The following is a 51,442-nucleotide window of genomic DNA, read 5'->3' as shown; positions in this document are numbered from 1 at the left end:
GGGGGTGCGGGGGGGGGGGGGGGGGGCGGGGCCCCCCCCCCCCCCCCGACCAGATTAGGCGGTCATTCGCTCACCCTTACGGGATCACGCGCTCCTGCCAGATCTGCGGGTAGCCCGGCAGGTCCTCGCCGCCGAACTTGGCGTAGTGGCCGTCGGGCATGCCGTCGTTCGCCTCAAGGTACTGGTCGACCTCTTCAGCGGTGATCGGCGACTGCGGCAGCACCCACTCCTTCGGGATCTCCTCGCCCGCGAAGATCTTCTGCGCGGCGAGCAGCGGCGTGCGCCACTGGAAGTTGGAGTACACCGGTGCAAGACCCGTGAGCCCCGTCTCCTTCCACTTGCGCAGGAAGCTCATCTCGTCTTCGCCCGTCATCACGGGGTAGTCGACGCCGGCGTCCTCGAACGCCTCGATGGCGGCGACGGCGCCGTCGCCGGCGTCCATCCAGATGCCGTCGACATCGCCCTTGGCGAGCTCGTCGGAGATGATCTTCTTGATCTCGGCGGGGTCGGCTCCCGTGAAGTAGTCGACCGCCTCGATGTCGTTCTCCGAGAAGAGCTTCTCGGCCGCGGCCCAGCGCTGTTCGAGCACGTCGACGCCCGGGAGGATCCGGAGGGCGACGACCTTCGAGCCCGGTTCGAGCTCCTCGATCAGGAACTCGGCCGTGTCGATGCCCCACGCGAATCCGCCGATGGGGTGGATGAACGTGACGGGGCAGTCGGTCTGCACGCCGCGGTCGAAGACCACGACGGGCTTTCCGGTGTCGCACGCACGCTCGACGGCCGGGGTCATGGCCGCCGTGGAGTTCGGCGAGATGATGAAGATGTCGCAGTTGCCCTCGTTGATGAAGTAGTCGATGTCGGCGATCTGCGTGTCATCGGAGTCCTGCGCGTCGCGGGTCTCCATCTCGCTGATCACGCCGGCCTCCTGCAGCACCTGCAACTGCTGGTTCATCGTGATCCAGCCCGTCTGGCGCCACGGGTTCGAGATCGAGGCGTTCGCGAAGCACGCCTTCTTCGCCCCGGTGCCCGCGAACGCCGACGTGTCGGTCATCTCGGCGTTGATGTACTGCAGCCACGGCTGCCCCTCTGGCCCTTCGGGCACGACGGACCGCTCGGCGTACTGCTTGTCGTAGAGCTCCTGGTCGAACCACTCGACCGCTTCCTCCGTGGCTCCGGCGTCATCCGACGGCGCGGCCACGTTGGGATCGGTGGTACATCCGGCCAGTGCGATCAGCGCGAGAGCGCCGACCATGGCGGATGCCACTGCATACCTGCGTCGCATCACGAACCTCCCTTGGTTTCGTTGTCAGCCCTCTGCGTCGAGGGAATGGGTGCAGGGCGAGCGGATGCCGCGGCATCCTGCTCCTCCGCCGGTGCCGGCGAAGTCTGGGTCGCCGGTGCCGGCGAGGTCTGGGTCGCCGGACTCGGCGAGTCGGGCGCCGGTGCGACCGGCGCCTCGAGGGCGCGGCCCTTGCGGCGGGCGCGCACGGTGGTCGCGGCGTATGCGACAGCGATGATGATGATCGCGCCCTGCACCGCGTCGCGGTAGGTCGAGGGCACCCCGGCGAAGTTCAGCAGCGTGAAGAGCGCCTCGAGGGCGAAGGCTCCCGCCGCCGCCGCGACGACCCAGCCTCGGCCGCCGCCGAGCACGACGCCGCCGAGCACGACCGCCGTGATCGCGGTGAACTCGTAGCCGCGACCGACACTCGGGTGCACGCCGGCGTAGCCGACGAGCAGCACGCCCGCGACGGTCGCCGAGAGCGAGGAGATCACGAAGGTCGACGTCTTGACCCACCAGTTGCGCGCACCGGAGTACCGTGCGGTCGTCGGGTTGTCGCCGAGGGCGATGATCGTACGGCCGAACGGGCGACGGGCGAACCAGACCGCGATGAGGAGCACGACCACCAGCACGACGACCGACCACGGCAGGATCTCGATGACGGGCAGGCCCCTGATGCCGCCCCGGCCGATCTCGCGGAAGCCGTCGGCGGGGTTGCCGGTGGCGGCGCCGCCGGTCCAGTAGAGGGTCGCGCCGAGCAGCGCCAGCATCATGCCGAGTGTGGCGATGAAGCTCGGCACCTTGAGCAGGGTGACGATGAGGCCGTTGACGAGCCCGATGAACGCGCCGAACGCGAGCATGAATGCGAGCACGGGCAGCGACTTCGCCTCGTCCTGGCCGATGAGGTTGCCGGCGATCACGACCTGCGCGGTGACGACGGAGCCCATCGACAGGTCGAACTCGCCGCCGACGATCACGAAGTACTGGCCGATCGCGACGATCGCGACGGGTGCGACGCGCTGCACGAAGCGGATGAACTGCGACGGCTCGGCGAACGCCGGGTTCAGCAGGGTGATCGCGACGAGCAGCACGATGAGGAGCAGGAAGACGGCGCCCCGGGGGCTCACGAGCGTGCGGGCGAACCCGGCGAGCCGCTGGCCCGCCGTGGGCTGCGCAGTGGTCACGGCGCTCATGCCGATGCCTCCTTCTCGTGCGCGACGGCGGGTGGCGGCGCGCTCCGGTCGGCCGGCCTGCCGGGCGCCGCGGCCCCGCTGCCGAAGCGCGGCCTCCTGCGGTCGAGCGAGCGGCTCGTGTAGACGGCGACCGCCGCGACGATGACGACCCCGCGCACGACGTCCTTCAGGAACGGGTTCACCTGCATGACGCTCATGACGTTGTCGACGACCGCGAAGATCGCGACGCCGCCGATGGTGCCCCAGATCGAGCCGCGGCCGCCCATGAGCAGGGTGCCGCCGAGCACGACCGCGGCGATCGAGAGCAGGTCGTACCCGCCCTGGATGCCGACCGTGGGGCTGCCGACGCCGAGCCGGCTCGCGAGCAGGAGCCCGGCGAGCGCCGCGGTGATCGAGCACAGCACGTGGGCGACGATGACGGGGCGCGCCGTGCGGATGCCCGAGAGACGCGCGACCTGCTCGTTGCCGCCGACCGCGAACATGTGGTTGCCGGTGCGGGTGCGGGCGAGGAAGAACGCCCCCGCGAGGGCCACCACGAGCATGATGAGCGTCGACACCGGCACCGGCCCGACGCCGGTCGCGCCGATCAGCTGGAACTCCCACGGCACCTGGCCGCTCGTGCCCTTGTAGTTCGTGTCGAGGTAGCCCTTGATGATCAGCCCGGTGCCGAGCGTCGCGATGAAGCCGTTGACCTTGAGCTTCGTGACGATCAGGCCGTTGGCGAGGCCGATGAGGGCCGCGACGACGAGCACCGCGAGCACCGCGATCGGGATGTTCGCCGGGTTGCCCGCCATCAGGTCGGCGGCGATGAGGCTCGAGAGGCTGATGACGTAGGGAACCGAGAGGTCGAGCGATGCGCACAGGATCACGAGCGTCTGGCCGATCGCGACGAAGCCGAGCACGCTCATGCCGGTGAGGATGTCGCGGATGTTGCCGGCGCTGAAGAAGTTGCGCCCGACGCTCGCGACGAGGATCGCGCCGATGATGATGACGCCCACGAGCGCGATGCCGACGATCAGGCTCGCATCGAGGCGGCGACGGCGCCCGCGGCGAGCGGATGTCACGGTGGCGGCGCTCATCGGCCGGCCTCCTCGTCAGGGGCGCCGACCTTGAGCGTGCCGGTCGCGGCGGAGAGGATCGTGGCCTCGTCGCTGCGCGCCGGCAGCTCGGCCGACGCGCGACCGTCGTGCATGACGACGATGCGGTCCGACATGCCGATGACCTCCGGCAGTTCCGAGGAGATCATGAGGATGGCGACCCCTTCCTTCGCGAGCCGTCGCATGAGCGTGTAGACGGCGACCTTCGCGCCGACGTCGATGCCCCGCGTCGGCTCGTCGAGCAGCACGACTCGCGGCTTCGTGGCGAGCCACTTCGCGAGCACGACCTTCTGCTGGTTGCCGCCCGAGAGGTACTGCACCTCCTGGTCGACGCCGCGGGAGGACACCTCGAGCGAGGAGAGCACGCCCGGCAGCTCCCGGCGCGCCTCCTTCGTGCGCCGCGCGAACACCGAGCGGATGACGAGCAGGGCGTTGTCGCCGACCGACTGGTTCAGGGCGAGGCCCTGGGCCTTGCGGTCCTCGGTGATGAGGGCGACGCCCGCCTTCACCGCCTGGCGCGCCGAGGTCATTCGAACGGGCCGGCCGTCGAGGCGAAGCTCGCCACGGGTGAACGGGTCGATTCCGAAGAGCGCCTCGACGAGCTCGGTGCGGCCCGAGCCCTGCAGGCCCGCGACGCCGACGATCTCGCCGGCCCGGAGTTCGAGGTCGACGCCGTCGACGTAGGCGTTGCCCGCGCCGCGGAGCTCGAGTCGCGGCTCCCCCACGACCGTGCCCTCCTCTGCAGCCGGGAAGTAGGCCGAGATCGGGCGGCCGACCATGCGGCGCACGAGTTCGTCGGTGTCGAGCTCGGCGGCCGGGCCGCTCGAGACGAGCGCGCCGTCCTTCAGCACGGTGATGGTGTCGCAGAGGTCGAAGATCTCCTTCAGCCGGTGCGACACGTAGACGATCGCGACGCCGCGCTCGGAGAGCCGGCGCACGATCGTGTAGAGCAGTTCGACCTCGTGGTCGGCCAGGGCGGCCGTCGGCTCGTCCATCTGGATCACGCGGGCGTCGACCGAGAGCGCCTTCACGATCTCGACGATCTGCTGCTCGGCGACGGTGAGCGTGCGCACCGGGGCATCCGCTTCGATCGTGTCGATGCCGAGGTCGGCGAGCAGCGCGCGCGTCTCGGCGAGCATCGCCTTCCGGTCGACGAGACCGCGGCGCTTCGGCTCGCGGCCGAGGAACACGTTCTGCGCGACCGTGCGCTCGGGCAGGAGGTTGAACTCCTGGAAGACGGTGGCGAGCCCCGCCCGCGCGGCCTCGACGGGGTGGCCGAACGCCACCTCGGATCCGCCGAGCGTGATGCTGCCGCGGTCGCGCTCGTAGACGCCGGCGAGGATCTTCATGAACGTCGACTTGCCCGCGCCGTTCTCGCCGACGAGGCCGTGCACCTCGCCGGGGTGGAGCGTGAGCCCGACCCCGCGCAGCACGGTGACGCCGAAGAACGACTTCTCGAGCCCGGTGGCCACGAGCACGGGCTCGCCCTCGAGCACGGCGCCGCGGCCGGCTCGTGCCTGCGGCTGTTCCGCGGTCATGCCGCCACCTCCACCCAGTTGCCGCTCGCGGCGCTCGCGAGCACGGCCTCGGTCACGCGCACCGCGCGCAGCCCGTCGTCGAATCGCGGCAGCCCCTCGGGCGCCGCACCGCCGATCGCCGCGTAGGCGTCGGCGACGAAGGCGTTGAAGGCGTCCTGGTAGCCCATCGGATGCCCCGCGGGCACGAGCGACAGCCGCGCAGCGTCGCCGTCGAGCCGCGCCGGGTCCCGTTCGATGATGCTGGAGGCGTCGGTGCGGCCGAGCCACAGGGTGTCGGGGCGCTCCTGCTCGAAGCGCACGCTCGCCTCGGTGCCGGCGAGCTCGATCGAGAGGGCGTTCTTGCGCCCGGGGGCGACCTGCGACACGAGCAGCGTTCCGACGGCACCCGAGGCCAGCTCGACGACGACGGCGACGAGGTCTTCGGTCGCGATGTCGTCGTGCCTGGCACGCGCGTCGTAGACGGTGCGCGTCGTGGCGTTCAGGCGCACGATGCGCTCGCCCGAGACGAACTCGAGCAGGTCGACGAGGTGCGAGCCGATGTCGGCGAATGCCCGCGACGGGCCGCCGAGCGCCGTGTCGACGCGCCAGTCGTCGTCGTGGGGAGCCGCGAGCCAGTCCTGCAGGTACGCGCCCTGCACGCTGAGCAGGCGCCCCGTCTCACCACGGGCGACGCGGGCCCGCGCCTCGCGGGCCATCGGGTGGAACCGGTAGACGAAGGGCACCGCGGCCACGAGACCGCGCTCGTCGGCGAGGGCGGCGAGCGCTGCGGCGTCGGCCGCCGAGGTCGCGAGGGGCTTCTCGCAGATCACGTGCTTGCCCGCCTCGAGCGCCGCGTGCGCGATCGCCGCGTGCGTCGTGTTCGGCGTGCACACGTGCACGACGTCGATGTCGGGATCGGCGAGCAGCTCGTCGAGCGAGTCGAAGGCCGTGGCGAAGCCGAGGCGCTGCGCCGCGTCGCGAGCACGCACGGCGGAGGAGGAAGCACCGCCCATGAGCTCGGCCCTGGCCGCGCGAGCGGCCCGGGAGTGCACAGTGGCCATGAATCCGCCGCCGACGAAGCCGGCACGTATCGTGCGGGCTGGGGCGATGACGTCCGTTGTCATGGTCGTCATGCTGACACACTCTCGACACCTTTTGCTAGTCCTTCGTCAAAAGTTGCCGGAGTCGTTACATCTTCGAGATTCAACGACACGGGAAGGTGGTGTGCTTTACTCAGTGCATGGTCGACATCAGCCGAGGCTCGGCACTCGGCGCCTCGGGGGCGAGCGAACTCTTCCAGTTGCTCCGCGACGGTGCTCCGCGCACCCGCGCCTCGCTCGCGGCGAGCACCGGACTCGCACGCTCGACCATCGCCGCTCGCGTCGACGAGCTCATGGAACTCGGCCTCGTCTCCCCGGTGGCCGACGCCGCCTCGACCGGCGGCAGGCCGCCGTCGCAGTTCGCCCTGAACCCCGCCGCGAGGATCGTGCTCGCCGCCGACCTCGGTGCCTCCCACGCGACCGTCGCCGTCACCGACCTCACCGGCACCGTGCTCGCCGAACAGGGCGAGCACCTCGACATCGCGCAGGGTCCGGAGGCCGTGCTCGGCCGCATGGTCGAGATGGGCCTCACCCTCATCGACGGCCTCGGCCGGGAACGCCGCGACCTCGCCGCGATCGGCATCGGCGTGCCTGGCCCGGTCGAGCACTCCTCGGGGCGCCCGGTCAATCCGCCGATCATGCCCGGATGGGACCGATTCGACGTGCCCGGCTGGGTGCAGCAGCACCTCGAGGTGCCCGTGCTCGTCGACAACGACGTGAACATCATGGCGCTCGGCGAGCGCGCGCTCGCGTGGCCGCAGGTCGAGCACCTCATGTTCGTGAAGGTCGCGACGGGCATCGGCTCGGGCATCATTTCGGGCGGGCTCCTGCAGCGCGGAGCCCAGGGCATCGCCGGCGACATCGGCCACGTGCGGGTCGCGCGCGGCAGCGACGTGCCCTGCCACTGCGGCAACCGCGGATGCCTCGAGGCCCTCGCCTCGGGCCCGGCGATCGCCCGTGCACTGCGCGAGCAGGGCATCGAGGCGAACACGAGCAACGATGTCGTCGAACTCGTCAAGCGCGGCGACATCGACGCGATCCAGGCCGTCCGACAGGCCGGCCGCGACATCGGCGAGGTGCTGACCGCCTGCGTGAGCCTCGTCAACCCCTCGGTCGTCGCGATCGGCGGCTCGATGGCGAGGGCCGGCGAGCACCTCATCGCCGGCGTCCGCGAGGTCGTGTACACCCGCTCGATGCCGCTCGCCACCGAGCACCTCGCGATCGTGCAGTCGGCCGCCGCCGAGAACGCCGCGGTGCTCGGAGCGAGCATGCTCGCGATCCACCACGTGCTCTCACCCGAGGGCATCGACGCGCTCGCCGCGCGCTGACCGACCGCGCACACGCGCGGCCGCCTCGGCTCGCTGACAGGCCGGAGGGGTACGCTCGAGGGGTGCCCGACACCCCCTTCGCCCTCTTCGATCTCGAAGGTGCGGCGACGGCGGTCGCGGTCGACGAGCGCCCGCGGCATCCGTCGTTCGCCCGCTTCGATCTCGAGGGTGCGGCCACGGCCGTCGCGGTCGACGAGCGCCCGCGGCATCCATGCCATTCGCGTGTCGTCGCCGATTCGAGCGACCGGGTCGCCTGGCTGCGGGCCCGCTCCCGCGGCATCACCGCGACGGATGCCGCGAAGCTCGCCTCCTTCGCCTCGGTGCGCTCCGCGGCATGGGAGAAGCGCAACGGCAGCTCGTTCGGCGGCAGCCGGTACACCGATCACGGCAAGGAGCGCGAGCCCGTCATCGCCGAGTGGGCGCGCCGCACGCACGACATCGAGCCGTCGAGCCTGCTCTTCCACGCCGAGTTCGAGCGCCGCCACCTCGCAACGCCCGACGGCCTGCGGGTGACGCCCACCGGCGTGCTCGAGCTCTGCGAGATCAAGACCACCTCCCGCGCCTGGCGCGGCATCCCCCGCGGCTATCTCCGCCAGGTGTGGTGGCAGCAGTACGTGCTCGGCGCCGAGCGCACGCTCGTGGTGTGGGAGCAGCACGACGACTTCATTCCCATTCGCGACGAGCCCGAGTACCGTTGGGTCGATCGCGACGACGACCAGATCGCGATCCTCGTGAGGCTGGCCGACGAGCTCATCGCCGAGCTCGGCGGACGACGCACGTGATGCCCGAACCCCGTCGCACGATGCACCATCAGCACGACCGCGCACAGCCCCCGCGTTCCCCACTGCCGGGAGGTTCCCCCAGATGACGACCGTTCTCCTGCACGGCCTCGGCGCCGATCGACGCCAGCCGCTCGACCTGTTCACGCCCGCGGTGCACGCCGCGGTCGGCGCCGACGAGCTCATCGTCGCCCCCGACATCCGCGCGCACGGCGGGTTCCTCAGCGTCGGCGACCCGGCCGACTTCGGCTTCGACCGGCTCGCGGTGGAGGTCGCCGCAGCGGTGCGGGAGGCGATCGAGGATGCGGGCGGGCCCTCGCCCGAGGCATCCGCTCCGCTGACGATCGTGGGCATCTCGCTCGGCGCCGCGCTCGCCCTCCGCATCGCGCTCGACGACCTCCTGCCCATCGAACGCGCGGTGTTCGTGCGGCCGTCGTTCAGCGACCGGTCACTGCCCGACCACCTGCGCGTCTTCCCGGTCATCGGCCAGATCCTCGCCGACGCCGGCCCTGCGGGCGCCGACGAGTTCCGCGAGCGGGCGATCTTCCAGCATGTCGTTGCGGCATCGCCCGCTGCCGGCCGCGGCCTGCTGACGCAGTTCATCGCCCCCGACGCCGCACGCCGGGCGATGCGCCTCGTCGAGATCCCGCGCAACCGCGCGTTCCGCGACGACGCCGAGCTCGCCGAGCTGGAGGCCCGCGGCATCCGCTCGCTCGTCATCGGGGCGCCGCGCGACCCCGTGCACCCCTACGCCCTCGCCGAGCGGTGGGCCGCCGGCCTCAAGGCGCCCCTCGTCGAGCTGCCCGCCCGTGACGACGGGCTGCCGGTGCAGACGGCGCTGCTGCGCGAGGGCATCGCACGCTGGCTCCAGCACACGCGCGCCTGACCCCGCCCGCGGAGCTCAGCGCGGCGGCAGGAGTTCGCCGGCGAGCAGCCGGTCGAGGATGGACCCGGCCGGCACCGCGTCGGGGTCGTACTTGTAGCTGAGCTTCTGCACCGGCGCCGCGCCGAGGATGAGGGCGACCTCGTCGGCGTCGTACGGCCGCAGCATCGCGAGCTGGAGCAGATGGCTCGGAAGGGTGCTGCGCCTCGGCATCTCGCGAGCGATGCGCCGGGCTCCGGCGTCGAGCGAGACGATCGCCGTGAACAGCCGGTGGTACAGGAAGTAGTCGGGCAGCTCGTCGCGCTCGCGCCACCAGGCCTCGAGTGCGGCGCGCTGCAGGGCGATGAGCCGGTTGCCCGGCCGCGCGACGATGAACCAGTTCGAGATCTCGTTGGCCGCCCAGCGGAGGTAGAACGAACCGGCATCGAGCAGCGGCTCGACCTTCGGCGTCAGCGGCTCGGGCACGAACGCCGTCGCATCGACCCAGATGCCGCCGTGCCGTTCGAGCAGCGACACGCGGATGAGGTCGGAGCGCTGCGCCGGTCGGTGCGCCAGCCGCTCCTCGACGATCGCGGGAAGCCGCACGACCTCGGCGACGGTCTCGGCGTCGAGCACGCGCGCCTCGGGGTGCACGCGCCGCAACTGGGCGAGGCAGGCCCGCACGAGCGGCGGCGCGCTCGCCTCCGGGCCGTCCCAGTAGCTCCAGACAGGGAGCGACTCGCCCTCGAGCATCACGGTGCGGTCGACGGCCGCGTCGGCCTGCGCCTGGAGATCGGCGAGGTGCGACTCGACGAACGCGCGCGCCTCGAACGCTGCCCGCGCCGATGCCGCCGGATCGATCGTCGGAGCGAAGTACTCCTGCGCACGGCGCAGCTGCACGCGAAGCCGACCGAGCGGATCGGTCGCGTCGCGGTTCGAGACGCCCGTCATCGCTCGCCCCGGCTCACGCCGGTGCCGCCTCCTCGGAGACTGCTCGGTACGGCCAGCCGGCTCGGCTGATGCCGATGATGCCCGCACCCACGAGCAGGATGAACGCGGCGATCGCGATCACGTAGACCGTGACCCCGTCGTAGCCGACACCCGGCTCGATGGCGGGGTCGAGGAACGGGTACGGGTACCAGCCGATGACCGCGCCGCGGATCATCGTGTAGACCACCCAGACGATCGGCACGATCGCGATGGTCCAGATGCGCTTCCACGCGATCGGTCGGCGCCCCGGTGCGAGCACCCAGTCGAGCACGACGTAGAGCGGAGCCCAGACGTGGAGGATCTCGTTCGACCACGGCAGGGTCGTCGCCTGGTCGAGCGAGATGTCGCGCAGCAGCAGGTTGTAGACGACGAACGTCGTCGCCATGTACGTCACGACCGAGGCCCGGGCGAGGTTGAACCAGTCCGGGTCGTTCGGCGAGCGGAACGCGTACCAGGCGCCGATCAGCAGCACGATCGCCGAGAGCGCATTCGAGAGGATCGTGAAGAAGCTCAGGAAGTTGATCACGAAGAGCGCCGGGTCCGGCACCATCGAGAGGCTCTTCGCGAACTGCGCGACGATCGCGGTGATGATGCCGGCGGCCGCCGCGATCCTGATGATGCCCCAGACGGTCCGCATCCGCTCCCCCGTGGTGTGCTCGCCACCGGAGACTCGGCGGTCGGTGCGATCATAGCGAGGACGGGTACGGTGCGAAGTGCAATCTCGGGAGGGTGTGTCGATGCGGGCATTGGTGATCGATCAGACGGGCGGAGCCGATGAGCTCCACATCGCCGAGGTGCCCGACCCCATCCGCATCAGCGACGAGGTCGTCGTGCGGGTCGTCGCGGCCGGCGTGAACCCGATCGATGCGAAGACCCGGTCGGGGCGCGGAGTCTCCCGGGCGATCCCCTCGTACCCGGCGGTGCTCGGGGGCGACTTCGCCGGGGTCGTCGAGTCGGTTCCCTACTCGGCGCATCCGCTCCAGCCCGGCGACCGGGTCTACGGCATGGGGCGCGTGCCGAGGCTCGGCGGCAGCTACGCCGAACTCATCTCGGTGAGCTCGATGAGCCTCACCCGCATGCCCGCGACGCTCTCGTTCGCCGAGGCGGCCGCCGTGCCGCTCGCCGCCCTCACCGCGTGGGGCGCCGTCGTCGACACGGCGCGGGTGCACGACGGGCAGCGCGTGCTGATCCACGCCGGGGCCGGCGGCGTCGGCCACTTCGCGGTGCAGTTCGCCGCCTACTTCGGCGCGGTCGTCACGACCACGGGTTCTGCGCGCAACGCCGACTTCCTGCGCGACCTCGGCGCCCGGCGGGTCATCGACTACACGGCCGAGCGATTCGAGGAGGTCGCGACCGATCAGGACGTCGTCATCGACCTGATCGGCAACGTGACGGATGCCACGGGCACCCGTTCGCTCGATTCGCTCCGCCAGGGCGGGCTGATCGTGACGGTGCCCACGGGCGCCTGGCCGACCATGGCCGAGGAGGCTGCGGCTCGGGGCATCCGCTCGACCGGCTACACCGTCGCACCCGACGCCCGGACCCTCTCGGTGATCACGCGCCTGATCGACGACGGCGCCGTTCGCGTGCACGTCGAGCGCGAGTTCCCGCTCGAGGAGGGCGCGGCGGCGCACCGACTGCTCGAGGCCGGGCACGTGCGCGGCAAGATCGTGCTGCGGGTCATCCCCGATCCGGCGTGACCCTCAGCCCGCACGCGCGTCGAGGAGGGCGCTGCCGAGCTCGCTCCTGAGGTACAGCACGCTGTGGCCGTACCTCGTCGACACGAGCAGCCCGGCATCGCGCAGCGCGCGCAGGTGCTGGTTGACGGCCGACGGCGTGACCCCGAAGCGCACGCCCAGCTCGGTCGACGAGGCGGGGTCGCCGAGCGCGGAGAGGAGGCTCGCCCGCGTCTCGCCGAGGATCGCGGCGACCGCCGCGGGGTTCGCGACGCGCTCGTTCTCCCAGAGCGCGCCCTGCCCGCGCGCCGGGTACATGATCATCGGCGGCCCGTCTCCGACCGGCGCCGATCCGCGGCGCGTGAACATGGTCGGCACGAGGGTGAGCCCGAGGCCGTCGATCGGCTGCACCCGATCAGCCGGGTCGCGCAGTCGCACCGAGACGACGCCGCCCTCGTAGTCGACCGTCGACGAGATGCCGTTCAGCATCGTCGACAGGCCGCTCTGCGCGATCTGGCGGCCGCGATGCACGACGTCCGCCTCGAGCACGGCGCGCATGCGCGGCCAGTACGGGGCGAACGAGGCGTCCCAGAGCTCCTGGAGGGCGCGCACGATACGACGGACGGCGACCCGCGGCGATCCCTCGAACACCGCGGGCACGTGGCCGTGCACCGCGACGAGGTCGCCGATGAACGTCTCGGCCGGGGTCGCCAGCAGCTGCTCGAACTCGTCGTCGAGCCGGGTGAGCGGCGACTCGGGCCGGGGGTTCAGGAAGTCGGGGGTCCACAGCCGATCGTCGATGAGGCCGTCGAGCGCCTCGACGTCGAGGTCGGCGCGTGCCGCCTCGGTGCGACGCAGCCACGGGAGCTGCAGCGGGAACCGCGCCGGGTCGTCGATCGCGCGCAGCGACAGGCCCAGCTCGCAGAGCGGGGAGATGCCGAACCGCACGGCGGCGACGTCGCCCTCGTTGAGCACATATCGCAACATGAAGCGTAACGCTACATCAATTTCTCGCGTCCGACCGATCTGCCAGAACTGTACGAGTGAGCCCTACCTCCCCCGCGACACCTGACACCGGAACCGTGCCGACGATCGACCCCGAGCACCCGGGCAAGCCGTCGCTCATCGCCCGCATCGCGGCATCCGTCTCGGATCCGGTGCTGCGCATCCTCGTCGGCGCGACCATGATCTCGCGCGTGGGCCGCGGCATCTTCCTGACCGTGACGGTGCTCTACTTCACGTTCATCGTCGGCCTCGCGCCGCACGAGGTCGCGATCGTGCTCTCGGCTGCCAGCGCCGCAGGCGTGATCGCAGCCCTCGGCGGCGGATGGCTCGCCGACCGGTACAGCTCCCGGCGCCTCATCATCCTCTTCACGACCATCGAGGGCGTCGCCCTCATCGCCTACGTCTTCGCGGGCGACTTCGTCACGGCACTCGTGATCGCCGTCGTCTGCGGCCTGTTCGAGCAGGGTGCCAACTCGACGCGCTCGGCGATCATCGCCCGGGCCTTCACGGGCGAGAGCCGCGTGCACGCCCGCGCCGTGCTCCGCGCCGTCACGAACGTCGCCATCGCCGTCGGCTCGGGATTCGGCGCCCTCGCCCTCGCGATCGGCACGGCCGAGGCCTACCGCGTGCTCATCGCGGGCGCCGGCGTGCTCTACCTGCTCGGCCTCATCCAGCTCGTTCGACTGCCGTCGACCGTCGATGCTCCGGCGCGGAGGCCTGCTGCGCCCGTGACGACCGAGACCGGTTCGGTCGACGCCGAGGCGAGCGCCGAGGCGGCCGCCGCCGAGAAGCGGGCCTGGCGTCGGCACTCCCCGTGGCGCGACCCCCGCTACCTCGTGCTCACCGCGCTCAGCGCCGTGTTCGGCATGCAGTTCGGCGTCGCCGAGCTCGGCGTGCCGCTCTGGATCGCCCGGGAGACCACGGCGCCCGAAGCGGTCGTCGCGGCACTGCTCATCCTCAACACCGTCATCGTCGTGATCTTCCAGGTGCCGCTCTCGCGCGGCACCCACGACCTTCGCGTCGCGGCACGGGTGTCGGGCATCGCGGCCTGGCTCATGGCTGCCGCGTGCCTCGTGTACGCCTCGGCGGCGGGGCTCCCGATCGGCTTCGCCATCACCGTGCTCGTCGCCGCCGCCATCGTGCACGCCTTCGCCGAGGTGCTCTCGCAGGCCGGCGGCTGGGGCCTCAGCTTCGAGCTCGCCGACCCGGTGCAGGCGGGCAGCTACCAGGGCGTGTTCGGCATGGGCTACACGGTCGGCGCGCTCGCGGCCCCGCTCGTCGTCAACGCGACCGCGATCTCGCACGGCTTCTCGGGCTGGGTCGTGCTCGCCGCGATCTTCCTCGCCTCGGGGCTCGGCACCTGGTGGCTCGCTCGGCGGGCCGCCCGCACGGCGGCCGCAGCCGCCGCGGCAACGAGCGCGACCGGCGCGACCTCGGCGGCATAGCGACGCACGCCGCACGCCGCATCGACCGACTGCGTCCGCGGGAGGAGCTGCCGGGCTACGGGGTCTGCTCGGCGAACCGATGCTCCATGACCCAGTCGTCCTCGACCCGGCCGCCGACCACGAAGTGCTTGTCGCCGACCTTCGCGAACCCGTGGCGCTCGTAGAACGCGATCGCCCGGGCGTTCTCCTCGTTGACGCCGAGCCACGCCGTCGCCGCGCCGGCCGCGCGCGCCGCGTCGAGCGAGGCACGCATGAGGGCGGCGCCCGTGCCCGTCCCGTGCGAACCGGCGAGCACGTAGACCTTGCTGAGCTCTATCGCCGGTCGAACCGCGACGGCGCGCGCCGCGTCGGCGTCGGCCGGCTCGCCGCCGACGAGCATCGTGTAGCCGAGGAGGCCGTGCTCGTCGTCCGCGTCGAGGGCACCGGCCGCCGCCTCGGCCGCCGGCTCCGCCACGAGCAGGATCCGCTCGGGGTCGGCGAGGTAGCCCTCGAAGTGGTCGACGCCGAAGTTGCGCGCGATGAAGTCGGCGATCGCCTCGGGCGTCGTGTGCGGCGGGCACGCGAGCGGGAACGTCGCGGCGGCGAGCGACGAGAGCGCGGCGGCATCCGCCATGGCTGCAGGTCGGATGCGAACGGTGGAGGCGGTCGACTGGGTCACGAGCACCGATTCTGGCAGACGGCGTGCGCGCGACGAAGGGGCCGCTACGACCGAGGCACCTCCGGGATCACCGGATGCGGTCGTGGCGGCCCCTTCGGGCCCCGACTCAGAGGAAGCGCGCGTACGCGCCGACAGTGAGGAAGGTCGGGAACTCGGGCTCGAGCGCGACGCTGCGGAACACCGAGATGGCGTCGTCGAAGCGGTCGCCCTCGAAGCGCGGCAACGCGGCGACGGCCTCCGCCATGAGCCGCACGATCGAGGTCTGGTCGATGCGCGTGCCCTCGGCGGTGATCGTGTTCTCGTTCAGCCACTGCCAGATCTGCGAGCGCGAGATCTCGGCCGTCGCCGCGTCCTCCATGAGGTTGTCGATCGCCGCGGCGCCCGTGCCGCGCAGCCACGACTCGATGTAGCGGATCGCGATCGAGATGTTGCCCCGCACGCCGCCCTCGGTGACCTCCCCGCCGATCGACGGGATGTCGAGCAGCTCGGCGGCCGTCACGTGCACGTCGTCGCGGAGGCGGTCGACCTGGTTCGGCCGGTCGCCGAGCACGGCGTCGAACTCCGCACGCGCGGTGGGGATCAGGTCGGGGTGCGCCACCCACGTGCCGTCGAAGCCGTCGCCGGCCTCGCGGCGCTTGTCGGCCGTGACCGCGGCGAGCGCGCGCTCGGTCACCTCGGGGTCGCGGCGGTTCGGGATGAACGCGCTCATGCCGCCGATGGCATGCGCCCCGCGCTTGTGGCACGTCTGCACGAGGAGCTCGGTGTACGCCCGCATGAACGGCACCGTCATCGTGATCTGCTTGCGGTCGGGGAACACCCAGCGGCGACCGCGCGAGCGGAACGTCTTCACGATCGAGAAGATGTAGTCCCAGCGTCCGGCGTTGAGCCCGGCGCAGTGGTCGCGCAACTCGTAGAGGATCTCGTCCATCTGGAACGCGGCCTGGATCGTCTCGATGAGCACCGTCGCGCGCACGGTGCCCTGCGGGATGCCGAGCCGGTTCTGCGCGAAGACGAAGATGTCGTTCCAGAGCTTCGCCTCGCGGTGCGACTCGAGCTTCGGCAGGTAGAAGTACGGTCCGCGGCCGGCGGCGATGAGCGCCTGCGCGTTGTGGAAGAAGTAGAGCCCGAAGTCGACGAGCGAACCCGAGGCGTGCATCGCACGCCCCGCCCGGTCGTGGAACTTCAGGTGCTTCTCGACGAGGTGCCAGCCGCGCGGGCGCATCACGATCGTCGGCGTCTGCTCGGCCGTGACGCGGTACTGCTTGCCCTCGGGGCTGGTGTACTCGAGGCGGTCGCGCAGCGCGTCGAAGAGGCTCAGCTGGCCCTCGATGACGTTCGCCCAGGTGGGGCTCGTGGCGTCCTCCTGGTCGGCGAGCCACACCTTCGCGCCCGAGTTCAGCGCGTTGATGGCCATCTTGCGGTCGGTCGGGCCGGTGATCTCGACGCGGCGGTCTTCAAGGCCAGGTCCGGCACCGGCGACGCGCCAGTCGGCGTTGCTCCGGATCGACTCGGTCTCGGGCAGGAACTTCGGGTCGCGGCCGTTCGCCGCGTCGACCCGGGTCTGCAGGCGCACGGCGAGCAGCTCGTGCCGGGTGCCGGCGAAGCGGTCGTGCAGCTCCGCGAGGAAGGCGAGCGCGTCGGGGGTCAGGATCTCGTCGTACCGCTCGCCGAGCGGTGCCGTGACCTCGATGCGCGGTTCGACGGTCTGGAAGCTGCCGGTGGCCGGCTTCGGTTCGGGACGGCGGGCGGATGCGGCATCCGTTCGCCCTCGTTCGAGCGTCATGCTGGGTGTGGTGTTCATGGTCGTTGCTCCTCTGAGTTCGTAGCCCGTGAGCGGGTCAGTGGTTGAACTGTTCTTCCTCGGTCGATCCGACGAGGGCGAGGGTTGCGCTGTTGGGGTTCAGCGCGGTGGCGATCTGGTCGAAGTAGCCGGTGCCCACCTCGCGCTGGTGGCGCGTGGCGGTGTAGCCGGATGCCTCCGAGGCGAATTCCGCCTCCTGGAGCTCGACGTAGGCCGACATGTGACGCTCGCTGTAGTCCTTCGCGAGCGTGAACATGCCGTGGTTCAGGGAGTGGAAGCCCGCGAGGGTGATGAACTGGAACGCGTAGCCCATCGACGCGAGCTCGCGCTGGAACTTCGCGATCTGGTCGTCGTCGAGGTGGCGCTTCCAGTTGAAGCTCGGCGAGCAGTTGTACGAGAGTCGCTTGCCCGGGAACTTCGCGTGCACGGCCTCGGCGAAGCGGCGTGCAAGGTCGAGGTCGGGCTCGGCCGACTCGACCCAGAGCAGGTCGGCGTACTCGGCGTAGGCGAGGCCGCGGGCGATGACCGGCTCGATGCCGTTCTGCACCTCGTAGAAGCCCTCGGCGGTGCGCTCGCCCGTGACGAACTGCTGGTCGCGCTCGTCGTGGTCGCTCGTGAGCAGCGTCGCCGCGAGGGCGTCGGTGCGGGCGATGATGATCGACGGCACGCCGGCGACGTCCGCTGCCAGGCGTGCGGCGTTGATCGTGCGGATGTGCTGCGACGTGGGCACGAGCACCTTGCCGCCCATGTGGCCGCACTTCTTCTCGCTCGCGAGCTGGTCCTCCCAGTGCACGCCGGCCGCACCGGCCTCGATCATCTGGTGCATGAGCTCGTAGGCGTTCAGCGGGCCGCCGAAGCCGGCCTCGGCGTCGGCGACGATGGGGGCCATCCAGTCGCGGTCGTCGGTGCCCTGCTCGATCTGGCCGGCGCGCAGCAGCGCGTTGTTGATGCGGCGCACGACGGCCGGCACCGAGTTCGCGGGGTAGAGCGACTGGTCGGGGTACGTCTGGCCGCTGAGGTTCGCGTCGGCCGCGACCTGCCAGCCGCTCAGGTAGATCGCCTTCAGGCCTGCGCGCACCTGCTGCACGGCCTGGTTGCCGGTGAGGGCTCCGAGCGCGGCCGACCACTGCGGGTCCTCCTGCGGGGCGAACGCCGTTCCGGTGTTCTGCTGGATGTCCTGCCAGAGCTTCTCGGCGCCGCGACGGGCGAGCGTGCGCTCCTCGCGGACGGGGCCGCGGAGGGCGATGACGTCTTCGGCGGTGTAGTCGCGGCTGATGTCATCCCACCGCGGGTTCGCGTCCCACTCGAGCTGCAGCTCGGCTGCGGTCTGGGTCTGGTCGCCGGGGCGGTCGGTGCTCATGGTGTTGCTCCTTCGGTGCAGCGGGCGGATGCTTCGTGGTGCTCCGTCCGGCGTCTCGCTCGACGCCGTCGGGGTGGCTGTGCATCCACTCTGCGCCCGCCCACCGCCCGCTCCCCCACGATCCAGGGGGTGAACTTTCGCCGTTCTTCTGCGCCGTAGAACAACCCGCGCCCCGTGGCCGGACGAGGAGTCCTCAGCCGGCGAGGAGTCGTCAGCCGGCCAGGAGTCCTCAGCCGGCCAGGCTTCGTTCGATGGGGCGGGCCGGGTCGGCCGTCCACTCCGACCACGAGCCCACGTACACCGAGGCATCCTCGCCGAGCGCTGAGAGCACGAGCGCGTTGAACGTCGCCGCGACACCGGCGCCGCACGAGACGGCGAGCGGCGACCCGAGCGGAACCCCGAGCTCGATCAGGCGCCGGCGTGCCTCGTCGACGGGCAGCAGCGCCCCGTCCCCGTCGAGCAGGTCTGCGGCGGGAAGGCTCACGGCAGAGGGGATCCGGCCCTCGGCGAACTGACGCGCGCCCCGTGCATCGAGCAGGGCGCCGCGCTCTGCGAACGGCGCGACGTCGTCGGCCCCGACCGGCGCGATCGTGCCGCCCGCGAGCACCACGTCGCCCGGCGCGGGCCGCACCGGATCCCGAGTCGTGACGTGCCCGGCCGCGATCCACGCGCGAAGGCCGCCGTCGAGCACGCGCACGCGCTCGAACCCGGCCCAGCGCAGCACCCAGGCCGCACGGGCCGCGGAGATGCCGCTCCGGTCGTCGTAGGCGACGACGACCGAGTCCGTGCGGATGCCCCAGCGCCTCGCCGCGCTCTGGAGCGCGGCGAGGTCCGGCAGGGGGAACCGCCCTGTGCCGGCCGCCGGCCTGCCCGCGAGCTCGCCCGGCAGGTCGACGAACACCGCGCCCGGCAGATGCCCGTCGGTGTAATCATCGGGCAACGCCCCGACCCGAGGGTCGAAGCGCACATCGAGCAGGATCGGCCGCTCGCCCCGCTCCAGGTCGGCGGCGAGCGCCTCGACGCCCACGAACGAACTCCGCCAGCCGGTCATGCCGCGACCCCGTCCGCTTCGTCGAGGCGGTTCAGCTCGTGCAGCGCGGCGTAGACCTCCGCCTCCCGTGCGAGCAGGCCCACCTCGCCTCGCGTTCGCGGTCTCGGTTCGTCGACCACGAACTCGCGGAAGACGCGGCCGGGCCGCGGTGAGAGCAGCACGATGCGATCGGCGAGGAAGACCGCCTCCCCGACGTCGTGCGTGACGAAGACGACGGTTCGGCGGTGCTGTTCCCAGAGGTGCAGCAGTTCCTCCTGCAGGGTGATGCGGGTGAGGTGGTCGACGGCACCGAACGGCTCGTCGAGGAGCAGCACCTCGGGGTCGCTCACGAGCGCACGGGCGATCCCGGCGCGTTGGCGCATGCCGCCCGACAGCTGGTGCGGGTACTTCCGCTCGAAGCCGGCGAGGCCGACGGCGTCGAGCTGGGCTCGCGACCGGCGACGACGCTCGGCGGCCGGGACGCCCCGGAACTCGAGTCCGACCTCGACGTTCTGCTGCAGGGTGCGCCACGGGAACAGGGAGGCGTCCTGGAACGCCACGCCCACCCGTCGATCCGATCCCGAGATCGGCGCTCCGTCGAGGAGCACCGCGCCCTCGCTCGGCTCCTGGAGCCCGGCGAGGAGCTCGAGCAGCGTGCTCTTGCCGCATCCGCTCGGCCCCAGCAGCACGACGAACTCGCCTTCGCCGACCGTGAGGTCGATCGACTGCAGCGCCGTCACCGGCGGGGATCCCGGATACCGCTGGGACACGTTCTCCACCTCGAACCTCGGCATCGCGCTACTTCGCCTTCGGCTCTGGGGAGGAGAAGGGCTTCACGAACTCCTGGGGGATGAACCGCAGGTCGATGAACTTCTCGGCGTCGTACTCCTCCTCCTGGTTGCCGACGGCGATCTCGATCTCCTGCGTGTCGGCGATCGCATCGAAGTCGACGTCGGGGTTGTTGTCCCAGATCTCGTCCTCCGCCTCGATCGCCTGCGCCACCGCTTCGGGGTCGATCGTGTCGAGCTGGTCCTGCAGCCACGGCAGGTACTCGTCGTAGTGCTCCTTCGTGTAGGTGTACGTCGTGAAGTACGCGCGGAGCGCACGCTCGAGCAGTTCGGGGTCGTCGGAGATCGTCGCGTCGCTGGCGATGAGCACACCCGTGTGGTAGCTCGGCAGGAAGTCCCAGCCGCGGGCGAGCGTCGTGGTCTCGCCCTCGATCTCGCCGAGCGCCGGGAAGGGCTGGTGGATGATCGAGGCATCGACGGTGCCGGCGAGGATCGACCCGTAGGCCTGGTCGGCCGTGCCCGTGTTCACGAACGTCACGTCGTCGCGGCTCACGCCGCTCTCCTCGAGGATCTTGACGAGATAGGTCTCCATGCTCGACCCCGCGGCCACGTTGTTGATGGTCTTGCCCGCGAGGTCTTCGACCGAGTCGATGCCGTCACGGGCGATGAGCCAGAACGGCCCCTTGCTGCGGAACGCCGACGAGACGATCTTGATGGGCGAGCCGAGCGCTGCCGCTCGGAGATAGTTCGAGGTGGGGCCGAAGGCGAGCGTGATCTCCCCGGTGGCCACGCCGGTGACGGCGTCCTGCACCTGGGTGAACTCGACGTCGAGGCCCTCGTCGTCGAAGAAGCCCTTCTCCACCCCGAAACGGAGCGGCAGTTGCGTGTAGCTCGTGCTGTCCTGCAGCACGAGCGTCTTGCGCTCGACCGCGGCCCCGGATTCCGGCGACTCGTTCGAGGCTTCGGCGGTCCCGGCGCATCCGCTCAGCCCGGCTGCGAGGACGACGGCGGCACCGGCGGCGAGCAGGGAGGCGAGTGCGGAGGATCTGTGTGAGCGTGACATGGTGCCCTTTCCGTTGTTCATTCGATGGACCTAGTGGATGTACTTCCAGCGCAAGAGGACCTTCTTCTCGAGAAGGTCGACGGCGGCGATGACGAGTACCGAGAAGACCGTGATGGCGAGTACGAGCCCGAAGATGCTCGGGGTGTCGTACTTGCCGACGGCGGTGTTGAGCATGTTGCCGAGCCCCGCCTTCGAGGCGATGATCTCGGCGAAGAGCGCGGCGACGAGCGCTGTTCCGGCTTCGATGCGCAGCGCGGCGACGATCGTCGGCGACGCAGACGGCAGGATGACCTTGGTCACGGTCTGCCACTGGCTCGCTCGGTTCACGCGTGCGATCTTCAGGTGGTTCGCGTCGACCTGCCGGATGCCTGCGAGCGTGTTGAACACGAACAGGAAGTAGCTGAACAGGAAGACGATCGCCACCTTGTGTTCGATCCCGATGCCGATGTAGAACGTCAGCAGCGGGATGATCGTGACCTTCGGCACCGCCATCGCGGCCGAGACGAAGGGCCGCAGGAACTGCTCGACCGCCCGCGACAGGCCCATGAGCACGCCGGTGCCCACGCCGAAGGCGAAGCCCAGCACGACGCCGAGCGTGGCCTCCCAGAGGGTCACGAGCAGGTTGCCGAACAGGTTCCCCTCGACCACCAGATCGGGGAAGGCCTCGACGATCTGCGTCGGCGATGCCAGGTAGAGCGTCTTCACGGTGCCCGAGTCGACCGCCCATTGCATGAGCGCGAGCCCCGCGGCCACGACGAGCAGTTGCGCGATCAGGATGCCGCTGCGCACGCGCCTCGGCCGTCGGCGTCGCCGGGTGGCGGCGGTGAGGGTCGCCGGTGATGCCGTGCCCTCGTGCGCCTCGGGTGCGACGCGCCCGGACCGCTCGCGAGCGCCCGTCGCAGGGTGCGGCGCCTGCACCGTGTCCGCGCTCATCTCGCGGCCTCCTCGCTCGCGAACCGGTTCGCCGGAACGGCGAGCCCGAGGTGCTCGCGGAAGGTCCCGCCGTCGTATTCGGTTCGGAACAGTCCGCGGCGCTGGAGCTCCGGCACGACCAGGCGGGTGAAGGCGTCGACGGATCCCGGCACGAAGTCGGGGAAGATGTTGAATCCGTCGGCGGCGCCCGACTCGAACCACAGCTGGAGGTGGTCGGCGACCTCGACCGGGTCGCCGACGACGACTGCGCCCTGCCGGGCGATGCCGTCGATGAGGTCGCGGTAGGTGATCCGCCCGCCGCCGTCATCGCCGTCATCGTCTTCACCGCCGAGGGTGCGTCGGGTGAGCACGGCGATGCGCGCGAGGATGCGCGATCCGTCGTCGTTCACCTCGTCGGCGATCGAGCTCGGCACCTCGTCGTCGAGCGCGTTGCCCGTGACGTCCACGCCGATGACCCGGCTCACCGAGGCCAGATTGCGCTTGAGCCCCTGACCGAGCCCGCCGAATCGCACGGAGTCGACCACCTCCTCTTCGGGGTCGAGCGGGAGCAGCGCGTTGAGTCGGTCGTAGACGACGACGGCCTCGGCCGCGGTCTCCGCGACGATCACGCTGAGGCCCGGGAGGATGAGCACCTCGTCGGGTCCCCTGCCGTGGCTCGCGGCCCTGGCCTTGATGTCGGCGTAGTACTCCTGCGCGTCCTCGAGGTTCGACTGCCCGGCGAACACGACGTCGGCCTCCCGACCGGCGAGTTCGCGCGAGCGCTCGGATGTGCCGGCGTGCAGGAGCACGACCTGCCCCTGCGGCGGGCGAACGACATTCAGCGGCCCCGCGACGCGGAAGTGCTCGCCCTCGTGATCGATCGAGTGCACGGCCGCGGGGTCGATGTAGCGGCCGCTCGCCTGATCGCGCACGAGCGCGCCGTCCTCCCAGCTGTCCCAGAGGTCGCGGACCACGTCGACGAACTCGTCGGCCCAGTCGTATCGGCGCTCGGCGTCCCAGTGCTCTGCGCGACTGAAGTTCGCGGCCGCCGCGGCGTCGGCACCCGTGACCAGGTTCCACGATGCCCTGCCGCGACTGAGGTGGTCGAGCGAGGCCGTGAGCCGGGCGATCGTGTAGGGGTCGGAGTACGTGGGGTTCGCGGTCACGACGATGCCGATCGACTCGGTGGCGGCGGCGATCGCGGCGGCGGCCGTGAAGGGTTCGAGACGACTCATCTGCGCCGGGTTGGTCGCGGCCAGCGCCGCGTCGGTGGCGAGGCGGTCGCCGAGGAAGAGGAAGTCGAACTTCGCCGCCTCGGCGATGCGCGTGACCTGTTGGATGAACCCGATGTCGTAGGCGCCGTCGGCCTTCGATCCCGGGTATCGCCAACCGGCGGTGTGCGTTCCGGTCGCCCAGAACATGAGGCCGAGGTGCAGTTGCCTGGTGCTGGTCATGTCGCGCTCCTCACGCTCCGGCCGCGATCGCGGCGGTGTCGGGGGTCTCGGTGGGGTCGGCGGCAGCCGTTGCCCAGGGGTTCGCCGGGCGGTCGAGGCCGAGGTGATCGCGAAGCGTCGTTCCCGAGTAGTCGCTCCGGAACAGCCCCCGTCGCTGCAGCTCAGGCACGACGAGGTCGACGAAGGCGTGCAGCTGCTCGACGAGGAAGGCCGACTGGATGTTGAATCCGTCGGAGGCTCCGGCCCTGAACCACTCCTCGATGTAGTCGGCGACCTCGGCGGCGCTGCCGACGACGAGGGGCCCCGTCACGATGTGCGCGTAGAGCAGGTCGCGCCACGTTGCGGGGTGTTCGCCGCCCACCGTGCGGCCGGTGCGACGCTCGACGGCGCCCGCCAGTTGCCGCCCGACGGGCGTGAACGCGTCGACGGCGTGCGCGGGCACCGCATGGTCGAGGTCGTGGCCGGTCGCGTCGTAGCCGAGGCGCTGCGACAGGGCACCGAGGTTGCGCAGTCCGGGCCCGTAGTCCTCACGCCGCCCGATCGTGTCGGCGGGCGCCCAGTGCTCGGGCTCCCGCCCGCCGAAACGGAGGTCGTCGTCGAGCGTGATGAGCGCGTTCAGCTCGTCGTAGATCCGGCGAGCACGCTCGGTGGTCTCGGCGACGATCGGGGTGAGCCCCGGCAGCACGGCGAGGTCGTCGGGGTTGCGCCCGAAGCCGAGCGCACGCCGGCGGATGTCCCCGCGATACGCGAGCCCCTGCTCGATCGTCGCGGCCGCGGCGAAGAGCACGTCGGCGTCTCGCGCGCCCAGATCGCGCGAACGGTCGGAGGTGCCCGCGTGCAGGATCACCGGGTGCCCCTGAGGAGGGCGGGCGACGTTCAACGGTCCGCGCACCTGGAAGGCCGTGCCGTCGTGGTCGAGTCGATGCACCTTCGTGCCGTCAACGAACGCGCCCGACTCCTTGTCGCGGATGAAGGCGTCGTCCTCCCAGCTGTCCCAGAGCGCTCGCACGACGGCGACGAACTCGTCGGCACGGTCGTAGCGCGTGTTCGCATCCCCGTGCTCGTCACGGGAGTAGTTGTCGGCCGCGCGCCCGTCGGCACCCGTCACGATGTTCCACGACGCACGTCCGTGCGAGATGTGGTCGAGTGAGGCGGTCAGCCGGGCGAGGTTGAACGGTTCCGAGTAGGTCGGGTTCGCCGTGACCACGAGGCCGATCCGGCTCGTCAGCGTCGCGAGGTAGGCGGCGGTCGTGAAGGGCTCGATACGAGCGATCACGGAGGTGTTCGTGAACTCGTACTCGACTCCCGTGGCCAACCGGTCGCCGAAGAAGAAGAAGTCGAACTTCGCGGCCTCGGCGATGCGCGCGAGCTCGACGATGTAGTCGGCATCGAACGCCCGGGCGTGCTCGGCGCCCGGGTAGCGCCAACCCGCCGGGTGCGTCCCGTTCGCCCAGTACATGTAGCCGAGGTGGAGCTGCCGGCCGGTCATGCCGCCGCCCCCGAACCCGTCGTGGCGGCGACGGCGCCGGTCTCGCGCCCCGGCGCTCCGCTCAGATCGCCGGGCAGGATGCTCGACAGCTCCTCGACCTCGGCGGCCGTCGGGCGCCAGGCCGCTGCGGCGACGTTCACGTCGAGCTGCTCCGGCCCGGTCACGCCGGCGATGACGCTCGAGACGCTCGAGTGCGCGAGCAGCCAGCCGATCGCGAGCGCGGTCTCGGTGACGCCGCGTTCGACGGCGAAGTCGCGATAGCGTTCGAGCGCCGCCCAGGGCGCCTGGTCGAACAGATGCGCCTTCAGGTTGGTGATCTTGGCGCCCACGGGCGCGGCATCCGCTCGGTACTTGCCGGTCAGCAGGCCGTTCTGCAACGGGAAGTACGGGAAGAAGCCGACCCCGTAGTGCTCGAGCGCCGGCAGGAGTTCGCCCTCGGGCTCGCGCCACAGCAGGCTGTACTCGTTCGTCGCCGAGATGAAACGCGTCGACCCCGCAGCCCGTGCGACGTGTTCGGCGTCGGCCACCTGCCAGGCCGCGAAGTTCGAGCTGCCCGCGTAGAGGATCTTGCCCTCGCGCACGAGGTCGTCGAGCGCGCCGAGGGTCTCCTCGATGGGCGTCGTGGGGTCGGGGAGGTGGATCTGGTAGAGGTCGAGATGGTCGGTGCGCAGGCGGCGCAGCGATCCCTCGACGGCCCGGCGGATGTATCGTCGCGACCCGCGGACACTCCAGTCGTCGCCGTTGAGTCCCCGAACGGGCACGCCGAACTTCGTCCCGATCACGACCTCGTCGCGGCGGGAACCGAGTGCGGCGCCGAGGATCGATTCGCTCTGCCCGGGGGTGTCGCCGTAGGCGTCGGCGACGTCGAAGTAGGTGATGCCGAGTTCGAGCGCACGTCCGACGATGGCGTCGGCGGCGCGCTGGCTGGTGGCCGCCATGCCTGTGCGACCGAAGGTGCTGGCGCCGACGCCGACCTCCGAGACCACGAGGCCCGAACGGCCGACGTTCCTGAATCCGTGCTGTGTCATGCCGGTGACGCTATGACGAGCGCAGGCCCGTGTGCAGGCCACGGTACGCGGCGGGTCATCGTCGTTCACAGTTCGTCAGGATCGACCGTCTCGCGGCGTCGAACCCGCCCTGAGAAGTCGGTGCGTGACCGCACACGATGACGAATCGTGGCGCGAAACGGGACTCGGTGATACCTTGCAGATCTAGGTATCTAACAGATCTAGGTATCCGCTTCCCGGCAGCTGGAATCCGGATCCACCCACGACACCGATCGGAGCACGCATGCGCATCGGCAAGGACCTCGTGGCCGCGGCCGCCACACCGGTGGTGCTCGGCATCCTCGCCGACGGCGAATCCTATGGCTACGCCATCCTGCAGCGCATCGCGGAGCTCTCGGGCGGCGAACTCGAATGGAGCGACGGCATGCTCTACCCCCTGCTGCACCGGCTCGAGCGACTCGGCCATGTGCATTCCGAGTGGCGGCAGTCGTCGGCCGGCCGGCCGCGCAAGCACTACCGGCTCAGCCCCCAGGGCGCCGAGATGCTCGCCGAGCAGCGCCGGCAGTGGTCGATCGTCGGCGGGGTGCTCGACCAGGTCTGGCCCGGCGGCCCCGACGACCGACAGCCGCGCATCGCACTCGGGCTGGCCTGAACGATGACGACGGAACAGCGTCCGCTCCTCGATGAGCTCATCGCATCCTGGCGCGACTGGATGGAGCGCCGCGATACCCTGAGCGTCAGGGATGTCGACGAACTCGAGTCCCACCTCCGCGACCGGATCGACGCCCTCGGCGCGGCCGGCCTCACCGATGACGAGGCGTTCCTCATCGCGGTCAAGCGACTCGGCAGCATGGACGAGCTCTCCCGGGAGTACGCCGCCGAGCACTCCGGCCGGCTCTGGAAGCAGCTGGTGCTCACCGAGACGGCGGGCATCGACGGCGTGGATGCCCCGGCCGGCATGCTCCCCTTCGCCCGACGGGCGAACGGCCTCCCCGTCGCCCTCGCACTCGGCGTCGGCGCCGGAATCGCCGTGAAGGCGACCGAGGTCCTCACCGGCGACCCCGAACTCGTCCTCCGGAACATCTCGGTGCTCGTGCTGCCGTTCCTCGCGGGCTGGTTCGCCTGGCGGCGCCGCCCGCCGCTCACCACGCTCGTCGGCATCGCCGCGGTGTTCGCCGTGGTCGCGCTCGCGCTGAACCTCTATCCGTTCGTCGGCGGGTCGTCGAACGTCACGGTGGCGACGCAGAACTCCGCGACCGCCGTGCTCGCGACGATCGGGGCGATCGTCGCCCTCTGGTTCGTCACCGGCGTCGTCGATGCCGGGGGCGTCTGGCGCAGCGACCGCACGCGCATGGACTTCCTGCGGTTCAGCGGCGAGTGGCTCGTCTACTACGTGCTCATCGCGCTCGTCGGCGGCGCGCTGAGCGGACTGACGGTCGCGGTCTTCGCCTCGATCGGGATCGACGTGATGCCGTTCGTCGGGGAGTGGGTGCTGCCGTGCGGCGCGGCGGGCGCGGTGCTCGTCTCGGCCTGGCTGGTGGGTGCGAAGCAGCGCGTCATCGAGAACATCGCCCCGGTGCTCACCAAGGTGTTCACCCCGCTCTTCACGCTCATGATGCTCGCCCTCATCATCGCGGCCGTCATGCAGTGGAACCTCGTCGACGGCAGTCGCGACCTCCTCATCGCGTTCGACCTCGTGCTGGTGGTCGCGGTCGCCCTCCTCGTGTACTCGATCTCCGCACGCGATCCCGGCCTGCCGCCGGGATGGTTCGACCGGCTGCAGGTGCTCATGCTCACGGCTGCGCTCGTCGTCGATCTCGTGGTGCTCGTCGCGATGGTCGTCCGCACGGGAGAGTTCGGGTGGAGCGCGAACAAGACGGCCTCGCTCGGGCTGAACCTCATCCTGCTCGCGAGCCTCGCCTGGGCCGCCTGGCTGCATCTGGGCTTCGTGCAACGGCGCGTGCCGTTCGGCGTCGTCGAACGCTGGCAGACCGGCTACCTTCCGGTCTACGTCGGCTGGGCGGCGATCATCGTGTTCGCCTTCCCGCCGCTGTTCGGCTTCGTGTGACCGGCGGCGCGTCCGGCTCCCGGCGGGCATCCTGACGCGAATTCCAGACGGACTGTCGGGCGGGCGCCGCCCGCCCGCTGGTTTGTCCCGTTCACCCCCGCTCGCATTGCGCGCACCGGGCCGCACGGATTGAATGGGCCTTCCTGCGTGATGGTGCGCGGGTGAACAGAGAGGTGCCAGCAGTGACGACGGCAATGACCACCGAGGCGGGGGCGACCACCACCGCATCGCCCGATGCAGAGGCTCCCGGAACGGTCGTCATCGACGCCGTCACCAAGCGCTACGGCGATTCGACGGCGGTCGACCGGCTCTCGCTCACGATCGAGGCCGGAGAGTTCATCTCGCTGCTCGGCCCGTCGGGCTGCGGCAAGACCACGACGCTTCGCATGATCGCGGGCTTCGAGGAGCCCGATGCCGGCGACATCCGCGTCTCGGGTCGGTCCCTGCTCGGCGTGCCGCCGTATCGCCGCGACGTCAACACCGTGTTCCAGGCGTACGCGCTCTTCCCGCACATGTCGGTGGCCGAGAACGTGGCCTACGGACTGCAGCAGAAGCGCACCCCGAAGTCCGAGATCCGCGATCGGGTCGTCGACGCACTCGACCTCGCCCAGATGCGCGGCTTCGCCGACCGCAAGCCGACGCAGCTCTCGGGCGGCCAGCAGCAGCGCGTCGCGCTCGCCCGCGCCCTCGTCAACCGTCCATCGGTGCTGCTCCTCGATGAACCGCTCGGCGCACTCGACCGGCAGCTGCGAGAGGAGATGCAGCTCGAACTGAAGCTCCTGCAGTCTCGTCTCGGCATCACCTTCGTCTTCGTCACCCACGACCAGGGCGAGGCGCTCTCGATGAGCGATCGCATCGCGATCATGCGCGGCGGCCGCATCGAGCAGCTCGCCGACGCCGACACGGTCTACGCCCGACCCGCCTCGGCCTACGTCGCCGCCTTCGTGGGTCAGCAGAACTTCTTCAGCGGCACGGTCGTCGAGGGCGGCGCCACCGTCGACTCGGCCCACGCCCTCGTGCGCGGCGCCGCCGCCGCGCTTCCCGACGGCGGCGCCGGCCTCGCCGCCGTGCGTCCCGAGTTCGTGCGCATCGAAGCGGATGCCGCGGCCGATGCATCCGGTGCCGGGAACACCGCCCGTGGCACACTGATCGGCGTCTCGCACCTCGGCGAGACGATGCAGTACCTCGTGCAGCTCGGCGACGACCAGAGCCTCATCGCGCGCCGCCCCTCTCCCGAGGCGCCGCAGCTCGCCATCGGCGACGCGGTCGTCTGCTCGTGGCGAGCCGAGAGCGTGCTCCTCTTCCCGGCCGACGATGCGGCGAGCGCGAGCGGCTACGTCGCCCCGCCGACCGTCTGAGCTCGAGGAGTCACGATGTCGTCCGAAGAGATCCGCATCCTCGCGCCCGCCGGCGCGGCCAAGACCATCCGCCGCGAGCTCTCGCGGCGCCGCTTCCTGAGCTTCGCCGCCGTGGCGAGCTCGGCCGGGCTGCTCTCGGCGTGCGCGCCCGGCGGGTCGCCCACCTCCGCCCAGGCCTCGGGCGGCCCGCTCGAGGCCGAGCTCTCGATCTACACGTGGGGCGACTACGACGCCCCCGACGTGCTCGACGCCTTCACCGCCGACCTCGGTCCGAAGATCTCGCTGAGCGCCTTCAACTCCAACGAGGAGATGGTGGCCAAGCTCGTCGGCGCGCGCGGCACGAGCGGCTACGACATCGTCGTGCCGACCGGCACCTTCGTCGCGCAGATGGCCGAGCACGGGCTGTTGTCGAAGCTCGACCACGACCTGATCCCGAACCTGCGGCACGTCGACCCCGCGTTCCTCGGCCGCACCTGGGATCCCCGCAACGAGTACTCGATCTGCAAGGCCTGGGGCACGACCGGCTTCGTCTACGACGTCACCGCCTTCGACCGCGAGCTGAAGGACTGGAACGACTTCATCGACGCGGCGCAGAACGAGGCGAGCGGCAAGACCTCACTCCTCGACGACCCCGCCGAGCTCACCGGGCTGTACTTCTGGGCGAACGGCATCCCGTGGAACACGACCGATGCGGCCGACCTCGACGCCGCAGAGGCGTTCCTCGTCGACGAGCTCGCGCCGCACATCTCGGCCTTCGACTCGTACCCCGGCGGCAGCGCCATCCCCCAGGCGACGCAGATGCTCATGCAGTCCTACAACGGCGACGCCCGACTCGGCATGCTCGAGAGCCCCGATCCCGACCGGTGGAAGTTCGTTCTGGGCTCGCCGGCGACCGAGATCTGGATGGACAACTGGGCGATCGCCGCTGGGGCACCGAACCCCGAGGCGGCGCACGCGTTCATCGACTACGTGCTCGCGCCCGAGAACGCGCTCGCCGAGCTCGACTACATCGGCTACGACACCGGCGCGAAGGGCATCGAACAGGTGGCGGCCGATGCCGGCCTGCCGATGCTCGACCTCGTCTTCTTCACCCCCGAGCAGCTCGCGACCATGCACGAGGGCGAGCTGACCGAGGCGCAGGAGCGCATCGTGCAGATCTGGAACTCGACGAAGGCGGCGGCTGGTGCGTAGACGACTCCCCGGATTCCTCCTCGCCGCGCCCGCGTGGGCGTGGCTCGCGATCTTCTTCGTCGCGCCCGTGGCGATGGTCGTGTGGTTCAGCTTCGGCTACAAGCCGAGCATCTTCGCCACCCAGGCCACCGACCGGCTGTCGTTCGACCGCTACGCCGAGGTCTTCAGCCCGACCTTCTTCTCGACCTTCCAGAACACGCTCTGGGTCGGCGTCGTCGGCACCCTGCTCTGCTTCCTGATCGGGCTGCCGGTCGCGTACTGGATGGCCGTGAAGGCGCCGCCGTCCCGTCGCGGACTCCTCGTCGCCCTCGTGATGGTGCCGTTCTGGACGAACTTCCTGGTGCGCACGATCGGCTGGCAGGTCATCCTCTCGCCAGAGGGGTGGATCTCGACGGCGCTCCAGAGCGTCGGCTTCGAGCCGCTCGCGATCCTGAACACCCGCGGCGCGGTGCTCCTCGGCGTCGTCTACAACTACCTGCCGCTCATGATCCTGCCGCTGTTCGTGGCGTTCGATCGGGTCAACGGCCCGCTCCGCGAGGCGTCGAAGGACCTCGGCGCCGGCAAGTGGACGACCTTCTTCCGCATCACCCTGCCGCTCGCCCAGCCCGGCATCATCGCGGGCGTGCTGCTCGTCTACATTCCGCTCATGGGCGACTACATCACCGCGACGGTGCTCGGCGGCGCGAAGGGGAACATGGTCGGCCAGCTCGTCGCGAGCCAGTTCCAGACCGCGCAGAACTGGGCGCTCGGCTCCGCCATGGCGGTCGTGCTGATCATCGTGATCATGCTCACGGTCGCGATCGGTGCGGCCGTCGTGTGGCTCGCCACATGGCCCGTCAGGGCGAGCCACCGGCTCGTCATCGGTGCACCGGCGACGGCGCCGGTGCCCGCTTCCGCTTCGAATCGCGAGGAGGTCGCGGCATGAGTGCTCGAGAGGCGCAGCGACAGGTACGGCGGCCGCGCACGGCATGGTCGGATGTCGCGTTCAACGTGTGGGGCGTCCTGGTGCTGGTCTTCCTGTTCGCCCCCATCGCGGTCATCATCGTCTCGTCGTTCAACGTGGGGCGGCTGCTCGTCTCGTGGGACCACTTCGGGTTCGATTCGTTCCTCGCGCTGCTCGCGAAGCCCGCGATCCAGGACGCTGTCTGGATCTCGGTGCAGACGGGCTTCATCGCAGCGCTCGCCGCCACGGTGCTCGGCACGCTCGCGGGCATCGCGATGGCGCGGCATCCGGGCAAGTGGGTGTGGTGGTTCATGGGACTGCTGCTGCTCGTCTCGGTCACGCCCGAGATCGTCGACGCCGTCGCCCTGCTGCCGTGGATGGTCTTCCTCGGGCAGGATCTCGGCATGGCGATCTTCAACGACGGCATCGTGCGCCTCGTGATCGGCCACTCGCTGTTCTCGATCACGGTCGTCTCGTATCTCGTGCGAGCGCGGCTCGTCGGCCAGGAGGCGCAGCTCGAAGAGGCGTCGGCCGATCTCTACGCGACGCCGACCCGCACGTTCCGCAAGGTCACCCTGCCGCTCGCGATGCCCGCGGTGCTCGCCGGCTTCCTGCTGTCGTTCACACTCAGCCTCGACAACACGGTCATCGCCGCGTTCGTCTCGGTCTCGGGCTCGACGCCATGGCCGGTGTATGTCCTGAGCGCCCTCCGCAGCGGCCTCCGGCCCGAGATCGCGGCCGTCTCGACGATCATGCTGGTGCTCACGCTCATCGCGCTCGGCCTCGTCGCGTACGTGCTCCGTCGCGCCGGCGACTCCGCCGCCGACATCGCCCGCACCATGGCCGGAAACTAGGGCAGCACACGGAACAGGGGCGGGAGCACAGCTCCCGCCCCTGTCGTGTCAGTGCTGCTCGTGCGCGGCTAGCCGATCGCCGAGCAGACGCCGACGAGGTCCGTCATGGACGTCTGCAGCGCCGCGGCCTGCTCGCTGATCTTCGTCATGTCGACGCTGGCCGGGTCGGTGGTGATGGCGGTGATGAGCTCGGAGTAGGCGGTCACGGCGTCGGCCGCGCCGACTGCGACCGGCGAGACCTCTTCGTTCGAGATCCGGCCCGATGCCTCGGTGAGCGAGGTCTTGACCGAGTCGAAGGCGGCGAGTGCCGCGCCGGCGTCGCTCATGTCGACGGTCGTCAGGCCGGTGAGCTCCTCCATGCTGGTCTTGACGATCTCGCACGCCTCGTCCTTGGTCTGGCCCGCCTCGGCCTCGGGCTCGGGCTTCGTGGTCGCAGCCGATGCCTCGCCCTTGGTGTTCTCGTCGGCAGCGGTGCCCGTGGCGGCGCAGCCCGTGAAGAGCAGGGCGAGCACGGCGAGCGAGCCGGCGGCGATCAGGCGTGTTGACGTCATGTTGTGTGGTTCCCCTTCGGATTCGGGTCGATCCGACCCCGGGACATCCAACCAGTCATCGCACGCCCTCGCGATGGGGAGCGCTCCCCATCGAGGTGCCGGGGAGCGATCAGGGCTGACGGGCGTCGGATGCCTCGACGGGGGCGAGCCGCTCGTGGAGGAACGCGAACATCAGCTCGCGCTCCTCGAATGCGCGGTTCGGCGGGTCATCGCGCACCCCACCGGTGAGCACCGAGTGAGCGCTCGCGGGCGTGCCGTCGATGCTGTCGGACCCCGAGGGGATGCGCACGATCCTCACCGCACGACCGAGGTGACGCTCGAGGGTGGCGAGCCTCGCGTCGCCCGACGCGCGATCCCGCGTGAATCGGAGCCCGAGCACGCATGGCGCCGAGTCGCCGCGCGAGGCGCGGTATCCGTCGAGGACCTTCCCCGGCACGCCGATGCTGCGCGCCCTCGAGGGGCTCACGGCGAACGGGGCCGCAGGCTGGCTGACCACCGTGGCCATGATGTCGTCGGTCGTCACCGCGGTCGCGATCGCGAACCCGCCGGTGAAGCACATGCCGACGACGCCGACCCCTCTTCCGGGCGTTCGCGCGGCGAGCTCGCGCGCCACGAGCCGGAGGAAGTCGGTGACCTGGCCTCTGAGGTCGAGCGAGAACGCGCGGAACTCGGCCATGACGCAGAGCTTCGCGACCGCCGCGGCCTGCCCGAGCGCGCCCGGCCGACGACCCGGCGTCCCGAACAGCGACGGCATGACCACGGTGAACCCGTGCTCGACGAGCAGGTCGCCGAGCGCGATCGTGCCGGGCATGATGCCGGGGATCTCGGGCAGCAGGATGACGCCCGGACCGTCGCCGCGCTCGAGGCATTCGACCGCGAGGGTTCCGTCCGAGACCATCGTTCGCCGCCATCGGCTGAGTGCAGGCACCGCGTCGAGGTCGGTCATCGGCTGCTCCGCTCGGTCGGTTGCGGACAGCATAGAACCGGAGCAGCGTGCCGCGACAGAGGAACACCCGCTCCACCGGCGAATGGGCTAGCGTGACTCGCGTGACCCGGACGCTCGTCATCATCGACATTCAGAACGACTACTTCGCAGGTGGCGCGCACCCGCTCGTCGGCCCCGATGCCGCCGCCGCCAACGCCGCACGCCTGCTCGCCTCGCATCGCGAGGACGGCCAGCCCGTCGTGCACGTGCAGCACGTGTGGGATGCCCCCGATGCCGAGTTCTTCGCACCCGGAACGCACGGCGTCGAGATCCACCCGCTCGTCGCCCCGACGGGCGGCGAACCCGTCGTGGTCAAGGCGCAGCCGAACGCCTTCCTCGGCACCGACCTCGACGCACGACTCCGCGAGGCCGGAGCCGATGCCGACGGCGTCGTGATCGTCGGCATGATGTCGAGCATGTGCGTCGACGCGACCGTGCGCGCTGCTGCCGACGCGGGCTACTCGGTGACCGTCGCGCACGACGCGTGCGCCGCGCCAGACCTCGTGTTCGGCGAGATCGTGGTGCCCGCCGCGCAGGTGCACGCCTCGTTCATGGCGGCGCTCGGCGACAGCTACGCCGAGGTCGTCTCGACCGACGAACTCCTCGCGGGCAGCTGACCCCCACCGGCGACCACGCCGCGACGCCGCGCAGAACGGCAGAATTTCCTTCGAGACATCCGCTGAAGCTCGCCGTTTCGGCGTCGCACGCGCGGCACGTGCAGAACTCTTGCAGTTCTTCCGTTTGTGGCATCGGCTGTCGCGTGTCACCATCGAAGGCATGATCACCGCGGATCGCAGCGCGAACCCCTCCCCCGACCTCGCAGAGTCGAGCGCCGAAGAGGTCGACGCGCTCACGCTCGGTCGCCGCATCCGCGACCGTCGCACCGCCCGCGGCATGACCCTCGGCGAGCTCGCCGCCGCGATCGACCGTGCACCGTCGCAGGTCTCCGCGATCGAGAACGGCAAGCGCGAGCCGAGGCTCTCGATGCTGCGCACGATCGCCCTCGCACTCGGCACGAGCGTCGACGAACTGCTGCGAGCGGATGCCCCTTCGGAGCGCGCCGCCCTCGAGATCGCCGTCGAGCGCGCCCAGCGGGGGCCGGTGTTCGCGGCGCTCGGGCTGCCGTCGTTCCGCGTCGCGAAGGGCATGAACGACCAGACGCTGCAGACGATCCTGAGCCTGCACAACGAGATCGACCGCCTGCACCGCGAACGCGCGGCGACGCCTGAAGAGGCGCGTCGCGCCAACGCCGAACTGCGCGCCGAGATGCGCGCCCGCGACAACTTCTACCCCGAGCTCGAGGCGAAGGCCGCCGAGCTGCTCGAAGCCGTCGGCCACACCGGCGGACCGGTGTCGCACCAGCTGGTCGCCGACATGGCGAGCCACCTCGGCTACTCGCTGCACTACGTGGGCGACCTGCCCCATTCCACCCGATCGGTGACCGACAAGCGCAACGGCCGCATCTACCTTCCGACCCAGCAGTCGCCGTCGCGCGACTCCCGCTCGCCGATCCTGCAGGCGCTCGCGAGCCACCTGCTCGGCCACGAGGAGCCTCGCGGCTACCCCGACTTCCTGCGCCAGCGCATCGAGACGAACTACCTGACGGCTGCGATCCTGCTGCCCGAGCAGGCCGCCGTGCGCTTCCTCACCGAGGCGAAGAACCTGCGCCGCATCTCAATGGAGGAGCTGCGCGACGCGTTCGCCGTCTCGTACGAGACGGCCGCGCACCGGTTCACGAACCTCGCGACGGCGCGGCTCGGCATCCCCGTGCACTTCACGAAGGTGCACGAGTCGGGCACGATCATCAAGGCCTACGAGAACGACCGGGTGCGCTTCCCCTCCGATGCGCTCGGCGCGATCGAGGGCACGACGATGTGCCGCAACTGGACGGCACGCACCGTCTTCGACGTCGAGGACCGCTTCAGCCCCTGGTACCAGTACACCGACACCCCGTCGGGCACCTTCTGGTGCACCTCGCGCATCGAGAAGGCCAAGGAGGGCGAGTACTCGGTCTCGGTCGGCGTGCCCTTCGAGCACGTGAAGTGGTTCCGCGGGCGCGAGACACCGCATCGTGCGGTGTCGCGATGCCCCGACCCAGCCTGCTGCCAGGCGCCGACCGGGCTCGCCGATCGATGGGCGGATGCCTCGTGGCCCGCCGCCCGCACCCCGACGTCGCTGCTCGCCGCCCTGCCGACCGGCACGTTCCCCGGGGTCGACCAGACCGAGGTGTACCAGTTCCTCGAGGCGCACTCGCCGAGCTGAGCGGTCGCCGGCTGCGTCGCGTGCGGTGCCGCCCCGCTGCCGCGAGTCCGGCCAGCGTGTCCGGCCGCGGGCGGATGTCGAGACACGACGAACTGGCGCACGTGCATGCCTCGCGGAAGGATGGATGCACCACAACCGCATCGGAGTGATACCCGTGGGCACCACCGTCTTCGAACGACACCAGCCGCCGGCATCCGTCATCGCCCATTCGCTCGAGAACACCGCCCGGTCGGTGTTCTGGCTCGACGACCTGCCCGAGGGGGCTGTGGGCGGTCGCCCGAAGCTCGCCGGCGACCACGTCGCCGACCTCGTCATCGTCGGCGGCGGGTACACGGGCCTCTGGTCGGCGGTGCTCGCCAAGCGTCGCAACCCGGGCGCGCGCATCGTGCTCGTCGAGGCGAAGAGCATCGGCTGGGCGGCATCCGGTCGCAATGGCGGCTTCTGCGAGGCGAGCCTCACGCACGGCGACGAGAACGGCCGGGCCCGCTGGCCGAAGGAGATGCCGACACTGCATCGCCTCGGCATGGAGAACCTCGACGCGATCGGGGCTGCCGAGGCCGAGTACGGCATGGACTTCCACTTCGAGCGCACCGGCATGCTCGCACCGGCGATCGAGGAGCACCAGGTCGAGTGGCTGCGCGAGTGGCATGCGGAGTCCGTGAAGCACGGCGAAGAGGGCGTCGTCTTCCTCGACCAGGAGGCTGCGCAGGCCTCGGTCGCCTCTCCGACCTACCTCGCCGCCATCTGGGAGCAGCGCACGAACGCGATGGTGCACCCCGCGCGACTCGCGTCCGAGCTCGCCCGCGTCGCCGAAGAGCTCGGCGTCGAGATCTTCGAGCACTCCCCCGTCAAGCGCATCGACACCCCCGGCTCGACCGGTGCCGTCTCGGTCGTCACCGAGGGCGGCCGAGTCGATGCCGCGCACGCGGTGCTCGCGACGAACGTGTTCCCGTCGCTCCTGAAGCGCAACCGCCTCATGACCGTGCCCGTCTACGACTACGTGCTCATGACCGAGCCGCTGTCGCAGCAGCAGCTGGCCGACATCGGCTGGAAGGACCGCCAGGGCATCGGCGACATGGCGAACCAGTTCCACTACTACCGTCTGTCGAAGGACAACCGCATCCTGTTCGGCGGCTACGACGCGATCTACAACTACGGTCGCAAGGTGCGCTCGGAGTACGAGAACCGCCCCGAGAGTTGGCAGAAGCTCGCGAGCCACTTCTTCACGACCTTCCCCCAACTCGAGGGCCTGCAGTTCAGCCACCAGTGGGCGGGCGCGATCGACACGAGCACCCAGTTCACGGCGTTCTTCGGCACGGCTCGCGACAACCGCGTCGCGTATGCCGCGGGCTTCACCGGTCTCGGCGTCGGGTCGACCCGCTTCGCGGCCGAGGTCATGCTCGACCTGCTCGAGGGCCGCGACAACGAGCGCACGCAGCTCGAGATGGTGCGGAAGCGCCCATTGCCCTTCCCTCCCGAGCCCGCCGCCTCGATGGGCATCAACGCGACCCGCTGGTCGCTGAACCGCGCCGACCACAACCGGGGCAAGCGCAACCTGCTGCTGAAGACCCTCGACGCACTCGGACTGGGGTTCGACTCATGAGCGACGAACTCCGGCTGCTGGCCGGCGCGCTGACGGATGCTCCGGGGCTCGAGCTCGAGCACGAACCCGTGCCCGCCGACCAGGTCGTCGCCGGGGCGCCCACCACCGGCTACCTCGCGCTCGACTCGTCGGACGCCGGCGAGATCGGCGTGTGGGAGATGACGCCCGGTGCGATGCGCGACGTCGAGGTCGACGAGGTCTTCGTCGTGCTCTCGGGTGCCGCGACCGTCGAGTTCGAGACGGCGCCCGTCGGGCGCGCCCACCTCGACCCCATCATCCTCGCCCCGGGTGCCGTCGTGCGCCTCGAGGCCGGCATGAAGACGATCTGGACGGTGCGCGAGACGCTCCGCAAGGTATTCATCTCGCGCTGAGGCGCGACGAAGGAGGATCACAGAATGGCGAAGTACCGAGTTCAGAACCCGGCCACCGGCGAGATCGTCGAGACGTTCGACGTGGCGACCGACGGCGAGATCGAGCAGACCCTCGCGGCAGCCGATGCCGCGTACCGCGACTGGCGCGACCGCGGCGTTCAGGAGCGTGCGGGTGCGGTCAAGCGAGTGGCCGAGCTGTTCCTCGAGCGCAAGGACGAGCTCGCGGGCCTCATCGCCCTCGAGATGGGCAAGTCGATGGCCGAGTCGGCCGACGAGGTCGAGTTCGCCGCGTCGATCATCGACTACTACGCCGTGTACGGGCCGGGCCTGATCACCGATGAGGAGATCCCGAGCACGATCCCCGGCAAGGCGATCATCGAACACCTGCCCGTGGGCGCCCTGCTCGGCGTCATGCCGTGGAACTTCCCGTACTACCAGGTGGCCCGTTTCGCGGCGCCGAACCTCGTGCTCGGCAACACCATCATCCTGAAGCACGCCGACATCTGCGCGCGCTCGGCACTCGCGGTGCAGGCGATCATGGAGGAGGCCGGCATCCCGATCGGGGGCTACCAGAACGTGTTCGCCTCGCACGACCAGATCGCGACGATGATCGCCGATCCCCGGGTCCAGGGCGTCTCGCTCACGGGCTCCGAGCGGGCGGGCGCCATCATCGGCGCGCAGGCCGGACAGCACCTCAAGAAGTGCGTGCTCGAGCTCGGCGGCATCGACCCCATGGTCGTGCTCGACTCCGACGACGTGGCGAGCGTCGCGAAGGCGGCGTGGGACTTCCGCGTCTACAACGCCGGCCAGGTGTGCAACTCGAACAAGCGGATGATCGTGATGGACGACATCTACGACGAGTTCGTCGCCGAGCTCCGGCGTCTCGCCGAGGGGCTCGAGCCGGGTGACCAGCTGAACCTCGGCGAGGGGCAGTACGTGCCGATGTCATCCCGCGCCGCCGCAGAGACCGTGAACGCCCAGGTGCAGAAGGCGGTCGCCGCAGGCGCCACGCTCGAGGCCGGCGGCGTGCTGTCGGAGGGCCCCGGCGCGTACTACTCCCCCGCCGTGCTGACGGGCGTGCCCCGCGACTCGGAGTCGTACCGCGAGGAGATCTTCGGCCCGGTGGCGACGGTGTATCGCGTGCACAGCGACGAGGAGGCGCTCGAGCTCGCCAACGACTGCGACCTCGGCCTCGGCGGCTCCGTGTTCTCGACCGACGAAGCGCGCGCCGCTCGTGTCGCCTCGCGACTCGAGGTCGGCATGACGCACGTGAACACCATCGCGGCCGAGGCCGCCGAGCTGCCGTTCGGCGGCGTGAAGCGCTCGGGGTTCGGGCGCGAGATGGGCCCGGTCGGCATCGGCGAGTTCGCCAACCGACGACTCTCCTTCGTCGCGAAGTAGCCCGCGCGGTCGTCGTCGCCGCGGGCTACGCCGCCGTGGCGGCGGAGGCCGCGTCGGTCGACGGCCCGGCGGGCTCGATGCGGAAGGTCAGCTCGAATCGGTCGAGCAGATCGTCGTCGCCGGCGAGCACCGCCGCGCGCGTCGAGTCGCCGGCCAGCACCTCGCGAAGCACCACGGGTTCGAGCTGCAGTTCGAGCACCGCCGACGGCACCGGCTCGAAGACCGAGCGGCGCGGTTGCTGCAGCGCGCCGGGACCGACCGGCACGACGTCGAGCGTGCCGCCGACGACGATCGCCGACACCGAGACCCCGCCGACGTGCAGCACGTACTCGGTCGGCGGCAGCGACGCCGCGGCATCCGCTCGGAATGCGGCGCGGAGGGCGACGGCGAGCGCGTCGTGCGTGACCGCCTCGCCGTCTGCGGGCTCGCCGAGCATCGGCCACCCCCAACGCGCGAGTGCGATGACGACGGGCTCGAGCCCGCGGCCGAGTTCGGTCAGCTCGTACCCGCCGCGCACGGTGGGGATGCGCCGGACGACGCCCGACTCCTGCAGTTCCTTGAGCCGGTCGCTCAGGATGTTGGTCGGGATGCGCGGCAGCCCCGTCTTCAGGTCGCCGTAGCGACGCGGCCCGACGAGCAGGTCGCGGACGATGAGCAGCGCCCATCGGTCCCCGACCCGCTCGAGAGCACGAGCCACCCCGTCGTACTGGCCGAAGCCGCGCGCACCGCGTGTCGCCATGCGGTCGCGCGTCAGGCCGTCGCCGAGGGCGCAGCCGAGCCCTGCTCGGCCATGTACGCGTCGGGTCCCTGCTCGGCGGCCGACGGGTCCATGTAGAGGAATCCGAGGATGTTGCCGTCGGGGTCTTCGAGGTCGCGCGAGTACATGAAGCCGTAGTCCTGCGCTTCGCGCGGCTCGGTGCCGCCGGCGGCGAGGCCCGTGGCGAGCACCGCGTCGACCTCGTCGCGCGAGTCGCGGGTGAACGCGATGCTCGTCTGCGCCTGGGTCTTCGGGTCGATGATCTGCTTGTCGGTGAAGGTGCCGAGGTACTCACGGGTGAGCACCATGAAGTAGATGTTCTCGTCGAGCACGACGCACGCGGCGTTCTCGTCGGTGAAGAGCGGGTTGATGCGGAACCCGAGCGCCTCGTAGAAGCTCTTGGAGCGCTCGAGGTCGGTGGTGGGCAGGTTCACGAAAATGCTGGTCGCGGTCATGATCGCCTCCATGGGATCGTCAGTGGTGTACCGGATGATTCGGGTCTAGCTTGCTCTTTGCAAGTGCACTTGTCAATAGCAAGTGGAACGTGATTCGCGACCGCGTCGCGACCGCGACGCTCAGCGCACGACGCTGCGCCGCACCAGCAGCGCGAGGTGCAACGCCGTCAGGGTCTCGCCGTCGTCGAGGTCGACTCCGAGCAGGTCGCCGATGAGGGCGAGCCGCTGGTAGAACACCGACCGCGACAGGTGCGAAGCGGATGCCGCAGCCGTGCGATTGCCCGGATGCGCGAGCACCGCGCCGAGCACGTCGAGCAGGTCGCCCTTGCGTGCGAGGTCGTAGTCGATGAGCGGCTCGAGCATGCGCTCCCCGTGCTCGAGCAGGCGATGATCGTCGCGGAGCGCAGTGACGAGCCGCATGAGCGGCCGATCGTCCGAGCGCCGCACGACCGGCCCGCGCGCGGAGCGGGACGAGGGACTGCGGGCCAGGTCGACGGCCTCCTGCACCGAGCCGAGCAGGGCGTCGAGTCCGCTCGCCTCGGAGCCGACCGCGAGCACCAGCCGGTCGAGCAGCACCGGGTCGCCCGCCGCGAGTGCGGCGGCGAAGGCGCGCGCCGCGACGTCGTCGAACGCTCGGGAGGCGGGCAGCGACAGCAGCACGATCGTCGCCGACGCCGAAGCGGCGCTCTCGGGAGCAGCTCCGGCGAGCGCCCGCCCGCCGAGCTCGCGAGCCGCGGCATCCGCTGCCGACGCCGTGACCGCACCGCCCGTCACCACGACGCCGAAGAGGCGGGCGCCGTCGAGCGGGAGGCCGGCGGCCTCGACTCGCGCCGCAGCCGCGGGCAGTCCGGCGAATCGGCCGTCGAGCAGGCCGTCGACGAGGCGCTGTCGGCCGATGCGCACCCACTCGTCGGTCGCGCCGTCGGCGAGACGGCCGAGCGCGAGCGCGATCGCCCCCTGCTCGAGCACGCTCGTGCTGCCGGCCGGATGCGCCGGCCCCGGCAGCGCGATGAGGTGGCCCCACCGGATGCCCCGCGCCTCGACCGGCACGATCAGCCACTCGTCGGCCGCGGCGCCGCCGAGGCGCCGCTGCTCGTCGTGCCTGCGGTGCGCCGCCCGCGACCGGGTCTCCCACCGGGTGAAGAGCTCCGCTTCCGCGGCGAGCGGCACCTCGGCGGCGACGACCTCGTGGGCGAGGTTCTCGAGCACGACGGCGGCCCCGAGCGTCTGGGCGAGCTGCTGCACGATGAAGTCGGGCGGCGAGCCGCGCAGCGCGAGCGCGGTGAATCGCTCGCGCACCTCGTCGCGGGCCCGGAGCGCCGCCGTCTGCACCGAGATGATGCGGCTGTGCACCGCCTCGGTCAACGTGACGAACTTCACCTCGCGGTGCAGGGCGACGAGGGCGAGACCGCGCTCGCGCGCCGCCGACTCGACCACTGCCGGCACGTATCGGTAGTGCACTCCGAGCTCGAGCACGAGGCCCGCGACACCCACGTCGACGAGGCCCGCGATGAATCCGGCGAGCTCGCCGGGGTCGGTCGGCCAGCCCGATCCGGTCGAGAGCAGCAGCTCGCCGCCGTTCAGGAGCCGGGCCACGCCCGCGCTGTCGGAGACGTGCGCCCAGCGCACGTGCGCGTCGAGCGCGTCGCCGCCCGAGAGCACCTCGGGGATGCCCTGCGCGACCGCGGGGATCGTCAGGATCTCGCGCACGGTCGGGAGCCCGTCGTCGGCCGGCTCGAGCACCGGACGGTTCGTCTGAATCGCCTCATCTTCGCGACGATCTGCCACCGGATTCGCCTTTCTTCCTCTGACACACTGGGGATACGAAGCCTAGTCGACGTCGGCCATTCTGTCCGAGATCGGCACAGACACCACCGCCGCACTACGTGAAGGAACTGCCCATGAGCATCACCGAGACCGCTTCCTCGCCCGCATCGGCCCCCGAGGTGCCGTTGATCGGACACTGGGTCGACGGCGCCCTGCGCTCGTCGACCTCTGGCCGCACCGCCCCGGTGTACAACCCGGCCACGGGCGCCGTGCAGGCCCGCGTGGCGCTGGCCGACCAGGCCGAGATCGACGCGGCGATCGCGTCGGCGCAGGCCGGGTTCGAGGTGTGGAGCGGCTACTCGATCGCGAAGCGGCAGGGCGTGCTCTTCGCATTCCGCGAGCTGCTGAACTCCCGCAAGGGCGAGCTCGCGGCCATCATCACCGCCGAGCACGGCAAGGTCGTCTCCGACGCGATGGGCGAGATCCTCCGCGGCCAGGAGGTCGTCGAACTCGCCACCGGGTTCCCGAACCTGATCAAGGGCGCCTACTCCGAGAACGTCTCGACCGGCATCGACGTCTACTCGCTGAAGCAGCCGCTCGGCGTGGTCGGCATCATCAGCCCGTTCAACTTCCCGGCCATGGTTCCGATGTGGTTCTTCCCCATCGCGATCGCCGCCGGCAACGCCGTCGTCCTGAAGCCGAGCGAGAAGGACCCGTCGGCCGCGCTCTGGCTCGCCGGGCTCTGGAAGGAGGCCGGCCTGCCCGACGGCGTGTTCACCGTGCTGCAGGGCGACAAGCTCGCCGTCGACGGCCTGCTCACGAGCCCGCTCGTGCAGTCGATCTCGTTCGTCGGATCCACCCCGATCGCCCAGTACATCTACGAGACCGCATCGAAGCACGGCAAGCGCGTGCAGGCGCTCGGCGGCGCGAAGAACCACATGCTCGTGCTGCCCGACGCCGACCTCGACCTCGTGGCCGACCAGGCCGTGAACGCCGGCTACGGCGCCGCGGGCGAGCGCTGCATGGCGATCTCGGTCGTGCTGGCCGTCGAGCCGGTCGCCGACGACCTCATCGCGAAGATCAGCGAGCGCATCGCGAAGCTGAAGATCGGCAACGGCGCGGGCGTCGACGGCGTCGAGCCCGACATGGGCCCGCTCATCACCGACGTGCACCGCGACAAGGTGGCCTCGTACGTCGACATCGCCGAGAACGACGGCGCGACGATCGTGGTCGACGGTCGCGGGTTCACCGTCGACGGCCACGAGGACGGCTTCTTCTTCGGTCCGACCCTGATCGACAACGTGCCCACCACCTCGCGGGCCTACACCGAGGAGATCTTCGGACCGGTGCTGTCGATCGTCCGCGTGGCGAGCTACGACGAGGGCCTCGACCTGATCAACTCGGGCCAGTTCGGCAACGGCACCGCGATCTTCACCAACGACGGCGGCGCGGCACGCCGCTTCCAGAACGAGGTGCAGGTCGGCATGATCGGCATCAACGTGCCGATCCCGGTGCCGGTCGCCTACCACTCGTTCGGCGGATGGAAGCAGTCGCTGTTCGGCGACGCGAAGGCCTACGGCGCTCACGGCTTCGACTTCTTCACCCGTGAGAAGGCCGTGACCGCGCGCTGGATCGACCCGGCCGCGCGGGGTGACTCCGCGCACGGCGGCATCAACCTCGGCTTCCCCCAGAACCACTGAGTCCCGGCATCCACTGAAGAGGCATCCGACATGACCGACACCATCACCGCCGAGACCGAAGCCGTCCACACCGACCGGTTCGGCACGGTGCATCCGCTGCCCGACGCCGCGGCCGAGGCGCAGGTCCGCGCCGACGACCGCGCGCACGTGTTCCACTCCTGGAGCGCGCAGGCGCTCATCGACCCGCTGCCGATCGCCGCAGGCGAGGGCTCGACGTTCTGGGACTACCAGGGCAACGCGTACCTCGACTTCTCGTCGCAGCTCGTGAACCTGAACCTCGGCCACCAGCACCCCGACCTCGTCGCCGCGATCCAGCAGCAGGCGGGTCGGCTCGCGACCATCCAGCCGTCGATGGCCTCGGATGTCCGGGGCGAGCTCGCCCGTCGCATCGCCGAGGTCGCCCCGGGCGACCTCGACAAGGTGTTCTTCACCAACGGCGGCGCCGATGCCAACGAGTACGCCGTGCGCATGGCCCGAGCCGTCACCGGTCGCCGCAAGGTGCTCTCGATGTACCGCAGCTACCACGGCGGCACCGCGACCGCGATCTCGCTCACGGGCGACCCGCGGCGCTGGGCGAACGAGCCGAGCGACGGCAGCGTCGCGCACTTCATGGGCCCGTACGCGTACCGTTCGTCGTTCCACTCGGAGACGCCCGAGCAGGAGGCCGAGCGAGCGCTCGCCCACCTCGAGCAGATCATCGTGCTCGAGGGCGCCTCGACGGTCGCGGCGATCATCATCGAGACGATCGTCGGCACCAACGGCGTGCTCGTGCCGCCGCCCGGCTACCTGCAGGGCGTTCGCGCGCTGTGCGACAAGTACGGCATCGTCTACATCGCCGACGAGGTCATGGTCGGCTTCGGCCGCATCGGCGAGTGGTTCGCGGTCAACGCGTTCGACGTCGTGCCCGACCTCATCACCTTCGCGAAGGGCGTGAACTCGGGCTACGTGCCGCTCGGCGGCGCGGTCATCTCGCAGCGGATCGCCTCGCACTTCGACACCGTCGCCTTCGCGGGCGGGCTGACGTACTCGGGCCACCCGCTCGCGTGCGCCGCCGGTGTCGCGACGTTCGAGGTGTTCGAGCGCGAGGGCATCCTCGAGCGCGTCCGCGACCTCGGGTCGCGCGTGGTCGAACCGCGGCTCCGCGAGATCGCGGCGAAGCACCCGTCGGTCGGCGAGATCCGCGGTGCCGGACTGTTCTGGGCGATCGAGCTCGTGCGCGACCCTGCGACGCACGAGCCCCTCGTCCCCTTCAACGCGGGCGGGGCGGATGCCGCGCCGATGGCGGCCGTCGCCGGCGCCTGCAAGCAGGCGGGCCTCTGGCCGTTCATCCACTTCAACCGGATGCACGTCGCACCGCCGCTCGTCATCACCGAGGAGGAGCTCGTGCGCGGGCTCGACATCATCGACGAGGCGCTGACGATCGCCGACGGCTACGTCGCCTGACGCATCCGAGCTGAACACCCATGCAGGGGTTCCGCGGACACCGGGCTCGAGCCCCGTGTTCCGGAATCCCCTGCATCTCGTCGTTGCGGGGCGAACGACCACGGCTCGGGGCCGTCGACTAGCCTGAATCCCATGGACTCACGGGGGGCGCCCGGCGGCATCGGCCGGCGAACCTTCATCGCCGCCTCGCTCTCGGGGTTCGCGACCCTCGCGCTCGCGAGCTGCACGTGGCCCGAGCCGAGCCCGAGCCCGGTGCCCACGACGCCTCCCCCGACCACGGTGCCGCCCACGCCGACGAACGGCGTGCCGCTGCCGACGGCCATGCGCCGCTCGCGCTGGGGCGCCGAACCGTTCTCGCGCGGTGCGTTCAGCTTCGACTCCGTCGGCAGCACCCCGCAGCTCCGCCAGGCCCTCGCCGAGCCGGTCGAGGCTCGCCTCGTCTTCGCCGGCGAGGCGACCGACCCCGAGCGACCCGGCACGCTCGAGGGCGCCCGCGCCTCCGGCATCCGCGCCGCCGCCGACATCGCCCGGCTCGGCGAGGCCGGCGAACGCGTCGTCGTCGTCGGAGCGGGCCTCGCCGGGCTGACGGCGGCACGCGAGCTCGCCGACGCGGGCTTCGAGGTGATCGTGCTCGAAGCGCGCAACAGGTTGGGCGGGCGCATCCACAGCACGGATGCCACGGGCTTCGACACCCCCGTCGAGCTCGGCGGCGTGTTCACGGGCGACGGCGACGCGCTGATCGACGCGCTGCACGAGGCATCCGTCGACACCGTGCCGTTCACGGCGGATGTCTCGGCGACGACCGCGGCAGGGCTCCGCGTGCCGATTCCGACGACGGGGTCGGACGCCATCGCGACGGCGCAGGAGTGGGCGGCGACCCAGCCCCACGACGTGTCGCTCGCGACGGCGCTGACCGGCTCGGGCGCCACGCCGCTCTCCGCGGTGCCGGATCAGTCGGGGGTGAGCCAGGCCGACTGGCTCGCGCACACGATCAACAGCGGGGTCGCACCGTCGACGGGCGCCGTCACCTCGGCGATCTCCGCCGCGCAGTACGACGCGAACGGCCTCGACCAGCTCGGCGAGCTCGTGACCGGGCGGCTCGCCGACCTCGTCGACTCCCTCGCCGAGCCGCTCGAGATCGCGGTCTCGAGCGTCGTGACGAGCATCGCCTACGACGATCGCCGGGTCAGCCTCCGACTCGACTCGGGTGAATCGCTGACCGCCGATCGCGCCGTCGTCACCATTCCGCTCGGGGTGCTGAAGACCGACATCGTGCGGTTCAGCCCGGCGCTGCCGCTCATGCACCAGCGTGCGATCTCGCTGCTCGGCATGGGCGTCGTCGACACGGTCTGGCTCCGCTTCGACGAGGCGTTCTGGCGAGCGGATGTCGCGGGCGAGACCGAGGCCGAGGCCGACGACGAACCCGAGCTCGCCACGCCGAACGTGCTCACCGTCGTCGGCGAGCTCTCGCCCGTCGCCACGTGGATCGACGTCGGACTCGCGAGCGGTGAACCGATCCTGCTCGGCCTCATCGCTGCAGTGCAGGCGACTCGGCTCGAGGCGCTCGACGATCCGTCGTTCCAGGCGGAGGTTCTGAGCGCGCTCGCGCCCTTCGCCACAGCATCCGATTGATCGCGACGAGTCCCGCCGTCAGCGAGACGAAGATCGCGAGCACGAGCAGGCAGTAGAGGGCGACGCCGACCGGGCCGCCCACCTGCGCCTCGTCGAGGAAGAAGTAGGGGTACCACCCGACGTCCGCCCCGCGGAACAGCGTGTAGACGAGCCAGATCGACGGGAAGAGGAGCGCCCAGCCGACGGTCGACCACGGCACGCGCGGGTTCACGGCCATGATCGCGTCCGTCGTCCATGCGATCAGGGCGAGCGCCGGCACGATGAAGTGCAGCACCGTGTCGGACCACGGCACCTCCATGCGGTAGTCGCGGGTCGAGGCCTGGGCGACGATGACGGCGAACACGATGCCCGAGACGAGCACGTAGACCGTGACCATCGTGCGGAGGATGCCGAGCCAGACCGGGTCGCGCGGTGCGAACAGCGCGAAGGCTGCTCCGATCGCGAGGGTCACGACGGCCGCGAAGGCCGATTGCACGGTGAAGTAGCTGAAGAAGTTCGCAGTGGCGAAGAGCCGGAAGCCGAGGACGTACTGGAAGTTGCCGATGAGCGCGACGACCTCGAGGGCCGCGATCAGCAGACGGAACACGCCGAGCCAGCGCCGGGCCGGCTGCACCCGCTGGTCGGGCTGCACCCGCTCCTCCCGAACCGTCGGTCCGGGGCTGCGAGCGGGCATGTCACAACGCTACGCCCTGCTCGACCGGTGAGCGGGCTCCGGGACCGCCGCGCCGACGGACCCGGCGGGCGGTCAGATCGCGGTGGGCAGCGCCTTCGCGACGGGGACCGGGCGAATCGCGCGAAGCCACTGCTCGGTCTGCGCGACATGCGCGGCTGCGGCCGCCTCCGCTGAGGCCGGGTCGCGATCCACGAGCGCGGCGAGGATCTCACGGTGGCCGCGATCGCTCACCTGCTTCATGTCGGGACCCGTGGGGAGATCGAACATCTGGTACGCCCGTGAGCGGGAGCGGAACGTGCGGAGCAGCTCGACGAGGGCCGCATTGCCGGCGAGCTTCGCGATCGTCTCGTGGAAGAGGGCGTCGAGGTCGGTGCCCTGCTCCCCCTCACGGGCCTCGAGTTCATCGAGGATCGCGCGCAGCTCCGCCTCGCCGGCCTCGGTCATGCGGGCCGCCGCCTGCGACGCGGCGTGGGACTCGAGGACCCGGCGCACCTCGTAGAGCTCGATGAACGCGTCGAACGGCATGAGCTCCACCGTGAGGCTGAGTGCGCCGATGATGTTCGCGGGCTCGAGCGCGGAGACGTAGGTGCCGGATCCGTGACGGGATTCGATCACGCCGAGCGCGTCGAGCATGCGCACCGCTTCACGGAGCGAGCCGCGGGAGACGCCCAGCCGCTCGCACAGTTCGCCCTCGGGCGGGAAACGCTGGCCGGGCGCGAGCTCGCCGGACGCGATGATGTGCCGCAGTCCGTGGAATGCGTCGTCGATCGCGCTCATGCTGTCCGTCTCCTGGTCGGCGGGCCGTGCTGATCAGCTTAGAGGCACGACATTCACTCTAGTCATCTTATGACTTTGTGGTTATAGTCGCCTAGGTCGGCTCAGAATCACCAATACACAACGAGTCATCTAATCTCTTTGCGTGGAAGTGTCCGACATCACCGCTGATGGCTTGACGACAAGGACGACCGCACCAGTGACCACCGCAGCGCCCACCGCCCTCGCTTTCGCCGACGGCTCGCCCGCCTCGACCGGCTGGACTCTCAGCGACACCGCGCTGCACACGAATCACGGGTCGTTCGGCGCCGTTCCGCGGCGCGTGCAGGAGGAGCAGAACCGCCTCCGCGCCGTCATGGACGCCGGGCCGGTCGACTGGTTCTCGACCCTGCCCGCCCGCGTCGGAGACGCCCGACGCGCCGTCGCCGCGATCGTCGGCGCCGCCCCGGAGCACACGGCCCTCGTGCCGAACGCGAGCGGCGGCGCGAGCGTCGTCTACAACAGCCTCACCGCGCCGCCCGGCGCCGAGATCGTCGTCACCGACCACGGCTACGGGGCGGTCACGATGGGTGCCGAACGAGCCGCGCGCCGATGGGGCGGCCGGGTCGTGACCGCACGGGTGCCGCTCGACGCGACCCCCGCCGAGGCGCACGAGCGCATCATGGCCGCCTGCACCGACGCGACCCGGCTCATCGTCATCGACCACATCACCTCGGCGACGGCGCGATTCCTGCCGGTGCACGAGGTCGCGGCATCCGCTCGGCAGCGCGGGATCACGACCCTGGTCGACGGCGCCCACGTCCCCGGACTCTACGACGCACCGCTCGAGGGCCTCGACTGCGACGTCTGGGTCGGCAACCTGCACAAGTTCGCGTGCTCGCCCCGCGGGGCCGCCGTGCTCGTCGCCCGTGGCGAGCTGCGGCACGAGCTGTTCCCCCTCATCGATTCGTGGGGGGCTCCGCACCCCTTCCCGGAACGATTCGACACGCAGGGCACCCTCGACCTGACGAGCTACCTCGCCGCTCCCGACTCGTACGCATTCATCGACGAGCACTGGGGATGGCCATCGGTGCGCGTCTACATGACCGAACTCGCCGACTACGCCGAGGCGCTGATCGCCGAGGCCTTCGCCGAACGCACGGGCGAAGACCACCGCGTCGACGTCGGTGCACCGGTGAACGCCCTGCGCCTGGTCCGCCTGCCGACCGGACTCGCCCGAACCCACCCGGAGGCCGACGCGCTGCGCGACCGCGTGGTGCGCGAGTTCAGCGTCGAAGCCGCGTTCACGAGCTTCAACGGGGTCGGCTACTACCGGCTCTCCACCCACGCGTACAACACCGCGCGCGACTTCGAAGCGTTCGTCGACCGCCTGGTCCCGACGCTCTGCGAGCTCGCCGCGGACGCACGCCGTTGACCTGAACACCCCACCGAAGAACGATCGCACCCACCAGAAATGAGGAGACGAATGGCGAACAGAAAGGTCCTGACCGGGCTCGGCATCGGCCTGGCGGCAACCCTCGCCCTCAGCGGATGCTCCGGCGCCGCTGACGACGGCACCGTCACGCTGCAGATGGTCGAGAGCCTGACCAACCCGGCGCGCACCGAACTGCTCGAGACGCTCATCGACGAGTTCGAGCAGGAGAATCCCGGCATCGAGGTGGAGCTGGTCTCGCCGCCCACCGACCAGGCCGACCAGAAGATCCAGCAGATGCTCCAGTCGGGCACCGGCGTCGACGTCCTCGAAGTCCGCGACCTCACCGTCGGTCCGTTCTCGACGAACGGGTGGCTCGCCGACATGGCCCCCGAGTTCGAGGGCTGGAAGGGGTGGGACGCCCTGACCGACAACGCGAAGAACGTCGCGACGGCCGGCGGCAAGACCTACTTCATCCCCTACGGCTTCTACGGCATCAGCCTCTTCTACCGCACCGACCTGGTGGAGGAGGCAGGGTTCGACGGCGCCCCGGAGAGCTGGGAGGACCTGCTCGAGCAGGCCTCGGCGATCCAGGACCCCGAGGCGAACACCTACGGCTACGCGTTCCGCGGCGGCAAGAACGGCTATTCGAACGCCGCGCTCGTGATCGAGGCCTACGTCGCCGACGACCTCGACCTCGAGAACGCGTACCGGCTGAAGAACGGCGATTCGATGTTCTCGGCTCCCGAGGCGCTCGACGCGATGGAGCTCTACATCGACCTCTTCGAGCAGGCCTCACCGCCGTCCTCGGTGGCATGGGGCTACCCCGAGATGGTGGAGGGCTTCTCCAACGGCTCGACCGCGTTCCTGCTGCAGGACCCCGAGGTCATCGCAGCGGTCGAGCAGTCGACGGCCATCACCGGCGACCAGTGGACGACCGCTCCCCTGCTCGTCGGACCGAGCGGCACGGCGATCCAGCCGCTCGCCACCGCGGGTTGGGGCATCGCCGAGGCGAGCGAGCACCGCGCGGAGTCGGCGAAGCTCATCCAGTTCCTCTCCGAAGGCGACGCCTCGATCCGCTTCACCGAGGGCAACAGCCTCGTCCCGATCCTGAACGGCGCCGACGAGGCGGAGTTCTACAAGACGGGCGCATGGGAGAGCTACCTCACCATGAACGAGCACCCCGAGACGTACATCACCGCCGTGCAGCCGCGCGGTGTGTCCTGGTGGACCGAGTGGGCCGACAAAGCCGACGCGGAACTGCAGCAGGTGCTGATCGGCCAGCTCACGACCGAGGAGCTCCTCGCCAGCTGGGACGCCTACTGGACCGAGAAGTGGGCCGCCGAGTAGGCGGCGGATCCGACGACCGCAGATGTCCCCCCAGATGACGACCGTCGAGGAGCGCCCGCC

The 51,442-nt window shown here is 70.7% G+C and carries 46 protein-coding genes; 21 read left to right on the top strand and 25 right to left on the bottom strand.

From position 1 onward, the window contains the following. Nucleotides 1–76: 76 nt before the first annotated feature. Genes ACFTQE_RS08065 through ACFTQE_RS08045 form a run of 5 tightly spaced genes read right to left on the bottom strand, consistent with a single transcriptional unit; the run spans nt 77 to nt 6,219 of the window. Nucleotides 77–1,282: a substrate-binding domain-containing protein gene (locus tag ACFTQE_RS08065; RefSeq protein WP_376924558.1), complete on the bottom strand. Its 1,206-nt coding sequence runs from the start codon at nt 1,280–1,282 to the stop codon at nt 77–79. Then, the gene (locus ACFTQE_RS08060; RefSeq protein ID WP_376924557.1) at nt 1,282–2,472 is read right to left on the bottom strand and encodes an ABC transporter permease; all 1,191 of its coding nucleotides are present in this window, start codon (nt 2,470–2,472) and stop codon (nt 1,282–1,284) included. The genes ACFTQE_RS08065 and ACFTQE_RS08060 overlap by 1 nt, the downstream gene beginning before the upstream one ends. Then, on the bottom strand, nt 2,469–3,551 hold the full coding sequence (locus ACFTQE_RS08055; protein ID WP_376924556.1) for an ABC transporter permease: 1,083 nt from the start codon (nt 3,549–3,551) through the stop codon (nt 2,469–2,471). Before ACFTQE_RS08055 ends, ACFTQE_RS08060 begins: the two co-directional genes overlap by 4 nt. Further along, nucleotides 3,548–5,107, bottom strand: a complete 1,560-nt coding sequence (locus ACFTQE_RS08050) for a sugar ABC transporter ATP-binding protein (RefSeq protein ID WP_376924555.1) — start codon at nt 5,105–5,107, stop codon at nt 3,548–3,550. The genes ACFTQE_RS08055 and ACFTQE_RS08050 overlap by 4 nt, the downstream gene beginning before the upstream one ends. After that, nucleotides 5,104–6,219 carry a Gfo/Idh/MocA family protein gene (locus ACFTQE_RS08045; protein ID WP_376924554.1) on the bottom strand — a complete coding sequence of 372 codons (1,116 nt, stop codon included), beginning with the start codon at nt 6,217–6,219 and terminating at the stop codon, nt 5,104–5,106. The genes ACFTQE_RS08050 and ACFTQE_RS08045 overlap by 4 nt, the downstream gene beginning before the upstream one ends. Before the next feature lie 107 nt (nt 6,220–6,326). Here ACFTQE_RS08045 and ACFTQE_RS08040 point away from each other — a divergent pair, with 107 nt between their 5' ends. From ACFTQE_RS08040 to ACFTQE_RS08030, 3 genes are all read left to right on the top strand, one after another. Beyond that, nucleotides 6,327–7,514 (top strand): ROK family protein, encoded by a 1,188-nt coding sequence (locus ACFTQE_RS08040; RefSeq protein WP_376924553.1) that lies wholly within the window; start codon nt 6,327–6,329, stop codon nt 7,512–7,514. 257 nt (nt 7,515–7,771) lie between these two features. Beyond that, on the top strand, nt 7,772–8,296 hold the full coding sequence (locus ACFTQE_RS08035) for a YqaJ viral recombinase family protein (RefSeq protein WP_376924560.1): 525 nt from the start codon (nt 7,772–7,774) through the stop codon (nt 8,294–8,296). 82 nt (nt 8,297–8,378) lie between these two features. Continuing rightward, the gene (locus tag ACFTQE_RS08030; RefSeq protein ID WP_376924552.1) at nt 8,379–9,179 is read left to right on the top strand and encodes a hypothetical protein; all 801 of its coding nucleotides are present in this window, start codon (nt 8,379–8,381) and stop codon (nt 9,177–9,179) included. A 15-nt stretch (nt 9,180–9,194) separates the two neighbouring features. Here the strand turns inward: ACFTQE_RS08030 and ACFTQE_RS08025 are convergent, their stop codons facing one another. Then, nucleotides 9,195–10,106, bottom strand: coding sequence for a capsular polysaccharide synthesis protein (locus tag ACFTQE_RS08025; RefSeq protein ID WP_376924551.1), 912 nt, complete (start codon nt 10,104–10,106; stop codon nt 9,195–9,197). A gap of 13 nt (nt 10,107–10,119) precedes the next feature. After that, nucleotides 10,120–10,782: a Pr6Pr family membrane protein gene (locus tag ACFTQE_RS08020; RefSeq protein ID WP_376924550.1), complete on the bottom strand. Its 663-nt coding sequence runs from the start codon at nt 10,780–10,782 to the stop codon at nt 10,120–10,122. A gap of 100 nt (nt 10,783–10,882) precedes the next feature. Here ACFTQE_RS08020 and ACFTQE_RS08015 point away from each other — a divergent pair, with 100 nt between their 5' ends. Then, the gene (locus ACFTQE_RS08015; protein WP_376924549.1) at nt 10,883–11,845 is read left to right on the top strand and encodes an NADP-dependent oxidoreductase; all 963 of its coding nucleotides are present in this window, start codon (nt 10,883–10,885) and stop codon (nt 11,843–11,845) included. Between the two features lie 3 nt (nt 11,846–11,848). Here the strand turns inward: ACFTQE_RS08015 and ACFTQE_RS08010 are convergent, their stop codons facing one another. Further along, on the bottom strand, nt 11,849–12,808 hold the full coding sequence (locus ACFTQE_RS08010) for a DUF5937 family protein (protein ID WP_376924548.1): 960 nt from the start codon (nt 12,806–12,808) through the stop codon (nt 11,849–11,851). A gap of 95 nt (nt 12,809–12,903) precedes the next feature. On the opposite strand from ACFTQE_RS08010, the gene ACFTQE_RS08005 reads away from it, so the two are divergent. After that, nucleotides 12,904–14,271 carry an MFS transporter gene (locus ACFTQE_RS08005; RefSeq protein ID WP_376924547.1) on the top strand — a complete coding sequence of 456 codons (1,368 nt, stop codon included), beginning with the start codon at nt 12,904–12,906 and terminating at the stop codon, nt 14,269–14,271. Nucleotides 14,272–14,326: 55 nt separating this feature from the next. Here the strand turns inward: ACFTQE_RS08005 and ACFTQE_RS08000 are convergent, their stop codons facing one another. The 10 genes from ACFTQE_RS08000 to ACFTQE_RS07955 all read right to left on the bottom strand — a co-directional run bounded on the left by ACFTQE_RS08000 (nt 14,327) and on the right by ACFTQE_RS07955 (nt 25,854). Then, nucleotides 14,327–14,929 carry a GNAT family N-acetyltransferase gene (locus tag ACFTQE_RS08000; protein WP_376924546.1) on the bottom strand — a complete coding sequence of 201 codons (603 nt, stop codon included), beginning with the start codon at nt 14,927–14,929 and terminating at the stop codon, nt 14,327–14,329. A gap of 106 nt (nt 14,930–15,035) precedes the next feature. Continuing rightward, nucleotides 15,036–16,730, bottom strand: coding sequence for a malate synthase A (aceB, locus tag ACFTQE_RS07995; RefSeq protein WP_376924545.1), 1,695 nt, complete (start codon nt 16,728–16,730; stop codon nt 15,036–15,038). 37 nt (nt 16,731–16,767) lie between these two features. After that, nucleotides 16,768–18,090, bottom strand: coding sequence for an isocitrate lyase (aceA, locus tag ACFTQE_RS07990; RefSeq protein WP_376924544.1), 1,323 nt, complete (start codon nt 18,088–18,090; stop codon nt 16,768–16,770). Nucleotides 18,091–18,319: 229 nt separating this feature from the next. After that, nucleotides 18,320–19,141, bottom strand: a complete 822-nt coding sequence (locus ACFTQE_RS07985) for a sulfurtransferase (RefSeq protein WP_376924543.1) — start codon at nt 19,139–19,141, stop codon at nt 18,320–18,322. Continuing rightward, on the bottom strand, nt 19,138–19,890 hold the full coding sequence (locus ACFTQE_RS07980; protein WP_376924542.1) for an ABC transporter ATP-binding protein: 753 nt from the start codon (nt 19,888–19,890) through the stop codon (nt 19,138–19,140). The genes ACFTQE_RS07985 and ACFTQE_RS07980 overlap by 4 nt, the downstream gene beginning before the upstream one ends. Nucleotides 19,891–19,918: 28 nt before the next feature. Beyond that, nucleotides 19,919–20,971, bottom strand: coding sequence for an ABC transporter substrate-binding protein (locus ACFTQE_RS07975; protein ID WP_376924541.1), 1,053 nt, complete (start codon nt 20,969–20,971; stop codon nt 19,919–19,921). A gap of 30 nt (nt 20,972–21,001) precedes the next feature. Further along, entirely contained in the window at nt 21,002–21,904 is a 903-nt protein-coding gene (locus tag ACFTQE_RS07970; RefSeq protein ID WP_376924540.1) for an ABC transporter permease, read from the bottom strand. After that, nucleotides 21,901–23,337: an NtaA/DmoA family FMN-dependent monooxygenase gene (locus ACFTQE_RS07965; RefSeq protein WP_376924539.1), complete on the bottom strand. Its 1,437-nt coding sequence runs from the start codon at nt 23,335–23,337 to the stop codon at nt 21,901–21,903. Before ACFTQE_RS07965 ends, ACFTQE_RS07970 begins: the two co-directional genes overlap by 4 nt. Before the next feature lie 10 nt (nt 23,338–23,347). After that, entirely contained in the window at nt 23,348–24,826 is a 1,479-nt protein-coding gene (locus ACFTQE_RS07960) for an NtaA/DmoA family FMN-dependent monooxygenase (protein ID WP_376924538.1), read from the bottom strand. Then, a complete protein-coding gene (locus ACFTQE_RS07955) occupies nt 24,823–25,854 on the bottom strand; it encodes an aldo/keto reductase (RefSeq protein ID WP_376924537.1) in 1,032 nt (343 codons plus the stop codon). The genes ACFTQE_RS07960 and ACFTQE_RS07955 overlap by 4 nt, the downstream gene beginning before the upstream one ends. A gap of 262 nt (nt 25,855–26,116) precedes the next feature. On the opposite strand from ACFTQE_RS07955, the gene ACFTQE_RS07950 reads away from it, so the two are divergent. The 6 genes from ACFTQE_RS07950 to ACFTQE_RS07925 all read left to right on the top strand — a co-directional run bounded on the left by ACFTQE_RS07950 (nt 26,117) and on the right by ACFTQE_RS07925 (nt 32,247). After that, nucleotides 26,117–26,485, top strand: coding sequence for a PadR family transcriptional regulator (locus ACFTQE_RS07950; protein ID WP_376924536.1), 369 nt, complete (start codon nt 26,117–26,119; stop codon nt 26,483–26,485). A 3-nt stretch (nt 26,486–26,488) separates the two neighbouring features. Beyond that, entirely contained in the window at nt 26,489–27,901 is a 1,413-nt protein-coding gene (locus ACFTQE_RS07945) for a permease prefix domain 1-containing protein (protein WP_376924535.1), read from the top strand. Between the two features lie 194 nt (nt 27,902–28,095). Further along, entirely contained in the window at nt 28,096–29,259 is a 1,164-nt protein-coding gene (locus ACFTQE_RS07940; protein ID WP_376924559.1) for an ABC transporter ATP-binding protein, read from the top strand. Nucleotides 29,260–29,274: 15 nt separating this feature from the next. Next, nucleotides 29,275–30,450, top strand: coding sequence for a spermidine/putrescine ABC transporter substrate-binding protein (locus tag ACFTQE_RS07935; RefSeq protein WP_376924534.1), 1,176 nt, complete (start codon nt 29,275–29,277; stop codon nt 30,448–30,450). Continuing rightward, a complete protein-coding gene (locus ACFTQE_RS07930) occupies nt 30,443–31,375 on the top strand; it encodes an ABC transporter permease (RefSeq protein WP_376924533.1) in 933 nt (310 codons plus the stop codon). Before ACFTQE_RS07935 ends, ACFTQE_RS07930 begins: the two co-directional genes overlap by 8 nt. After that, the gene (locus ACFTQE_RS07925; RefSeq protein WP_375837900.1) at nt 31,372–32,247 is read left to right on the top strand and encodes an ABC transporter permease; all 876 of its coding nucleotides are present in this window, start codon (nt 31,372–31,374) and stop codon (nt 32,245–32,247) included. Before ACFTQE_RS07930 ends, ACFTQE_RS07925 begins: the two co-directional genes overlap by 4 nt. Before the next feature lie 68 nt (nt 32,248–32,315). Here ACFTQE_RS07925 and ACFTQE_RS07920 read toward each other — a convergent pair whose 3' ends face one another. After that, complete coding sequence (locus ACFTQE_RS07920; protein ID WP_376924532.1) at nt 32,316–32,798, bottom strand: hypothetical protein; 483 nt, start codon at nt 32,796–32,798, stop codon at nt 32,316–32,318. A 109-nt stretch (nt 32,799–32,907) separates the two neighbouring features. Continuing rightward, on the bottom strand, nt 32,908–33,744 hold the full coding sequence (locus ACFTQE_RS07915; RefSeq protein WP_376924531.1) for a dienelactone hydrolase family protein: 837 nt from the start codon (nt 33,742–33,744) through the stop codon (nt 32,908–32,910). 101 nt (nt 33,745–33,845) lie between these two features. On the opposite strand from ACFTQE_RS07915, the gene ACFTQE_RS07910 reads away from it, so the two are divergent. The 5 genes from ACFTQE_RS07910 (at nt 33,846) to ACFTQE_RS07890 (ending at nt 39,420) form a co-directional block, all read left to right on the top strand. Further along, entirely contained in the window at nt 33,846–34,400 is a 555-nt protein-coding gene (locus ACFTQE_RS07910; protein WP_376924530.1) for a cysteine hydrolase family protein, read from the top strand. Between the two features lie 160 nt (nt 34,401–34,560). Beyond that, entirely contained in the window at nt 34,561–36,045 is a 1,485-nt protein-coding gene (locus ACFTQE_RS07905; RefSeq protein ID WP_376924529.1) for a helix-turn-helix domain-containing protein, read from the top strand. 154 nt (nt 36,046–36,199) lie between these two features. After that, a complete protein-coding gene (locus tag ACFTQE_RS07900) occupies nt 36,200–37,648 on the top strand; it encodes an NAD(P)/FAD-dependent oxidoreductase (protein WP_376924528.1) in 1,449 nt (482 codons plus the stop codon). Then, nucleotides 37,645–38,019 carry a cupin domain-containing protein gene (locus tag ACFTQE_RS07895; protein ID WP_376924527.1) on the top strand — a complete coding sequence of 125 codons (375 nt, stop codon included), beginning with the start codon at nt 37,645–37,647 and terminating at the stop codon, nt 38,017–38,019. The genes ACFTQE_RS07900 and ACFTQE_RS07895 overlap by 4 nt, the downstream gene beginning before the upstream one ends. A gap of 24 nt (nt 38,020–38,043) precedes the next feature. Then, a complete protein-coding gene (locus ACFTQE_RS07890; protein WP_376924526.1) occupies nt 38,044–39,420 on the top strand; it encodes an NAD-dependent succinate-semialdehyde dehydrogenase in 1,377 nt (458 codons plus the stop codon). Between the two features lie 25 nt (nt 39,421–39,445). On the opposite strand, the gene ACFTQE_RS07885 is transcribed toward ACFTQE_RS07890, so the two are convergent. The 3 genes from ACFTQE_RS07885 to ACFTQE_RS07875 form a co-directional block, all read right to left on the bottom strand. Continuing rightward, a complete protein-coding gene (locus ACFTQE_RS07885) occupies nt 39,446–40,159 on the bottom strand; it encodes a winged helix-turn-helix transcriptional regulator (RefSeq protein WP_376924525.1) in 714 nt (237 codons plus the stop codon). 11 nt (nt 40,160–40,170) lie between these two features. Continuing rightward, the gene (locus ACFTQE_RS07880; RefSeq protein ID WP_375837887.1) at nt 40,171–40,632 is read right to left on the bottom strand and encodes a VOC family protein; all 462 of its coding nucleotides are present in this window, start codon (nt 40,630–40,632) and stop codon (nt 40,171–40,173) included. Between the two features lie 120 nt (nt 40,633–40,752). Next, on the bottom strand, nt 40,753–42,420 hold the full coding sequence (locus ACFTQE_RS07875) for a PucR family transcriptional regulator (protein ID WP_376924524.1): 1,668 nt from the start codon (nt 42,418–42,420) through the stop codon (nt 40,753–40,755). A 113-nt stretch (nt 42,421–42,533) separates the two neighbouring features. On the opposite strand from ACFTQE_RS07875, the gene ACFTQE_RS07870 reads away from it, so the two are divergent. From ACFTQE_RS07870 to ACFTQE_RS07860, 3 genes are all read left to right on the top strand, one after another. Further along, the gene (locus ACFTQE_RS07870; protein ID WP_376924523.1) at nt 42,534–44,099 is read left to right on the top strand and encodes a CoA-acylating methylmalonate-semialdehyde dehydrogenase; all 1,566 of its coding nucleotides are present in this window, start codon (nt 42,534–42,536) and stop codon (nt 44,097–44,099) included. A gap of 30 nt (nt 44,100–44,129) precedes the next feature. Continuing rightward, nucleotides 44,130–45,542, top strand: coding sequence for an aspartate aminotransferase family protein (locus ACFTQE_RS07865; RefSeq protein WP_376924522.1), 1,413 nt, complete (start codon nt 44,130–44,132; stop codon nt 45,540–45,542). A 132-nt stretch (nt 45,543–45,674) separates the two neighbouring features. Continuing rightward, nucleotides 45,675–47,174 (top strand): FAD-dependent oxidoreductase, encoded by a 1,500-nt coding sequence (locus ACFTQE_RS07860; protein WP_376924521.1) that lies wholly within the window; start codon nt 45,675–45,677, stop codon nt 47,172–47,174. On the opposite strand, the gene ACFTQE_RS07855 is transcribed toward ACFTQE_RS07860, so the two are convergent. Both ACFTQE_RS07855 and ACFTQE_RS07850 read right to left on the bottom strand, forming a co-directional pair. Next, nucleotides 47,071–47,847, bottom strand: coding sequence for a Pr6Pr family membrane protein (locus ACFTQE_RS07855; protein ID WP_376924520.1), 777 nt, complete (start codon nt 47,845–47,847; stop codon nt 47,071–47,073). The two genes, ACFTQE_RS07860 and ACFTQE_RS07855, sit on opposite strands and share 104 nt — an antisense overlap. A 72-nt stretch (nt 47,848–47,919) precedes the next feature. After that, on the bottom strand, nt 47,920–48,624 hold the full coding sequence (locus ACFTQE_RS07850) for a FadR/GntR family transcriptional regulator (RefSeq protein ID WP_376924519.1): 705 nt from the start codon (nt 48,622–48,624) through the stop codon (nt 47,920–47,922). 196 nt (nt 48,625–48,820) lie between these two features. On the opposite strand from ACFTQE_RS07850, the gene ACFTQE_RS07845 reads away from it, so the two are divergent. Both ACFTQE_RS07845 and ACFTQE_RS07840 read left to right on the top strand, forming a co-directional pair. After that, nucleotides 48,821–50,035 carry an aminotransferase class V-fold PLP-dependent enzyme gene (locus tag ACFTQE_RS07845; protein ID WP_376924518.1) on the top strand — a complete coding sequence of 405 codons (1,215 nt, stop codon included), beginning with the start codon at nt 48,821–48,823 and terminating at the stop codon, nt 50,033–50,035. Between the two features lie 51 nt (nt 50,036–50,086). Beyond that, a complete protein-coding gene (locus ACFTQE_RS07840; protein ID WP_376924517.1) occupies nt 50,087–51,382 on the top strand; it encodes an ABC transporter substrate-binding protein in 1,296 nt (431 codons plus the stop codon). The last annotated feature ends 60 nt before the right edge of the window (nt 51,383–51,442 follow it).

The organism is Agromyces sp. NPDC056965, assembly GCF_042673425.1.
Lineage (GTDB): Bacteria > Actinomycetota > Actinomycetes > Actinomycetales > Microbacteriaceae > Agromyces.
This window is presented reverse-complemented; position numbering and strand designations above follow the sequence as displayed.

Coding starts and splice junctions, on each gene's coding strand:
- ACFTQE_RS07960 (WP_376924538.1), bottom strand. CDS start 24,826: ATGACCGGCCGGCAGCTCCACCTCGGCTACATGTACTGGGCGAACGGG.
- ACFTQE_RS07880 (WP_375837887.1), bottom strand. CDS start 40,632: ATGACCGCGACCAGCATTTTCGTGAACCTGCCCACCACCGACCTCGAG.
- aceB (WP_376924545.1), bottom strand. CDS start 16,730: ATGAACACCACACCCAGCATGACGCTCGAACGAGGGCGAACGGATGCC.
- ACFTQE_RS07970 (WP_376924540.1), bottom strand. CDS start 21,904: ATGAGCGCGGACACGGTGCAGGCGCCGCACCCTGCGACGGGCGCTCGC.
- ACFTQE_RS07865 (WP_376924522.1), top strand. CDS start 44,130: ATGACCGACACCATCACCGCCGAGACCGAAGCCGTCCACACCGACCGG.
- ACFTQE_RS07985 (WP_376924543.1), bottom strand. CDS start 19,141: ATGACCGGCTGGCGGAGTTCGTTCGTGGGCGTCGAGGCGCTCGCCGCC.
- ACFTQE_RS07860 (WP_376924521.1), top strand. CDS start 45,675: ATGGACTCACGGGGGGCGCCCGGCGGCATCGGCCGGCGAACCTTCATC.
- aceA (WP_376924544.1), bottom strand. CDS start 18,090: ATGAGCACCGACCGCCCCGGCGACCAGACCCAGACCGCAGCCGAGCTG.
- ACFTQE_RS07975 (WP_376924541.1), bottom strand. CDS start 20,971: ATGTCACGCTCACACAGATCCTCCGCACTCGCCTCCCTGCTCGCCGCC.
- ACFTQE_RS08025 (WP_376924551.1), bottom strand. CDS start 10,106: ATGACGGGCGTCTCGAACCGCGACGCGACCGATCCGCTCGGTCGGCTT.
- ACFTQE_RS07955 (WP_376924537.1), bottom strand. CDS start 25,854: ATGACACAGCACGGATTCAGGAACGTCGGCCGTTCGGGCCTCGTGGTC.
- ACFTQE_RS07905 (WP_376924529.1), top strand. CDS start 34,561: ATGATCACCGCGGATCGCAGCGCGAACCCCTCCCCCGACCTCGCAGAG.
- ACFTQE_RS08065 (WP_376924558.1), bottom strand. CDS start 1,282: ATGCGACGCAGGTATGCAGTGGCATCCGCCATGGTCGGCGCTCTCGCG.
- ACFTQE_RS07940 (WP_376924559.1), top strand. CDS start 28,096: ATGACCACCGAGGCGGGGGCGACCACCACCGCATCGCCCGATGCAGAG.
- ACFTQE_RS07965 (WP_376924539.1), bottom strand. CDS start 23,337: ATGACCAGCACCAGGCAACTGCACCTCGGCCTCATGTTCTGGGCGACC.
- ACFTQE_RS08050 (WP_376924555.1), bottom strand. CDS start 5,107: ATGACCGCGGAACAGCCGCAGGCACGAGCCGGCCGCGGCGCCGTGCTC.
- ACFTQE_RS08030 (WP_376924552.1), top strand. CDS start 8,379: ATGACGACCGTTCTCCTGCACGGCCTCGGCGCCGATCGACGCCAGCCG.
- ACFTQE_RS07895 (WP_376924527.1), top strand. CDS start 37,645: ATGAGCGACGAACTCCGGCTGCTGGCCGGCGCGCTGACGGATGCTCCG.
- ACFTQE_RS07915 (WP_376924531.1), bottom strand. CDS start 33,744: ATGACCGACCTCGACGCGGTGCCTGCACTCAGCCGATGGCGGCGAACG.
- ACFTQE_RS07870 (WP_376924523.1), top strand. CDS start 42,534: ATGAGCATCACCGAGACCGCTTCCTCGCCCGCATCGGCCCCCGAGGTG.
- ACFTQE_RS07885 (WP_376924525.1), bottom strand. CDS start 40,159: ATGGCGACACGCGGTGCGCGCGGCTTCGGCCAGTACGACGGGGTGGCT.
- ACFTQE_RS08015 (WP_376924549.1), top strand. CDS start 10,883: ATGCGGGCATTGGTGATCGATCAGACGGGCGGAGCCGATGAGCTCCAC.
- ACFTQE_RS07840 (WP_376924517.1), top strand. CDS start 50,087: ATGGCGAACAGAAAGGTCCTGACCGGGCTCGGCATCGGCCTGGCGGCA.
- ACFTQE_RS07920 (WP_376924532.1), bottom strand. CDS start 32,798: ATGACGTCAACACGCCTGATCGCCGCCGGCTCGCTCGCCGTGCTCGCC.
- ACFTQE_RS07925 (WP_375837900.1), top strand. CDS start 31,372: ATGAGTGCTCGAGAGGCGCAGCGACAGGTACGGCGGCCGCGCACGGCA.
- ACFTQE_RS08060 (WP_376924557.1), bottom strand. CDS start 2,472: ATGAGCGCCGTGACCACTGCGCAGCCCACGGCGGGCCAGCGGCTCGCC.
- ACFTQE_RS07935 (WP_376924534.1), top strand. CDS start 29,275: ATGTCGTCCGAAGAGATCCGCATCCTCGCGCCCGCCGGCGCGGCCAAG.
- ACFTQE_RS07850 (WP_376924519.1), bottom strand. CDS start 48,624: ATGAGCGCGATCGACGACGCATTCCACGGACTGCGGCACATCATCGCG.
- ACFTQE_RS07890 (WP_376924526.1), top strand. CDS start 38,044: ATGGCGAAGTACCGAGTTCAGAACCCGGCCACCGGCGAGATCGTCGAG.
- ACFTQE_RS08010 (WP_376924548.1), bottom strand. CDS start 12,808: ATGTTGCGATATGTGCTCAACGAGGGCGACGTCGCCGCCGTGCGGTTC.
- ACFTQE_RS08040 (WP_376924553.1), top strand. CDS start 6,327: ATGGTCGACATCAGCCGAGGCTCGGCACTCGGCGCCTCGGGGGCGAGC.
- ACFTQE_RS08020 (WP_376924550.1), bottom strand. CDS start 10,782: ATGCGGACCGTCTGGGGCATCATCAGGATCGCGGCGGCCGCCGGCATC.
- ACFTQE_RS07945 (WP_376924535.1), top strand. CDS start 26,489: ATGACGACGGAACAGCGTCCGCTCCTCGATGAGCTCATCGCATCCTGG.
- ACFTQE_RS08045 (WP_376924554.1), bottom strand. CDS start 6,219: ATGACGACCATGACAACGGACGTCATCGCCCCAGCCCGCACGATACGT.
- ACFTQE_RS08055 (WP_376924556.1), bottom strand. CDS start 3,551: ATGAGCGCCGCCACCGTGACATCCGCTCGCCGCGGGCGCCGTCGCCGC.
- ACFTQE_RS07855 (WP_376924520.1), bottom strand. CDS start 47,847: ATGCCCGCTCGCAGCCCCGGACCGACGGTTCGGGAGGAGCGGGTGCAG.
- ACFTQE_RS07950 (WP_376924536.1), top strand. CDS start 26,117: ATGCGCATCGGCAAGGACCTCGTGGCCGCGGCCGCCACACCGGTGGTG.